Genomic DNA, 56063 nt, shown 5'->3' on the forward strand with positions numbered 1-56063 from the left:
CGCCGCCCCCGCCGAGAACGCGACACCGCCTCCCGCGGCGTCCCCGTCGTCCGGGCTGCCGCCGGGCACGCCCGTCGGCCCCGCCGCACCCGCCGGACCCCCGCCGCAGGAGAAGCCGCGGCGCCCAGTGCTCCTGGCCGCCGTCATCGCGGCCATGCTGGTCATCGGCGTCGGCGCGATCATCGCCGCCGTCACCGCGTCCGACTCCGGAGGCCCGGACCGCAAGCCCGCCGCGCGCTCCGCGCCGCCCGCAGGCCCGGCCCCGTCCGACACGGGCGCGCCCACCGGGCCCGCCTCGCCCGGCACCACCGGCGACCCCGCGCCCGGCGGCACGACCGGCGCCCCCGCGCCCCCGCAGGGCCAGGACCCCGGCCAGGCACCGGGACAGGCCGTGCCGCCCCCGAGCGCCCCGCCCGCCGGACCCGTCGTCGAGGGGAACGGCATCACCTACCAGCTCGTCCAGCGCGACCCCGGCTACTACGAGGGCAAGTTCGTCTTCACCAACCGGACCGGCCGCCCCATGACCGACTGGACGATCACGTTCCAGGCCCCCGGCGGCAACGTCAAGAACATCTGGGGCGCCCGGCTCGTCCGCGGCGGCGGCAGCGTCGAGATCCGCAACCTCGACAACGCGCGGACCATCCCGCCCGGCGCCACCTGGGAGATCCAGTTCGGCGCCGAGGGGGCGGCGGCCGACCCGAAGGGCTGCCGGCTGAACGGCGCACCCTGCGGGTTCTGACCGGTTGAACGGGTTCACCCGGCTGGCACTAGGCTCTTGACCATGCGTATCGCGAGGTTCGCCACCGACGAGGGCATGTCCTTCGGGGTGGTGGAGGAGAACACCGTCGCCGCCGTAGCGGCCCATCCGTTCGGAGAACTCACCTTCACCGGGCAGCGCCTTCCGCTCGCCGACGTGCGGCTGCTGGCCCCGATCCTGCCCAGCAAGGTCATCGCGATCGGCAAGAACTACGCCGCGCACGCCCGCGAGATGGGCGGGGAGGCCCCCGCCGAACCGATGATCTTCGCCAAGCCGTCCACCGCGGTGATCGGCCCCGGCGAGGCCGTCGCCTACCCCGAGAAGCTCAGCGAACGGGTCGACTTCGAGGGCGAGCTGGCGGTCGTCATCGGCCGGATGTGCCGGGAGGTCCCCGCCGCCCGCGCCGCCGAGGTCATCCTCGGCTACACCTGCGCCAACGACGTCACCGCCCGCGACCTGCAGAAGAAGGACGGGCAGTGGACCCGCGCCAAGGGCTTCGACACCTTCTGCCCGCTGGGCCCCTGGATCGAGACCGAGGCCGACCCGTCCGACCTGGCCATCGGCACCACCGTCAACGGCGAGACCAGGCAGGACGCGCGCACCTCCCAGATGGTGCACGACATCCCCGCGCTGGTCGAGTACGTCAGCCAGGTCATGACGCTGCTGCCCGGCGACGTCATCCTCACCGGCACCCCCGAAGGCGTCGGCCCCCTGGAGATCGGTGACGAGGTCACCGTCACCGTCGAGGGCGTCGGCAGCCTCACCAACCGCGTCATCGCCCGCGAGTGACGCCCGCCCCTGGACGTCGTACGGCCTCCGTACCCTGGAGGTCGTACGACATGTGAGGGGGCGCCATGGCATTCCGCGGATTCACCGACGAGACCTTCGCCTTCTACGAAGGGCTGCTCGCCGACAACACCAAGTCCTACTGGACCGCGCACAAGGACGCCTACGAACGGTACGTGCGCGAACCCCTGGCCGAGCTGTGCGCCGAACTCGAGGACGAGTTCGGCCCGGCGAAACTGTTCCGCCCCTACCGCGACGTCCGCTTCGCGGCCGACAAGACGCCGTACAAGACCCACCAGGGCGCCCACTCCCGCCGCGGCCTGTACGTCCAGATCGACGCCGACGGCCTGATGGTCGCCGGCGGCCTGTACGCCCCCGAGCCCGACCAGCTCCGCCGCTACCGCGCCGCCGTCGACGCCGACTCCACCGGCAAGGAGCTGGAGGCCCTCGTCGAGGCCCTCCGCGCCTCCGGAATGGAGATCGCCGGAGACCGCCTCAAGACCCGTCCGCGCGGCACCCGCGCCGACCACCCCCGCCTCGACCTGCTGCGGCACCGCTCCCTGTACGCCCGCGAGGGCTGGCCCGCCGACCCGTGGATGGCCACGCATGAGGCCGTCGAGCGCGTCCGCGCGTCCTGGCGCCGCCTGCTCCCACTCGCCCGCTGGAGCGAGGAGCACATCGGCCCGCCCGGCTTCGCCCGCTGAACCGCCCTGCCGACCCCGGCAATCGTTTTGGTTCGACTCCCAAGGTCCTGTATTCTCATCGAGGCGCGAGCGACCGGACGGCCTCACAACCGAAGGGCCCGCTTACCGCACTGGGGTATGGTGTAATCGGCAGCACGACTGATTCTGGTTCAGTTAGTCTAGGTTCGAGTCCTGGTACCCCAGCTGGCTGAGGCTACTTGCCGCTTTTTGGCGGCTTCGCCGAGGCTTGGCAGTGTTGGCCCAGGGGGGCGACCCCCGCAGTGCTAGCCCAGGGGGGCGACCCCCTGGAACCCCCGGGCCGCGAAGGCTTCGCCTTCGCGGGTGCGCGGCTGAGGTTTACTCGGCTTCGTTTTCGGGTTTGTAAGGTCTGGCCCCCGTCGTCTAGTGGCCTAGGACGCCGCCCTCTCAAGGCGGTAACGGCGGTTCGAATCCGCTCGGGGGTACGGTGAGTTCTCGCAGTTCGAGGCTCACGGTAAGGCCCGGAGGATGATCTCCGGGAGTTGGACAGGCCCCCGTCGTCTAGTGGCCTAGGACGCCGCCCTCTCAAGGCGGTAACGGCGGTTCGAATCCGCTCGGGGGTACAGATCGGCTCCGACCACGTGAGTGGCCGGAGCCTTTTCGGCTTTTCAGGGGAGAGGCGCCTGCCACAGGGTGGGGGTCGTGCCGTCGGTGCCCACGGCCAGGAGGCCGTTGGCGTGGACGGTCAGGGCGGTGAGACGCTGGAGGCCGTCGCCGTCCAGGCCGCGGCCCCGGGGGCGGGACTGGCGCCATGACGATCCGTCCGCCGACGTCCACAGCGAGACGTCCGAACGGCCCGCGCCCGACGGGTCCCCGGACACGGTGAAGCCGCGCGGCGAGGCCATGACGGTGGTGAGCGCGACCGCGGGGAGGGCCTGGGTGCGCCACGTCCTGCCCGCGTCGGCGGACGAGGCGACGAACGCCTGCCCGCCGCCGCTGCCGATGGCGACGAGCGCGTCGCCACGCGCCGCGACCTGGGTGAGCGAGGCCGAGGTGATCCCCTGCGGGCGCGGGACCGCGACGGCGGTCCACTTCTTGCCGTCCGCGGAGGTCCAGGCCGTGGGGCCCTGGTCCTTGCGGTCCCCGACGGCGACGTAGCCGTTCGAGACGGCGGCGACGTCGCGGAGCGCGGCGTCCTTGAGATCGCCCGTACCGGCCGTCCAGGTGGCGAGGTCGCCGGACTGCCAGGCCATGCCCGTGCCGACGGCGACGTAGCCGCCGGTGCCGTGCGCGGCGCCGCTCAGCTCGCCCTCCTGGTCGATGGCCTGGCCGGGCTTCCACGCGGTGCCGTCCTGCGAGGTGACCAGGAGGGGCTTGGTGCGGTCGGCGCCGCGGCCCACCGCGACCCAGCCGTTCGGCCCGTACGCGGCGGCGGCGAGCCGCTGCATGCCCGGGCCCGCCAGGCCCTCGCCGCCCGCCCGCGACCAGGTCCGCGCGTCCCGGGTGTTCCAGATCGCGCCGTCGCCGCCGCCGCTCCCGATCGCCAGGACCGTTCCGCCGCCGGAGACCAGGCGGGTGACGGTCCGGTCGGGGGTGACCGCGCCGGGGATGGCGAGCAGGTCGATGTCGCCGCCCCGGGCGCCGGGGACGGCCAGGTAGGCGCCGGTGTCCTGGCGGCCGAGTACGAGGACGCCCTGCGGCAGCGCGGCCGCGCCCTCGGGCTTGCGTCCGCCCTCGCCCTCCAGGCGTTCGACCGGGGTCCAGGACGAGCCGTCGGCGCTGCGGTGCACCGCGATCCGGCCGTCCGACAGCGGGACGAGCGCCGCCAGGCCGCTGTCGGAGCCGCCCAGCGCGGCCAGGCGGTCGTAGGTGCCGCGCTCGATCACGCTGGCGCGCCCCCAGCTCACCCCGTCCGCGGAGCGGAAGAAGACCGCCTGCTTGCGGTCCTTGCCGGTACGGCCCTCGCGCGCCGCGTACACGCCGCCGGGACCGGCGGTCAGCGCGACCACCGGGCCGTACGACCCGTCGCTCTGCGGGATGTCCGCCTTCGACCAGGTGCGCCCGCCGTCGGCCGACCGCCACAGGTCGCCGTTGTCGCGGGCCTGGGCGACCAGGACCGAGCCGGACGCGGCGAGCCGCGCGGGCTCGGCGTCCGCGCCCTCGGGAAGGGCGGGGGCGGAGCGCTGCCAGGCGGCGCCGTCGGCCGACGTCCACAGGACCGGCCGGCCCTGCGCGGAGACGCCCATGGCGGCGAACCCGGACTGGGTGGCGGCCAGCGCGGTCACCTTGTCGCCGGGGGCGAACGTCCCGCCGCCGGCCGGACGGTGGGTCCAGGTGCGGCCGTCGGGGCTGGTCCAGGTCGCGACGCCCGCGTCGCCGTCGCCGAGCGCGGCCCAGGCGCGGGGGCCCGCCGCGATCACGCGCGGCACGTCCGGGGGCGCGGTGCCGTCGCCGGAGGCCGTGCGGACCGTGGCGAGCCGCCATTCCCGGCCGCCGTCGGCCGAGACGAGGAACTGTCCGCGGGCCGTCTCGGCACCGACGGTCACCACCGTCCGGCCGCGGACGGCGGCACCGTGCAGGGACTGCTCGTGCCCGTCGTACAGGGCGGGCGCCACCGCGAAGATCTTGTCGGCCGGCCGGGCGCCGTCGCCGGCGGCGGAGCCGTCGCGGGCCGCGCCGGAGCCGCCGTCGCGGACCAGGGAGACCGCCCCGGCGATCAGCACGCCCGCGACCGCCGCGACGGCGATGCCCGAGACCACCCCGGGCTTGAACACGCGCGTCCCGCCGCCGCGCCCGCTCGGCGGCGTGGGGGCCGCGTGGGGCCGCTCGAACGGCTCACCCCGCGTGACCGCCGCCCCCGCGGCCGGCGCCTGCGGGGCCGGTCGCTCCATGGCGCGCGTTCGCGCGGGCGCCGGTGCCTGCGGTGGCCCCGACGCCTGCTTGGGCGGCGTTTGCCTCGGGGCCGGAGTTTGTACGGGTGATGACGGCTGCGCGGATGGCGTCGTCGTTCGCGCGGGTGGCGGCGCCTGCGCCGCAGCTGGCGGCTTCGTGAGGGGCGGCGTTGTTTGCCCAGGTGGTGACGGCGGTTGCGCGGATGGCGACGTGGTTCGCGCGGGTGGCGGCGCCTGTGCCGCGGTTGGTGGCTTTGCGGCGGTTGGCGGCGTTTGCGCCGGGGCCGGTCGCTCCATGGCGCGTGCGGGTGGCGGTGCCTGCGGTGGGGCCGACGGTTGCGCAGGCGGTGACGGCTGTGGGGGCGACGGCGGTTGCGCGGACGGCGTTGTCGTTCGTGCGCGTGGTGACGTCGTCTGTGCCGCGGCTGGCGGCTTTGCGGCGGTTGGCGGTGTTTGCGCGGGTGGTGGCGTTTGCGTCGGGGACGGTCGCTCCGTGGCGCGTGCCGGTGTTCGCGCGGGCGGCGGTGCCTGCGGTGGGGCCGGTGGTGGTGCTTGCGGGGGTGACGGCGGTTGCGTGGATGGCGTCGTGGTGCGCGGGGGTGGTGGCGCCTGTGCCGCGGCTGGCGGGTTCGTGACGGGTGACGGCTGCGTAGGTGATGACGGCTTTGCGGGTGGCTGCGATGGTGCGGCTTGTGACTTTGTGGGGGGCGGCGGTGTTTGCGCGGGTGGCGGCTGCTGAGGCGAGGGTGGCCCTGCGGGGGGCGGTGCCTGTGCAGGGGGTCGCGCCTGTGTCGGCGCCTGCCTGGAGGCTGGCGCCGGTGTTTGCGCGGTTGGTGATGCTTGCGGGGGTGACGGCGGTTGGGTGGATGGCGTCGTTGTCCGCGCCGGTGGTGGCGTTTGCGCCGGGGACGGTCGTTCCGTAGCGCGTGCCGGTGTTCGCGAGGGCGGCGGTGCCTGCGGTGGGGGCGGCGCCTGCTTGGGGGGCGGAGTTTGTACGGGAGGTGACGCCTGCTGGCGTGAGGGCGGTGCTGCGGGTGGCGCCTGTGCCGGTGTTCGCGTCCGTGTCGGCGCCTGCTTGGCGGGTGGCGGCTGTGTGGCGGTGGGGATGGGGGCGGGCAGGGGTGGGGCGGGGGTCGGTTGGGGGGTTGGTGCCTGGTTCAGCCAGGGTGGCGGTGGGAGTTGCGGGACGCTTGGGCCCTTCGGCCTGCCATAACGCGAGGATGGGGGTGGGGGAGGGCCCGCCGGCTTGGACGGGGAGCTGCGCCAGCTCGCCACCAGCTTGTCGTCGCGCGGCGGCGGGGGAGCGGGTCTGCCCCAGCTGGGTGGGGGTGGCGGAGGTAGGGAACCCTGTCCGGATGAAGCGTCCGGTTCACCGCGCCCACCAATTGTGCTCACGTTCTCCCCCTTCGTGACAGCACAAAGGAGAAGTGTACGAAAGCAAAGGACTGGTAGGAAGATCTCCTCATTGGACTTCTCGCCCCCAATAATCTTCGGAGCCCGGCGGGCCGAATTGGCGGGAAAGCGGCGGAGTTTTGTTTCCCAGTGTTCGGTGGCCGGGTCGGGCTCAGGAGAGCAGCCCCCTGTCGACCGCCAGGTCCAGGGCCGCGCGGGCGGCGGGGGCCAGGAGGGCGCGTTCGGCGCGTCCGACGTAGCGGTACTCGTCGACCTCGCCGGTGGCGGCGATGTCGCCCGCGTAGCCCGCGGTGAAGCAGGCCATCCGCACCCGGTCGAACGCCGGCTGGTCGTGGGCGGCGGCGCGGATCACGCCCAGTTCCTGGAACGAGCCGCGGTCCAGTTCCAGCGCCAGTTCCTCGCGCACCTCGCGGGACAGGGCCGACCAGTCGTCCTCGCCGGGCTCGCGCTTGCCGCCGGGCAGGTAGAGCAGGTCGCGGCCGCGCGACCGTACCGCCAGCATCCGGTCGCGGGAGACGTGCACCCAGGCGACGACGTCGAGGTCCTCCATGGCGATCAGTGTGCCAGCGCCCGGCGGATGGTCAGCACGGCTCCGTCGCCGAGCCCGAAGTGCTCGGCGGCGGAGCCCTGGTTGACGGCCAGGCCGAGGAGGCCGGAGGAGTCGGTCCAGATCAGTGCCTCGCCCTTGGCGACGCGGCCGTAAGTGGCCTCGTAGGGCAGGCGGGCCGTTCCGTTATGCCAGGACGCCTCCAGGACGGTCCCGTGCCGGAGGGGGCCCAGGGCTGAGGTCAGGTCGTTCTCGTCGGCGGAGGTGATCAGGCTGCCGAAGCGGTCGGTGTAGAGGACGGTCGCCTTGAGTTCGCCGTCGCCGATGACCGGGGCGGGGAGGTCGAGGCGCACCAGGTCGGCGATGTCGATCTCCGGGCCGAGGTCGGTGAGGGCGGTGCCCGCGGCGAGGTGCGCGGCGGCGGGGGAGAAGATGTCGCGGCCGTGGAAGGAGGACGACACCTCGGGCAGCCGGTAGGCCGGGTTCTCCAGGAGGTGGGCGGTGACCGCGCCGCCCAGCCGTTCGGCGGCGGGCGGCAGCAGGCCGTTGTCGGGGCCGATCAGGACGTCGCCGCGGCCGGTGGTGATCGCGACCGGGCGGCGGGGGGTGCCGACGCCGGGGTCGACGATGCCGACGTGCACGCCGCGCGGCAGGTACGGGAGGGCCTGGCGGAGCAGCATCGCGCCCTCGACGATCGCGTACGGGGTGACCTCGTCGCTGAGGACCAGGACGGTCGCCGCCGGTGCGATCGTGTAGACGACCCCGGCGCAGGTCGCGGTGTAGGCGTCCCCGAAGTCGGTGGTCAGGCTGATGAACACGGCCCCCGAGCGTACCCTCAGTGCAGCGCGAAGAGCAGGCCGAGCATGCCCAGCATGATCGTCACGATGGTGGCCATCAGCACCGACACCGGGTCGGCCGCCACCGGGCGCCGATGGTGTCCCGGGTGGCGGGTCAGGGATCGGCGCAGTTGCAGCGACACCGCCGCGCAGACCGTGGCGGCGGCCAGGGCGGCGGTGGTCGAGGACGGCGCGAGCCGCACGCAGAGCAGGCCCGCGACGATGAGCGAGAGCGTGGTGCGGTTCCAGGCCAGTGCGGTGCGTTCCGGCTGGGCGCCGGGGTCCCTGAGCCCGCGCCCGGCGCTCATCGGGTCGCCAGCAGCGCCACCAGCAGCACCACGGCGGCCAGCGCCAGCCCGTACGACATGATCGGCGCGAGTGCGGGCGGCGGCAGCGTCTCGGCCCGGCGCAGCGCCCGCTCGGTCCGCAGCCAGCGGCGGAACGCCAGCGCGGCGAGGAGCGCGCCGGTGGCGGAGAAGGCGATCGCCAGCCCGTTGCGCAGCAGGACGGCCAGCGCGTCGCCGCTGAGCGCGACTCCGATCCCGGCGGCGATCACGGCCAGCGCGGTGCGGATCCAGGCCAGGAAGGTCCGCTCGTTGGCCAGCGTGAAGCGTGGGTCGGGATCGTCGCCCTCGGCCAGCAGCCGGTCCGTCCACCGGCTGCCGTGGGGTTCACCTTCCATAGCGGTCATCAATCACCATATTAGGCGATGGGCAATTTAAACGCCGAATTGGTGATGAATTGCGCAATTCCGACTTGTCATGGCTGGAATGTCCTAGCCCTCGGCGGTGCCGAAGCGGCGGGCCGAGGCGTCCTCCTGGGCCAGCCGGTGCAGCGCGGTGAGGACCTGCTCGTACAGGACGGTGGAGACCAGCATCGAGTGCACCGTCCGGCTGCGGGGGGCGCCGTCGGTGACGCGGCCGATCTCGTGCTCGGCGACCTCGGCGGCGGCGTGGACGTAGGGGCGCAGGTCGGTGAGGGTGACCGGGAAGCCGAGGCGGCGCAGCGCGACGAAGGTCTGGGCGAGCAGGTCGCGGGCGGGGGCGCGGTCGGTGACGTGCCAGCCCAGTTCGGCGATGAGGGCGTCGACGTCCTGGCGGGCGGCGCGCCAGTGCGGGTCGTCTGGCGGGGTGACGTGCGGGCCGATGGCGTACTGCGTGGTGCCGAACAGGTCGTGCATGCCGACGGCGTCGTTCTCGACGGCGGCGAGGATGCGGCGGATGGCGGCGACCGGCAGGTCGCCGACCTCGCGGAGCGCGCGGATGAGGCGCAGCCGCTCGAGGTGGCCCTCGTCGTACTCGGCGCGGGTGGCGCCCGAGGCGGTGCCCTTCGGCAGCAGTTCCTCGCGAATGTAGAACTTGATCGTCTGGACCGTCAGACCGCTGCGGTCGCTCAGTTCCGAGATCTGCATCGGCGTTCCCCCTTGACTTGGATACTAGAGCTATCCAAGTATTGGATACTGTCACTATCCAATGAAGGGGTCTCCATGTTCACCGCCGTGGAAGCGGGCCGGGCCTACGGGCTGGACGCGCGTCTCGACGATCGGGGGCGGCTGCTGGCCGCGCCGGACCGGCCGCTGCTCGGCTGGGAGCGCAAGCCGCACGGCTGGTGCCGGGAGGAGGCGTGCCTGCCCGCCGCCCGCGCGGCCGCCGCCGAGACCCCCGGGGGCGTGGACGTCGCCGCGTTCGCCGGCCTGGTCGGCAAGGTCGCCGTGATCGATCCGGACGAGCGGGCGGTGGCGTTCGCGGAGGGCGCCGCGCAGGCCCTCGGCGCCGATGAGGCGCCCGATTTCACGCTGGACGGCGTCGCCCTGTCGGACCTGCGGGGACGCAAGGTCGCGCTGGTGTTCTGGGCGTCCTGGTGCGGCTGCCGGTACGACCTGCCCGCCTGGCAGGAACGGCACGCGGCCCTGGAGGGCGACGGGCTGACCGTGGTGAGCGTGGCGCTCGACCGGTCCGCCGCCGACGCGCGGCCCTGGATCGAGGAGGCGAAGGTCACCCATCCGGCGCTGGTCGACGCCGAGGGCGTGGCCGCCGAGCTCTACAACGTGATCAACGTGCCGACCGTGGTGTGGATCGACGAGGAGGGCCGGATCGTCCGGCCGCAGGACAGCCAGACGGCCACCGACCTGTTCCGCTCCATGAACGGCCTGGACTCGGAGGCGTCCCACGCCGCGCTGCGCCGCTGGGTCCTGGACCGCGACCCGGGGCTGACCGCCGCGGAGGTCCGGGAGCATCTGCGCGTGCCGACCGCCGAGGAGCGGCGGGCGCGGGCGCACGCCCGGCTCGCGGTCTGGCTGGCCCGGGAGGGACGGGCCGCCGCCGCCCGCCGCCACCTGGACGAGGCCGCCGCGCTGGCCCCGCACGACGTGGCCATCCGGCGCGGCCTGATGGCCCTGACCGGCGAGGACCCGTTCGGGGACGCCTACTTCGCGCTGCGGGACGAGCTGGAGCGCTCCGGCGTCCCCATCTACCGGCCGCTGCCCCTCTAGACCTCGGTGTCCACGATCAGGTCGCCGATGGAACGGCCCGCGTGCAGCCGGTACGCGCGGGGCAGCCGCCCGTCCAGCGGCACCGTGACTGTCACCCGCTCGCCGGGGCCCGCCTCCACGACCGCGAAGCCCGCGAGCCTGATCGACAGGACCGGGCCCGAGGCGTAGCACTGGACGACCTCGCGCCCCCGCCGGTTGCCCGCGTTGCGCACGGTCACCTCGGCGGCCTCCCCGGACGGCGCGACCGCGACCGACTCGTACTCCCAGGCCGTGTAGCCGAGGCCGTGCCCGAACGGGTAGGCGATGTCCTCGGGGGCGTAGCGGCGGTAGCCGATCGCGGCGCCCTCGGCGTACTCCAGCGTCCCGTCCGGGCCGGGGAGCGGCGACAGCACGCCCGTCTGGGTGGCCGGGAAGGTGGTCGGCAGCCGCCCGCCCGGCTCGGCCAGGCCGGTGAGCACGTCGGCGATCGCGTCCCCGCCCTCCTGGCCGGGCAGCCACGCCCACAGCACCGCGGCGACCTCCTCCCGCCACGGCATCAGGACGGGCGCGCCCGCGTTGACCACCACGACCGTGCGGGGATTGGCGGCCGCGACCGCGGAGACGAGCTCGTCCTGGCGGCCGGGCAGCGCCAGGCTCGTCCGGTCGAAGCCCTCGCTCTCGACGCCGGAGTCGGTGCCGACGACGACCACGGCGGTGCCGGCGGCGCGGGCGGCCTCGACGGCGGCGGCGAACTCCTCGTCCTCGGGCGGCCGCGGCTCGCGGTAGCCGAGGCCGAACGCGACCGCGAACGCCGGCTCGTCGAAGGAGTGCCGCAGTTCCACCGGCACCGGCCGCCCGGCGGGCAGCCCGAGCGTGACCCGGCGCTCGGGCGGTCGCGTCAGCGACTCGACCATGCCGCCGCCCTCGGGGACGAGGGTGAGGGTCTCGGCGATGTCGTCGCCGACGCGCAGGTCGAAGCGGCCCGTCCCGGCGGCGGCGAAGGTGTGGACGCCGTCCTCGGACGGGGTGACCAGTGCCCGCAGCACGATCCGCCGCGTGCCCTCGGGGAGCCCGCCCAGGAAGAGCAGGGCGGCGGTGCGGCGGTGCTCGGACAGCAGCACCGTCCCGGCGGCGTCGAGGTAGTCGACGCGCGTGCCGGGCTCGCCGGTCACCGGGTCGGCCGCCAGTGCGAGCGGGAGCGGCGCCAGCCGGGCGTGCGGGTCGACCCCGGACCGGACGGTGATCACGGCGTCCTCGCCCAGCGCCCGCCGCAGCCCCTCGTACGGCGTCACCACGCGCTCGGGGTGCACGTGCGCGCTGCCGCCGCCCTGGGCGGCGAACCGGACCGCGTTGGGGCCGATCAGCGCCACGTGCGCGGCCCCCCGCAGCGGCAGGACGCCGTCGTTGCGCAGCAGCACGGCGCCGCGCACGGCCAGGTCGCGCAGCCGGCGGCGGGCGTCCCCGGGCGTGGTGGCGGGCGGCGGCCCGGGGACGCCGCCCAGGGCGCCGACCCGGGCGGCCAGCCGCAGGATCCGCAGCACCTTGTCGTCGATGACCTCCTCGCCGATCCGCCCGTCGCGGACGGCGGCGGCCAGCCGGTCCCCCCACCGGCCGGTGGGCAGGCCGGGCATCTCCAGGTCCATGCCCGCCGCGGCGCTGGCCTCGGTGGAGCGGATCGCGGTCCAGTCCGAGACCACCACGCCGTCGAAGCCCCACTCCTCCTTGAGCAGGCCGGTCAGCAGCGGCCGGTGCTCGGTCATGGCGGTGCCGTTGACCCGGTTGTAGGCGGCCATCACCGCCCACGCCCCGGCCCCGCGGACCGCTTCCTCGAAGGGGCGCAGGTAGAGGTCGTCCAGGGTGCGGTCGTCGATGCGGGCGTCGTAGGACATCCGCGCGGTCTCGGAGTCGTTGCCGACGAAGTGCTTGACCGTCGCGGCGACCCCGGCCGACTGCACGCCGCGTACGAAGCCGGCCGCGATCCGGGCGGCCAGCAGCGGGTCCTCGGAGTAGTTCTCGAAATGGCGGCCGCCCAGCGGGGTGCGGTGCAGGTTCACCGTCGGGGCGAGCTGGACGTGCACGCCCTTGTCGCGGGCCTGCGCCCCGTTCAGCCGTCCGGTCTCCTCGGCCGCGTCCGGATCCCAGGTGGCGGCGAGCGCGGTCGGGTTGGGGAACAGCAGGCTCGGACGGCGCTCGTCCCAGGCGGTGCCGCGCACGCCGCTGGGGCCGTCCGACAGCACCAGCGGCGCCAGGCCGATCTTCTCGATCGGGCGGAGCGTCCAGAAGCCGGCGCCGGTGAGCAGGCCGACCTTCTCCTCCAGGGACAGCCGCGCCAGCCGCCCCCGCAGATCGGCCTCCAGGCCCTCCGCGTCCACAGGGCTATTAGAGCAGGTCAGGAGGTCGTGCGGCGCATCGACTCGGAGATCTTCTCGGCCGCGGCCAGCACCGGACCGGCGTGCAACCTGCCGGGGGAGCGGGTGAGCCGCTCCAGCGGCCCGGACACCGAGACGGCCGCGATGACCCGGCCGCCGGCGCCGCGGACGGCCGCCGACACCGACCCGACGCCCTGCTCGCGCTCGCCGACGCTCTGCGCCCAGCCACGCCGCCGCACCGTCGACAGCGTGGTGGCCTCGAACTTGGCGCCGCGCAGGCCGCGGTGCAGGCGGTCGGGCTCCTCCCAGGCCAGCAGTATCTGCGCGGCCGACCCGGCGGTCATCGGCAGCGCGGCCCCGACCGGGATGGTGTCGCGCAGCCCGCTGCTGCGCTCGGCGGCGGCCACGCACACCCGCACGTCGCCCTGGCGGCGGAACAGGGAGGCGCTCTCCCCGGTGAGGTCGCGGAGCTGGACCAGGACGGGCTGGGCGATGGCCAGCAGCCGGTCCTCCCCGGCGGCCACGGCCAGCTCCGCCAGCCGCGGGCCCAGGATGAAACGGCCCTGGGTGTCGCGGTGGACGAGGCGGTGGTGCTCCAGCGCGACGGCGAGCCGGTGGGCGGTCGGGCGCGCCAGACCGGTCGTCTGGACGAGCTGTGCCAGCGACGCCGGGCCGGCCTCCAGCGCGTTCAGGACCAGAACCGCTTTGTCAAGTACGCCGACTCCGCTAGAGTTGTCCATGTCTTGATATTGCCGTCTCGTCATATGAGATGCAACTCGGGTAGGGGCGCTCGTCGCGCTACGCGCGCCTTCGCCGCTGCCCGTGATGCCGACCCGGGGGGCGACCCCCGGACCCCCGACGGGGACGGCAAGGTGACAGAGACCACGGCGCGCGCCGCGCGCCGGAGGACCAACCAGGGTGAGGTGGAGCGATGGGCCGCACATTGGCCGAGAAGGTGTACGACGCGCACGTCGTGCGACGAGCCGAGGGCGAACCGGACCTGCTCTACATCGATCTTCACCTGGTCCACGAGGTGACCAGTCCGCAGGCGTTCGACGGCCTGCGGATGGCCGGCCGCAAGGTGCGCCGCCCCGAGCTGACGATCGCCACCGAGGACCACAACGTCCCGACCACCGACCTGCTCAAGCCGATCGCCGACCCGGTGTCGCGCACCCAGGTGGAGACGCTGCGCAAGAACTGCGCCGACTTCGGGATCCGCCTGCACCCGATGGGCGACGACGGCCAGGGCATCGTCCACGTCATCGGCCCCCAGCTGGGCCTGACCCAGCCCGGCATGACCGTGGTCTGCGGCGACTCGCACACCTCCACGCACGGCGCGTTCGGCGCCCTGGCCTTCGGGATCGGCACCAGCGAGGTCGAGCACGTCCTGGCCACCCAGACGCTGCCGCAGATCAAGCCGAAGACCATGGCCGTGACCGTGGACGGGGAGCTGCCCGAGGGCGTCACCGCCAAGGACCTCATCCTGGCGATCATCGCCCGGATCGGCACCGGCGGCGGCCAGGGCCACATCATCGAGTACCGCGGCGAGGCGATCCGGGCGCTGTCGATGGAGGGCCGGATGACGGTCTGCAACATGTCCATCGAGGCCGGCGCCCGCGCCGGGATGATCGCCCCGGACGCGACCACCTTCGCCTACCTGGAGGGCCGCCCGCACGCCCCGCAAGGGGCGGACTGGGACCGGGCCGTCGAGTACTGGACGTCGCTGCGCACCGACGACGACGCGGTCTTCGACAAGGAGGTCGTGATCGACGCGGCCGAGCTGACGCCGTTCGTCACCTGGGGCACCAACCCCGGGCAGGGCCTGCCGCTGGGCGAGTCGGTGCCCGACCCCGCCTCCTACGCCGACCCGACCGACCGCCAGGCCGCCGAGCGGGCCCTGGAGTACATGGGGCTGACCGCCGGGACGCCGCTGCGCGAGATCAAGGTCGACACCGTCTTCGTCGGCTCCTGCACCAACGGCCGCATCGAGGACCTGCGCGCCGTCGCCGGCGTCCTGGAGGGCCGGAAGGTCGCCGACGGCGTCCGCATGCTGGTCGTGCCGGGGTCCATGAAGGTCAAGAAGCAGGCCGAGGAGGAGGGCCTGAACGAGGTCATCTCCGCCTCCGGCGCCGAGTGGCGCGAGGCCGGCTGCTCGATGTGCCTGGCCATGAACCCCGACAAGCTCACCCCGGGCGAGCGCAGCGCGTCCACGTCCAACCGCAACTTCGAGGGCCGGCAGGGCCCCGGCGGCCGGACCCACCTGGTCTCGCCCGCCGTCGCCGCGGCCACCGCCGTCACCGGCCGCCTGGCCGCCCCTTCTGACCTCGGCGGAGCCGCCGGGGGGCCTGGGGGGTCGTCCCCCCAGAATGACACCGACCTCTGAGCACCGAGGACTCCACGATCATGGAAGCGTTCACCACCCACACCGGGCGCGGCGTGCCGCTGCGCCGCAGCAACGTCGACACCGACCAGATCATCCCGGCCGTCTGGCTCAAGCAGGTCAGCCGCACCGGCTTCGACAAGGGCCTGTTCTCCGCCTGGCGCGAGGACCCGGGCTTCGTGCTCAACCAGCCGCAGTACGAGGGCGCGAGCGTCCTGATCGCCGGGCCGGACTTCGGGACGGGGTCGTCCCGCGAGCACGCCGTCTGGGCCCTGCAGCAGTACGGCTTCCGCGTCGTCATCGCGCCGCGCTTCGGCGACATCTTCCGCAACAACTCCACCAAGATGGGCCTGCTGCCGGTGATCCTGCCGGCCGAGACCGTCGAGGCGCTCCAGGCCCAGGCCGAGAGCGACCCCACCGCGGAGATCACCGTCGACCTCGGCGCCCGCGAAGTGCGCAGCGGCGACCTGACCGCCTCCTTCGAGATCGACGACTACACCCGCTGGCGGCTCATGGAGGGCATGGACGACATCGGCCTGACCCTCCGCCACGCCGACGACATCGCCGCCTACGAGGGCCGCCGCGCCTCCTGGCTCCCCGTCACGGCCTAGGGCTTCGGGGCGCCGACCGCCCCCCGGATGCACGAGCGTGTCTCCTCACCGACGACAATTCATAAGGTGCGGAGACACGCTCGACTCGTTGGGGGCTTGGACATTGACTGAACCGGAGGCACGGGACAGGGACCCGTGGACCGGTCCTGAGTGGGAGGACCCTGCGCTCACCCGCCTCGCCCAGCAGCTGAGGGAAGCCCACCGGCTGGTGGCGCCGCTGCCACAGGAGACCCGGCGCCGGCTCATCCGGCACCTCCTGGCGATCACCGATCTGGCCAAACGCGACCCCGCGCTGGCCGGACGCAGGCTGGAGACCTTCCTCACCGATTTCCGCAGGGCGCCGGACGCCCGCTAGCGTGCGGGGTGGCCGGATCCGGTCCGGCTGCCCGGCGAGACGGGGGCGAGACCGACAAAAACGCCTGCGACACGGGAACTCTTGCTTGCAGGTGATTGTGTCGGTGCTATCGACCCTTTAGTTTCGTTCGGGCAAGGGGGGAACTAGAGGAGTAACCCATGAACAAGCGTGAGCTGGTCGACGCGATCTCTGACCGGCTGGGCAGCAAGAAGGCCGCAGCCGAGGCCGTCGACGCGATCCTGGACACGATTCAGACCGCCGTCGCCAAGGGCGACAAGGTCGCGATCACCGGGTTCGGTTCGTTCGAGAAGGCCGACCGGCCTGCCCGTACGGCCCGTAACCCCGCAACGGGCAAGACCATCCAGGTCCCCGCGACGTCGGTGCCGAAGTTCAAGGCGGGCGCCGACTTCAAGAACCTGGTGGCCGGAAAGAAGTAGCACCCTTCGACAGCGCCCGGGGCCGCGGTTTCGTCCGCGGCCCCGGGCGTTCTCGCGTCCAGGGCCCCCGGGTTCCGATCCGGTGGCGGGGGCGGGGTCAGGGCAGCGGGAACGTCGACAGGGTGATCACCGTGATCCGGCCGGGCCCGGCCCCGCTCGCGTCGCCCGCCGCGCCCTCGACGGCGATGTTGACCCGCTGGCCGAGGCGCAGCAGCCGCAGGCCCCCCGCGTCGAACGCCTCCGTGTCGAAGGGCAGCTCGGTCCCGTCGTCGAGCAGGACGCTGCCCGAGCGGGTCCCGGCGTCGAAGTGCCGCACCGTTGCCTGCATGGCCAGCACCCTACTCAGGCGTCCCGCCGCCCCGCGCCGGTGATCGTCACGCCGAGGCGCGGAAGGCGGGCAGCAGCTCGGCCACGGCCGCGGTCCGCGGGCCCGTGCCCAGGGCGAGCGCGGCGCGCAGATCGTCCAGGGTGTCGACGTCGCGCCGCACGCTGTCGATGTCGCCGGGCAGCAGCTCCCGCGCCCCCCGCGCGCGGTGCGCGGCCCGCGAGTCCTGCCCGAACGCCGGGGAGAACGGCACGCCCGGCCGGGCCGTGTAGAGCGTCGTCCCGATCCCGGCCGCGTCCGGCACGAACGCCTCCGGCCACCCCGCCGCGGCGTCCAGGACCCGGGCCAGCTCCCCGGGACGCAGCGCGGGCAGGTCCGCCGAGACCGCCCCGACCCCGTCGCCGGGGGCGTCCTCGCGGCCGCGGGACGCCCCGTGCACCAGGGCCGGATTGAGGCCCGCGTCCGGCTCGTCCGGTACGATCCGCGCCCCCAGCGCGGCCAGCTCGGCCGCCGGCACCGGGTCGTCGGTGACCACGATCACACGACGCACCCGGTCGCAGCGCAGCGCGGCGGCCACGGTGTCGGCCGCCACCGCCAGCGCGAGCGCCTCGCGGTGCGGCCCGGCGGCCCCGGACATTCGGGTCTTCGCCCGGGCCAGCACCTTGACCGGCACGACGAGCGACCATCGGAGCGGAGGCTCCGGGTGCTGGGGTGTACTGCGCTCTGCTGTAGACATGGCAACTCGACACTATGCGCAAGCGCCGCGACACTTGAGGACACCCCACGCACACCGTGGAGCGACCGAGGAGGGGACGGGATGGGTCACGCGTACTCGCCGGGTTGGCGGAAGGTGACGATCGTCATCCTGCGGCCCCTGCTCAACGGGCTCCTGAAGAGGGAGTGGCGGGGACGTGACAACGTCCCGCGCGAGGGCTGCGTCATCATCGCCGCCAACCACATCTCCGAGGCCGACCCGCTCGCGCTGGCCCACTTCGTGTACGCGTCCGGCCGCTACCCGGTCTACCTCGCCAAGTCGACGCTGTTCGACGTGCGGTTCGTCCGGACCGTGCTGCGCGGGACCGGCCAGATCCCCGTCTACCGCGACAGCGCCGACGCCGCGCTGGCGCTCCGGGACGCCGAGGAGGCGCTGCTGGCCGGCGAGTGCCTGATGTTCTACCCGGAGGGCAGCTGCACCCGCGACCCCGAGCTGTGGCCGATGACGGGCCAGACGGGCGTGGCGCGGATGGCGCTGCAGACCGGTGCCAAGGTGGTGCCGGTGGCGAGCTGGGGCGCGCACGAGCTGCTGCCCTACACCAAGGGCGAGCGGCGCGGCCTGGCCGGATCCCTGAAGAAGGGCTTCCACCCGTTCCCGCGCAAGACGATGAAGGTGATCGCGGGGCCGCCGGTCGACCTGTCGCGGTACGAGGGCCGTCCGCTCGACAAGGCCGTGCTGCGCGAGGCCGCCGACGACATCATGCGGCAGATCGCCGCCCTGCTCGGGGAGCTGCGCGGCCAAGAGCCGCCCGAGGAGCTCTACGACCACCATAGGGTGCTGGAGGAGCGGCGCCGCGGCCTCGGCGCCGCAGGGGAGGAGGCGTCATGACACGCGAGGGGGCTCTGTGACCTTCCGTACCGCCGTCATGGGCGCGGGGTCCTGGGGGACGACGGTCGCCAAGCTGCTGTGCGACGCGGGCGGCGAGGTCACGCTGTGGGGCCGCCGCGCCCCCGTGGTGGAGGCGGTCAACGAGCGGCACGAGAACGCCGACTACCTGCCCGGCGTGGAGCTGCCCGCCGGGCTGCGCGCCACCACCGACCCGGCCGAGGCGCTGGCGGGGGCCGACTTCGTGGCGCTGGCGGTGCCCGCGCAGACCCTGCGGGAGAACCTCGCCGCCTGGGTGCCCCTGCTGCCGCCCGAGTCGGTGCTGGTCAGCCTGATGAAGGGGGTGGAGCTGGGCACCTGCCGGCGGATGTCGGAGGTGATCGGGGAGGTCGCCGACGTGCCCGCCGAGCGGGTCGCGGTGTTCTCCGGCCCCAACCTGGCCCGGGAGATCGCCGCCGGCCAGCCGGGCGCCGCGGTGTCGGCGTGCGCCGACGAGGACGCCGCGCGGCGGCTCCAGTCCGCCACCATGACCCCGTACTTCCGCGTCTACACCAGCACCGACGTGGTGGGCGTGGAGCTGGGCGGCGCGGTGAAGAACATCGTCGCGCTGTGCGTGGGGATGGCGGTCGGGCTCGGGTTCGGCGACAACACGCGGGCGCTGCTGATGACCCGCGGGCTGGCCGAGATCGCGCGGCTGGGCGCGGCGCTGGGCGCCGACGAGCACACCTTCGCGGGGCTGGCCGGGATGGGCGACCTGATCGGCACGTGCAGCTCGCCGTTGTCGCGCAACCGCACGTTCGGGGAGAACCTCGGCCGCGGCATGACGCTGGAGCAGGTGGTCGCCGTGACCAAGCAGACCGCCGAGGGCGTGAAGTCGTCCGGGGCCGTGCACGAGCTGGCCCGCAAGCACAACGTGGAGATGCCGATCACCGAGGCGGTGGTGCAGGTGCTGTACGAGGGCGTCCCGATCGCCGACGCGGCCAGCGCGCTGATCTCCCGCTCGCCCAAGCCGGAGCGGTACGGCCTCTGACCGCCCCGGCCCCGGGCCAACGGCTCAGCCGCGCCGGCGGACGGCGGCGATCACCGCGGGCGGCACGGCGAGCGTGAGCAGGAGCACCAGGACGGGCAGTGCGCCGAGTCCGGGGGAGGCCGGGCCGTTGAAGCCCACCGGTCTGGCGCCGCGGCTCTGCCCGGTGCCCGTGCCCGGACCGGTTGTCCCGGGCCCTCCCGCTCCGGCCCCCGCTCCGGCCGTGGCCCCGGCGCCGGCGGACGGGCCGCCCGACGGCCCGTTCCCGCCCGGCCCGTTGCCGCCGTTCAGCCGGTCGAACGGGTCGTCCGGGGCCTTGGCGCCCTCGCCCAGGCCGCCGGAGAACGTCGGGTTGGCGCAGTTGCCCCGGGACAGCTGCTCGGCCGTCCGCCCGGTCATCCGCGCGATGGAGTTCACCATCTCCTGCGAGAGGTTCGGGGGGAGCGGGGAATAGCCGATCCGCGCCATCTTGACCTGTCCGTCGCAGGCCACGAACCGCATGAACTTGGCGAGGGTGTCGGCCTTGCCGCCGTCGGAGTAGGGGCCCCGGCAGGTGTCGCGGCCACGCCCCGCATGGCACTGGACCATCATGTAGCTGTAGGCGGAGATCGGGTACGCCTTGGCGCGGCGGGAGGTGTAGACGCCCGAGAGCTCCTGGCTCAGGTCGGCCCGCAGATCGGCGTCCTTGAGGGCCTCGGCGATGTTCTCCGCGTACGGCTGGACCCACTTGCCCGCGCCGTTCCTGATGTAGGCGGCGGGCGCGTTGTGCTTGATGGCGTAGCCGAACTCGTCGTACCCGATGCTCCACTCGCCGTTGCGGCTGGCGACGTAGGCGGCCATGGCGTCGGAGGTGGTCATGCCGACGATGTTGGGCGCGAAGCTTCCGGAGGGCCCGCGCTCGGGCAGCTCGACGATGCGGCGGTCGGGGAGGCGGTGCCGCTCCCGCCACGGCTCGTAGACGTCCCGCGCGGCCTCCCGGACGAAGTCGTAGAACAGCGCGGTGGTGCCGGACCGGCCGGTGCGGTAGACGACCTTGATCGGCTGGTCGGGCAGCCTGACCCCGCGGTTGTCGGCGGAGATCTCCGGATGCGACCAGCGTGAGATGGCGCCGGTGAAGATCTTGGAGACGGTGCGCTGGCTCAGATGCAGCCAGTTGATCTTGTTTCCGGCCGCGTCCCGCACGTTGTACATGATCGACACGGCGCCCGCGACGTCGGGCACGTACTGGTAGCCGCGGGGCAGGTCGGGGTCGCCGTTCATGAGCGAGCGCACCTCGGCCTCGGTCCCGGCGAAGTCGACCTGGCGGCTGCTGTACTGGTCGACGCCTCCGGGTGAGCCGAGGTTGCCGTTGTAGGTGACCCGGATCCCGCGGACCTGGCTGCTGCGCACCCAGTCGTCCATGGCCAGCGCCACGTAGCTGGATCCCGAACCCGTCACCAGGGTGGCCGCCCCGGCCGGGGCGGCCGCGACGGCCAGCCCGGCCGAGCAGGCGCACAGCAGGAGCAGCGCGGCGAGCGCGGCGCGCTGGAAGCGCCGCGCGGGGCCGGTGCGGACGGACATGACGGCGGTACCTCCCGAGGGCGGGCCGGCCGCGCCGCGGGGGCGCGGCGGCGCCGGATCAGCCGAAGTGGCCCCGGACGTAGTCGAGCGTGCGAGGGTCGGTGGGCGAGTTGAACATCCGGTCGGTCTCGCCGTGCTCGACGATCCGTCCCGGCTGGTTCTCCTCGGCGAGGAAGAACGCGCAGTGGTCGGAGACCCGCTGCGCCTGCTGCATGTTGTGCGTGACGATCACCACGGTGACCTCGTGGCCGATCTCGGCGATGGTCTCCTCGATCCGCCGGGTGGAGGTCGGGTCGAGCGCGGAGCAGGGCTCGTCCATCAGCAGCACGTTCGGGCGGACGGCCAGCGAGCGGGCGATGCACAGGCGCTGCTGCTGCCCGCCCGACAGCGCCCCGCCGGGGGAGTCCAGCCGGTCCCGGACCTCCTTCCACAGCCCGGCCCGGAGCAGGCTCCGCTCGACGAGCGCGTTCTTGTCGCCGCACTTGATCCCGGCGAGTTTGAGGCCGGCGAGCACGTTCTCCTTGATGCTCATCGCGGGGAACGGGTTGGGCTTCTGGAAGACCATGCCGATCCGCATCCGCACCTGCTGGGCGCGCTGCCGCGGGTCGTAGACGTCCTCGCCGTCCAGCAGCACCTCGCCCGCCAGCTCGGCGCCCGGCACCAGTTCGTGCATCCGGTTGAGGATGCGCAGGAACGTCGACTTGCCGCAGCCGGAGGGCCCGATGAGGGCGGTCACCCGCCGCGGTTCCATCCGCAGGGAGACGCCGTCCAGGACGAGCCGTCCGCCGAACCAGGCGCACACGTCCCTGGCCAGCAGTTCCGCGGCGCCGGGCGGAGGGCCGCCGGTGAGCACGATCTCCCGGTCGGAGGTGGTCAGGCCCGTCCGCCTGGTGGGGACGTCCGCGGGCGGCTCCATGGACGGCTCCATGGACGGCTCGGCGGGCGGCTCGGCGGATGGTTCCGGCTTCTGGACGGCGGGCACGTGGTCTCCTTGTCGGCGTTGTGATCGGCGGTGCCGGGAGGGGCGCGTCATCGGGAGCGCCTCCGGGAACGGTCCCGGCCCACGTAGCGGGCCAGGGCGAACAGCCCCAGGACGACCCCGATGAGGACCACCGCCCCGGCGAACCCGCGTTCCGCCGCGGCCGCCGACGGCTTCTGCACGTTCGAGTAGACGAAGAGCGGCAGGCTGTCCTGCGGCTCGGCCAGCGGATTGGCGTTGAACAGGTCCAGCCCGAAGGAGGTGTAGAGCAGCGGGGCGGTCTCGCCGACCGTGCGGGCGATGCCCAGGACGACGGCCGTGGTCACGCCCGTGCGCGCCGTCGGCAGGACCACCGACCAGACCGTCCGGGCCCGGGAGGCGCCCAGCGCCAGCGACGCCTCCCGCAGCCCCTGCGGGACCAGCCTCAGCACGACCTCGATGGTGCGCGTCACGGTGGGGAGCATGATGATGCTCAGCGCGAGGCTGGCCATCAGCCCGTTGAAGTTGAACAGCGCCCCCTCCAGCGGGATGATCAGCGCCGCGTAGATGAACAGGCCCGCCACGATCGAGGGCAGGCCGCTCATGGCGTCCACCAGGATCCGCAGCGGGCGGCGCAGCCGCGAGCGGGTCTCGTTGAGGTAGATCGCGGTGAGCACGCTCAGCGGAACCGCCCAGATCAGGGCCATGCCGACCTGCTCCAGGGTGCCGACGATCGAGTGCAGCGCGCCGCCCGCGGTGGCGGGCATGTCCGGGGTGACCCCGGTCTGGTCGGTGGTGAAGAAGGTCAGCCGCAGGGTCGGCACGCCCTCCAGCGCCACGAACGCCAGCAGCCAGCCGAGCGGCAGCACCAGCATGAGCATCCCGGTCCTGATCACGGTGCCCGCCACCTGGTCGGCCGCGGCGAGCCGGCCGCGCCGCTCCCAGGTGACGACGTACAGCATGACCAGGAAGGCCGCGTACCAGGCGACCAGGAAGCCGAGCCATCCGGCGCCGTCCGACAGCCGGGCGAAGATCAGCCAGATCAGCGTGAACGAGGACAGCCCGCAGCCCGCGAGCACCCCGACGTCCTCCCTGGTCATGCCGCGGATACGGCGCTGTGGCCGGGGGAGGGGCGCCGCGCCACCGTCCCGGCCGGTGCCGGTGCCGGTGCCGGCGGCGGTGGGGCCGGGGTCTCGTGTGATGGTCATCAGGCGTCCACTCCCGATCCGGACCTGCTCCGGGCGATGATCCACGAGGCGACCAGGTTGACCGCGATCGTGAAGGCGAACAGCACCAGGCCGAACGCCAGCAGCGCGCCGGTGATCTTCTCGTTGGCGCCGGCGTTGTGCGCGATGAAGCCCGAGATCGTGGCGCCGCCGTTCTCCAGGACGTGCCCCGACAGGATCGGGACCTGCGGCAGCATCAGCTTGACCGCGATCGTCTCGCCGAGGGCGCGGCCCAGCCCGAGCATCGAGCCGCCGACCAGGCCGCCGCGCCCGAACGGCAGCACCACGTTGCGGATCATGCCCCAGCGCGTGCCGCCCAGCGCCAGCGCCGCCTCCTTCTCGCCCGGCGGCGTCTGCGCGAAGACCTCCCGCATGATCGAGGTGGTGATCGGCATCACCATCAGCGAGACGATCAGCCCGGCGATGAACATCGAGCCGGTCAGCTCGGCCTCCGCCCGGGTGGAGAAGATCGGGATCCAGCCGAGGTTGTCGGCCAGCCAGCGCGACAGCGGGACGATCCGGTCGTTGAGGTAGGCCATCCCCCACAGGCCGTACAGCAGGCTCGGGATCGCCGCGAGCAGGTCGACCACACCGGTCAGCGTGTCGCGCAGGCGCGCGGAGGCGTACTCGGTGATGAACAGGGCCGCCAGCAGGCTCACCGGGATCGCGACCAGGCAGGCGATCAGCGCGACGATCACGGTTCCGGACAGCATGCCGAGCACGCCGAAGACCGGCGGGTCGACGTCGGTGCGCCATTCGATGGTGGTGAAGAAGCCGAAGCCCGCCGTCCGCAGCGCCGGTGCCGAGCGCAGCAGCAGGAAGAAGCCGATCAGCACGAGCAGGAGGAACAGCGCCGCCCCGGCGCCGGCGGCCACGCGGTGGAACACGCGGTCCGCCCGGCCCAGCCGCTCGGTCAGCGGCCGTGGACGCGGCTCCCGTGACGGCGCGGGCGGCTCGGGCGGCGGCGCAGGGCCGGCGAGGGTCGTCATCGGGCTCCTAGCAGGGCCTGCGGTCGGTCGGGGACACGCGGAGGTCCGGCCGCGCCACCGGCGGCGGCCGCATCCGCTGATCAGCAAGTGTGCGCGCGCGGCGACCGGCATGGGTGGCGCGGGAGTTAAGGCCCGACGGGACCACGGTGAAGCGGTTCCGGGCGGCGTTGACCCTGTCGCGCGCGCCCGCTGAAGCTGGGCGGGCCCCGGCACAGGGGCGGACGCGCCCGCGCGTCCGAGGAGTCCCGGTGATCGAGGAGTCGTGGTGATCGAGGCCGTCAAGGACAGGACCGCCCCGGGCGAGGACCCGGACGGCGGCCGCCGCCGCCTGCCTCCCGGGCCCGCCGCGCCCGTGCCGTGGACGCGGCGCCGGGTCCGGGCGCTCGCCGCGGTGTGGACGGCCGCGGTCGTCCTCTCGGCGGCCCTCGTCGTGTACGGCCTGGGCGGCCTGATGGAGAGCCGCCAGCAGCGCGCCCTCCTCGACGACATGCGCGGTGACATCGCCCGCGCCGTGGGGCTGCAGCAGACGCTGTTCGCCAAGCAGGAGACGCCCCGGGTCCCCGGGTACGGCGAGCCCGTCGCGATCGTGCAGATCCCGCGCCTGAAGCTGCAGCAGGTGATCGTGGAGGGCGCCGACCCCGGGGGGACGCAGGCGGGGCCCGCGCACGTGGCGGGGACCGCCGGCCCCGGCCAGCCGGGCAACTCCGTGGTGGCGGGGCGGCGGCACGGCTTCGGCGCGCCCTTCCTCAGGCTCACCTCGCTGCGGCCGGGCGACGACATCATCGTGTTCACCGTGCAGGGGCAGGCGCTGTACAAGGTGCGGTCGGTGGCGCGGACGAACCTGTCCCGCCGCGACGTCCAGGCGCCGAGCCGGGACGACCGGCTCACGCTGATCACCTCGGCGAGCTGGGCGCCCTGGGAGAGCGGGCGGGCCTACGTCGTGGTCGCGGCCATGTCGGGGCTGCCCTATCCGGCGACGCCGCAGGCCACCCTCTCCGAGGGCCACGACGGCCGGCACGGGGACCCGGCCGCGCTGCCGCTGTTCCTGCTGTTCGGGGGCGGGTTCGCGGGGGCGGCGTACGCCTCCGTCATGCTCTACCGGCGCTGGCTGATGGTGTCGACCTACGTGCTGAGCGCGCCCGTCCTGGTGGCGCTGCTGGTGCTGGCGACCGAGGCCGGCACCCGCCTGCTCCCCGCCTGGACCTGACGGCCCCGGCGTTCCCGGGGCGCGTCGGTCCGCGGGCGCTCGGTCCACGGTCGCTCAGTCCACGGTCACGTCGTCGAACGGCAGCAGCGGTCCCAGCAGCGGGAAGACCACGAACCACAGCAGCGCGAGCACGGCCGCGGCCAGCAGCACCGCTTCGACGATCTTGACGGGCCGGGCGCCGGGCAGCCGGTGCCAGATCCAGGCGTACATCCGCGATGTCCTCCGAGTTCTTCCAGTTCCGGGTTCCGGTCAGCGGCGGGCCAGTTCGGGCGGGCGGCCCGCGCTCTTGGCCTGGGCCCGGCTGAGCTCGGCGTGCACGATCAGCCGCTGGTAGTTGTCGAACTTGGGATTGCAGGTGGTCAGCGTGAGCAGCCGCCGGCTGGGCTTGGCGCTCGGCCTGTCGGGGTCGGGGGCGACGACCTGGACCCGGGTCGGCGGGACGACCTTCGACCGCGTGGTGCGGTAGACGAACCAGCCGCTGCGCGTCTCCAGCACGATCGGGTCCCCGGCCCGCAGCCGGTCCAGGTTCCAGAAGACCGACGGCATCCGGTGACCGGCGATGGCGACATTGCCGACCTCGCCCGGGTCGTCCGAATCGGGATAGTGCCCGGGGCCCTTGGCGAGGGCGCCGCGCGAGACGCCCTCGGCGACGACCCATTTCTTCCCCAGCCGCGGAATGTGCAGCCGGCCGATCGGCTGCCCGGGGACGGGCAGCCCCTGTTCCCAGCGCCGGTCCAGGTCGTTCTGGGCGCGGTCGGCGGCCCACGCCTTGCCGGCGAACTCGTAGGCCGCGAACAGCAGGACCACCAGCCCCAGCGTGAGCAGTATCTCGCCGGCGGCGAACACCGTCCGGCGGCTGACCAGGGGCGGCGGGTCGTCGGGGAACCGGGGATCGTGCGGGCCGGCCGCGCCGGAGACCATCGGGGAGGAGCGTGTCATCGCGGTGACCGGCCCCCTTCTCAAGCGGAGGTGAATGGACGGTTAAGAGCCGACGGCGGGCCATGGTGAAAAAGGTCGCGCAATTCAATGGCGAAGCGCTCGGCATAATAATCCATGACTGTTGTCTCTCGATGTCCTCTCGTGGAAAGTCGGCACGCGATGAGCAAAGTCGGTACGGAGAACTCGAAGAATCCCCCGCCGCGCGTCCGCGTGATGACCGCCGTCGGGGCGGCGCTGCTGGCGGCCGGTGCGGCGCTGGGGGTGAGCGGGGTCGCCTTCGCCGGCCCGGCCGCGCCCGCGCCGCCGGTCGCGCCCGCCACCGTGGCCGGTGTCACCGGCGGCCATCTTGACTGGCGGCCCGCCCGGTCCGGCGGTCCCGTCCCGTCGCTGGAGGCCGGTGACGGGGCGACCGTGCTCAAGGACGGCTCGGTCCGGTTCAAGGCGGAGAACGGCACCTACGACACGCGCTCGGGCGCGGCGCGGGTGTCGTACGAGGGCTGGGTCGTGCTCACCTACCCCGAAGGCGAGGTGACGCTGCGGGACCCGGTGGCCGAGCTCGGCGGGACGGCGCGGCCGGTGCTGAGCGCGGTGGTCGGGCCGGCCGGCACGGGCGGGGAGCCCTCCGGGCAGGCGCGCGCGCCGCGCACCCCGGCACCCACGGCGACCGCCGCCGCCGAGACCGAGATCGGCGAGCTGAAGACCTTCGGCATGCCCCCGCGGTCGGCGGGCCGCGACGTCACCTGGAGCGAGATCCCGGCGACGCTGACCGCGTCCGGGGCGGACGCCTTCCCCTCCGGCCAATTCGCCGGGGCCGACCTGGGCGCCGTCACGGTGTCGCTCCTGCACGCGGGCGTGCCGACCGGGACGGGCAGCCAGGAGGCGCGGGCGGCGGCCACCACCCCGACCACGACGCCCACGTCCGGCTCGCCCACGCCCACCGGCAGCCCCACGGACCCGCCGTCCGACTGCGCGTCGCCCACGCCCACCGACACGGGCACGCCCACCACGAGCCCGACGGCGACGTCCAGCGACTCGAGCGACGGGGCGATGGGGCTGTCGGCGAAGCGGCGGGCCCTGGCCACCACGACCGCCTCGACGACGCCCACCACCACGCCGACGGACACGGGGTCGCCCAGCCCGACGCCGACCGACTGCACCACGCCGCCGCCCGACGGCGGCGGTGGCGACCCCGCCGACACGGGCGACGACGACGCGCTGCCGAAGACCGGCGGCGCCATCGTCCCGCTGGTGCTGGCCGGCGCGGGGCTCTCGGCGACCGGGGGAGGCGTCATGGTCGCCGCCCGCCGCCGTGCCCTCCACACGCGGCCCTGACCCGGCCCTGACCTCGGCCTCCCGCGCGCCGGCCCGGCCTCTCACCGAGGGGCCGGGCCGGTGGCGTCAGCGGGGCGGACCGTCCCGGCGGGGAAGGCGCGACCCCCGACGCGCCACCATTGACGCGGTTTACCTGATGGCCTGATACAGCCAGGTGAATTATCTGCGACATGCAGCCACGTCGCGCGTTAAGTCCACGTTCATTGAACTTTCAAAAGCGCCCTGAATTTTACTGCTGTTGATCAAAGTCTGACGAATGCCTCCAGCCGACTCCAGCCGAGGGCGATGTCATGAGGTTCCAAATCTACCGATCATCCGACGCTGCGTTTTATTGGCGGATGCTGAGTCGCAACCACCGAATCGTCGCGATCGCCGCGGAAGGTTTCGCCAGCACGGAGGAGGTCGCCGAGGCCGCCGGTGCGGTCCGGGCGCACGCCGCCACCGCGGTGATCGACCTGACCAGCGTGCAGGGCGGCGAGTGGACGTGGACGATGCGCCTCGACGGCCGCCGCGTCGCCGTCAGCGCACACGCCTACGGCCGCCGGCTGGAGGCACAGGCCGCGGCGCAGCGGTTCCGCACGGGCGCCCGGGACGCCGAGGTGGTGGACAAGGTCATCCAGATCGGCCACGGCGGGGGCTCTCTCGCAGCGGAACGGTCCCATGCCGCCGGGGTGCGCCGTGACTGGACGGGCCGTGACTGGACGCGGGAGGGCACGGCGTGACCGCGGATCGCCGGACCACCCGGCGCGGGTGCGGGCACGGCCGCGCGCCCGCGCCGGGCACCACTGTGAACACGCGACGGGCGGCGGGTGAACCGACTCCGAGCGCCGTTGACCGCCTCCACGCCGCCGCCGGACGCTGGCGGCGGGCCATGGCGGCGCGCGCCCGGTCCATCGACGCGGCGGTACCGCGCGGACCGCGATCACGGGGAGGACCGGTAGTGGTGGGTTGGATGCACCGGCTGCGGAAGGCGGCCGGCGTGGTCGTGCTACTGGTCTGCGCGGCCGCCCTGTCGATCGTCCCGGGCGGCACCGCGGCGGCCGCCCCGACGGATTACGAGATCTCCGCCGCCACGCTGGCGGACCTCGCGGACGTCCGTCCCGGCGACCGGGTGCGGGTGGAGATCAAGTTCAAGGTCCCCGGCGCCCAGGTCGCCGTGCTGACCAACCCGCAACTGTGCCCCTCTCCGCTGCCCGCGGGCGTGGACGAGGAGAACTACCCGACCGTGTGCAAGAACGTGCTCAAGATCGACGTGCCGGACCAGACGCCCCCCGATCCCGGCGGCACGTTCACGTTCACGATCACCGTCCCGCCCGAGGGGGAGAACACCTACCCGGCGACCGACACCCCCGCGCTCTCCTGCGAGCCGGGCCGCCGGTGCTCAGTCGGGTTCACCATCCTCTACCTCACGGAGGCCGGCGATCTGGTGTACCTCCAGGAGGCGTCGTCGCTGGCCTTCACGGTGAAGCAGCCGAACGCCTTCGAGGGGTGCGAGGAGCCCAAGCCGGGAGAGGTCGTCGACATGGTCGGGCCGCACCGGCTGGCGCCGGCGTACGTGGGGTGGGTGCAGAGCCGCTGCGGCGGCGGCAAGGCCATCGACATGGAGTACACCGCCAACGACGACGTGACCGCCCGGGAGGGCTTCCGGGACGGCCAGGGAACGGTGTTCCTCGGCGGCGGCGGCGTGACGGCGGGGGAGCAGGCGGCGGCCGTCGCCAAACGCCCGTCGGTGGGCGTCCCGGTGGCGCTGAACGCCCAGGTGCTGGCGATCACGGGACAGTACCCGGCGTCCGGCATGGGCGGCCTCAACCGGCCCGCCTACATCGACGACATCAAGCTGACGCCCGAGCAGTTCGCCGAGCTCGTGACCACGTCGGGCGCCCTCGTCACCGGCCGGCACCAGGCGGCGGTCAGGGAGGCCAACCCGCAGCTGGCCACGCTTCTCGCCGGCCGGCTGCAGAACGCGGACATCGCCGCGTACGCGACCCGCGAGGTCGGGCACTGGGTGCTGTCGCGGCACCTGGCCCGGCACGCCCCGCAGGACTGGCGCTACCCGGACGTCCCCAGCCAGTACGACGACCCCGGTGAGGCGATCGGGGAGCTGTGGCGGCTGGACGTGCTGAACCCCTCCGGGGGCCGCTTCCTCTCGCTGGCCGGGGACCGGGTCGGCCTCGGCAAGATCCTCGACAACCCGGACTTCGTCGGCGACTGCGGCTCGATCGAGGCCGGATGCCTCAACTTCGTGCTCACGGACGCGGCCACCGCGGCGCACCTCGGGCTTCCGGTCGTGAAGCTGCGCAACGCCGCGGGCGAGTACGTGGCCCCCACCCCGGCGACCATGACCGCGGCCGCGGGGCAGATGAAGCGGCTGCCCGACGGCGCCCTGGTGCCCGACCCCGCGGCCGACGGCAAGGGCGCCTACCCGCTCACCTACGTCGAGTACGCCCACGCGCCGGCCTGCACCGGTCTCGCGGGCGCCGACCGGGTGCGGGACGTTCTCGGCTACATGGCCGGGGCCGGTCAGCAGCGGTTGCCGGCAGGGTTCGCGGCGCTGCCCGAGGGGTTGAAGAGCGAGGCGGCCAAGGCGGTGGACAAGGTCGGCGCGCAGACCACGGGACCCTGCGCCCAGGACGGCGGTGACCCTCCCGGCGGCGACCCCGGCGGCGACCCCGACGGCGGCGGGCCGAACGGCGGGACTCCCGCCTCGAACCCCGGTGGGGACACTCCGGACCCGGCCGGGGCGGACGGGGACCATCCGACGCGGCCGGTGACGAAGGCCGGGCAGCAGCAGGCGCTGGCCGGGGCGCAGGGCACCCATATCCCGCTGTTCGCCGGGCTGGCGGCGCTCGTGCTGATCGTGCCGATCTCCGCGCTGGTCCTCACCAACGCGATCACCTCGGGCACCGCGTACGGAACGTCCGGCCGGCACCGGGGAGGCGACCTGCTGGCTTGGTGGGCGGCCCTGCGGGCCCGGACGCGGTGGCTGGCCCGGCGGGCCCGTCTGATCAAGAGGTGAGCGGCTGAGCGCCTCCGCGCTCTGAACGGCCCCGGCCCCGGGGCCGCACGTGGCCGACGATGCCCGGCCGGCGGTACCTCCGCCGGCCGGGCATCGCGGCGTTCACGCCGGCCATCGAGGCGCCGCCGGTCCTCGCCGCGGATCCCGGCGGTGGTGCCGGGTGAACCCCGATCAGGACCGTTCCTCCGGTCGTCGGGCCTGAACGGTGGGGCCGTCGGCCGTCCGTTTCTCGGCCTGTCGGGCGTTACCCACGGACCTCTCAATGGGGTCTGGCCCCGGGTAACTGGGCCCGGGCCGAGTGACCGGAAGGATGTCATGAGACTTGGCATCAGAAAGGTGCTGCTCGCAGGAGCCGCGGCCGTGGCCCTGGGCGGCCTCATGGCGGCGCCCGCGAACGCGGTGGCGCCCGGCGACGGCATCGTTCAGACGATCACGATGGGCGGCTCGGACACCACCGAGGACGTCATGGACGCCCTGGCGGCCGAGTACAACACCAACACCACCTACAACCCCGACGGCGACGTGGTGAAGAACGTCCCGGTGCTGCCCGGGGCCGCTCCGGGCTTCTCCGTGCCGGGCGACGCCAACTGCGGTACTCGCGCCTACGTGGACAAGGCCCTGGCCCCGGCGACGCCGCCGCCGTACCCGGCGCCCAACGGGTCGTCCGACGGCAAGCGGGCGCTGCAGGGTGTCGCGCCGTTCCCGACCGACAACGCCACGACCGGCTGCTTCGACGGTGCGCGGTCGTCTTCGGGCCCGTCGAGCTCCGACCCGGCCGCGTTCGAGTACTACGCCTTCGGGCTGGACGCGGTGGGCGTGGTGAAGTTCCCGGGTTCGGTCGCCCCCGCCTCGCTGAGCATCCAGGAGATCCGCGACATCTACTCCTGCACCAAGACCAACTGGAACCAGGTGGGCGGTGGCAACGGCACCATCGTCCGCTACATCCCGCAGGACGACTCCGGTACCCGGTCGTTCTTCGTCAACACCGTCCTGGGCGCGGAGCCGTCCACGAGCTGCGGTGCCCTGAAGAAGGTCCAGGAGAACGACGGCACGCAGGTCGCCGCGGCCGACTACGGGACCGCCGTCCTGCCCTACTCGGTGGCCCAGTGGATCGCGCAGGGCAACGCCGTGGTGACCGACAAGCGCGCCAGCTCGGTGTTCATGACCCAGGAGACCACCGCGGGCAACCTGAACCCGGTGTCGGGGACCACGCCCAACCTCGTCCCCAACCCCAACGTGGTGAAGGAGCCCTCGGACTTCCTGGGCGTCCGGCGCGTCTACAACATCTCCTACAACGGCGTGACGCCCAAGTCGGACCAGGCGCTCCGCTTCTACGGCGACAAGACCAGCAACCCCAACGCCGGCCCCGGCTACATCTGCCGGGCCAACTCCGGAGCCGCCACCACCATCCGCAGGTACGGCTTCGCCACCTTCCCCCAGAGCATCTCGGGCAGCATCTGCAAGATCCAGTGACGCTCGCCGACGTGGCGGTGGTCGGACGGTGACGACCGCGTAGAGATCTGAAGTCGGGCAACGGACAGTTCCGCAGTGTCGTCCGTGCCGGGCCCGGAGCAGACCGCTCCGGGCCCGGTGGCCCTTGCAATCCGAGATCACCAGCGGCGGCCGTCTTATCAGTGAACATTGTGGACTTGGCCTGCCACCGAAGAAAGGAGTCGAAGGTGCGAATCAAGAAGGTTTCCGGGAAGCGACTCGGAAGTGTGGCCGCGCTGCTCGCGGCGACGGGTTCGGGGATCGCTCTCGCGGCATCGCCGGCGTCGGCGCATGAGGTCGGCAAGGAGGCGTGGACCTACCGCAGTGACACCGGCGCCTGCCACCTGACCAGGTCGTATGTACTGCCGACCAACGGCAACGGCGGTGCGTTCGCGGAGGGCGAGGCGTTCACCGGCGCCAACGGACCCTGCGGCGAGTGGGAGATCCAGGAGCCGGGCAACATCACGGCGCGGATCCTCTATCTCAAGCGGCAGGGCCCGTTCTGGGGAATCTGCCGGGACACCGGCTTTCTTTTCAACCCCGACCATTATTTCTCCTTCGCGGTGAGGCTCGAGGACTTCTCCGAGCCGCCCTGCGGCGCGGGTACTTACGGCAGCGTGGCGATCACCGCCCACTGGAAGGGCTGGTTCTGGAAGGGCGGGCCCGTCTGGTCGGGTGAGCACACCTTCCCGGAAACCATCCACACGGCGCGGAAATCCTCCGCCAATCCCACGTGGGTGGATGGCAACGGGAATGTCGACACCGCCGCCCTCCCGGACCAGATCCCGGTTCTGGACGAGAACGGCCAGATCAGCGGCTACACCGATGCCGAGCGTGCGATGTCGACGCCCTCGCTGTCCCCGGCCGACGCAGCGGCCAAGGCCAGGACGCAGGGCGGCAAGATCGTCCGGGGTGAGAACGGCATCGTCGTGGAGATCGGCCGCTGAGCTCGATGCCCGAGCCCGGATAGGCCCGGATAGACCGAGCGGGCTCTCGGGCGCGGAGGCGGGATGAGGAAGAGGTGCCCTGACGACCCGGATGATGGGAGTCACCACGCTCACCAGTCCGCTCAGAAGGGCACCTCGCGGGTCGGGTTGTGACCCCCGGGAGGCCTGTGACCTGCGGGAGGACCGCGCCCGGGACGCGGGCGTCCCGCTCGTGGCCGAGCCGGCCTGATCAACGGTAGGGTCGGGCGTCATGTCGCAGGTTTCACCCAAGATCCGCGTGGCCGTGGTGTTCGGCGGGCGCAGCTCCGAGCACGCCATCTCCTGCGTCACCGCCGGCGCGGTCATGGCGGCGATCGACCGGGACCGCTACGAGGTGGTGCCGGTCGGCATCGCCCGCGACGGCCGCTGGGTGCTGGCCTCGCCCGACCAGCGGCTGGAGATCGCCGACGGCCGGCTGCCCGAGGTGACCGCCGAGGGCGGCGCCGCGCTGGCGCTGCCGTTCGATCCCGACAGCCGCGGCCTGATGGTGATCGAGCCGGGCCGGGTCCCCGCGACGCTCGCCGAGGTCGACGTGGTGCTGCCGCTGCTGCACGGCCCGTACGGCGAGGACGGCACCATCCAGGGCATGCTCGACCTGGCGGGGGTCCGCTACGTCGGCGCCGGGGTGCTGGCCAGCGCGGTCGGGATGGACAAGGGCTTCATGAAGCTGGTCTGGCAGGCGCGCGGCCTGCCGGTCGGCCCGTACGTCCTGGTCGGCGACCGGGAGTGGCGCCGCGAGCGCAAGCGCAAGATCGACGAGATCAAGGACCTGGGCCGGCCGGTGTTCGTCAAGCCCGCCCGCGCCGGGTCCAGCATGGGCATCACCCGGGTCACCGCCGAGGAGGACCTGGAGGCCGCGGTGGAGGCGGCCCGCGAGCACGACCCGAAGGTGATCGTCGAGGCCGCGATCGAGGGCCGCGAGATCGAGTGCGGGGTGCTGCAGGGGCTGGACGACGGCCCGCCCGAGGCCAGCCTGCCCGCCGAGGTCCTCATGAGCGGCGGCCACGACTTCTACGACTTCGAGACCAAGTACCTCGACAACTCGCTGCGGCTGGACATCCCGCCGGACCTGGACCCGGCGGCGGTCGAGGAGGTCCAGCGGCTGGCCGCGCAGGCGTTCGACGCGCTCGACTGCGAGGGCCTGGCCAGGGTCGACTTCTTCTACACGCCCGACGGCCGCTGGATCCTCAACGAGATCAACACCATGCCCGGGTTCACCCCGGCGTCGGCGTTCCCGCAGATGTGGGCGGCGACCGGGCTGGACTACCCAGCGCTGGTCGACCGGCTCATCCAGACCGCGCTCCGGCGCTCCACCGGCCTCCGCTGAAGCGTAACCCCGGTCCCGGAACCCCCACGGACCGGGACCGGGGTGATCGATGCCCCCTCAGAAGCGCAGCCAGGCGCGCTCGGCGAGGGTGGCGGTGTCGGTGGCGCGGGCGCCCTGGTCGGAGAGCGTCCACAGCGTGTCGCCGACGATCAGGGACCGGCGGATCGGGCCGGGGTAGGCGCCGTCGCGGGGGTGCCGCACCGTTCCGGCGCGGTGCACGCCCGCGGCGTCCACCTTCAGCACCAGCGCCTCGCTCTCGGCGGTGCGATGGCTGATCGGCAGCACGGTCAGGCCCGTCTGGGGCCAGTGCAGGAAGGCGTGCGGCTCGAACTCGGCGGTCGCGCTGGAGCCGGGCAGGTGGTAGGCGCCGACGCGGCGCGGCGGCCCGTTGACGTCGAAGAGCGACACCTGGGTGCCGCGCGTGCGGCCGTCGGTGCTCGCCTCCTGGCCGACGCCGAGGAGCCGGCCGCCGGCGACGGGATGCAGGTAGGCCGAATAGCCGGTGATCTTGAGCTCGCCGGTCACCCGGGGCCGTGCCGGGTCCTTCAGGTCGATCACGTAGAGCGGGTCGACCTGGCGGAAGGTGACCACGTACGCGGTGGTGCCGATGAAGCGCACCGAGTAGATCCGCTCGCCCTTGCCGAGGCCGTCCACCTTGCCGATCTCGCGCAGCGCGCGGCCGTCGGCGGCCAGGACGTGCACCGCGCTCTGCGAGCGGGGCGCGGTGCTCGACGCGGCGGGGCCGTCCGGGCGCACCGTGGACGCCGCCGGTGAGGTGGTGGTCGCGACGCGCAGCCTGCCGTCGTGCTCGGACATCGAGTACTGGTTGAGCAGCCGGCCGGGCACGGATCCGGACGCGACGTAGCGGGGGCGTGCGCCGCCGGTCACGTCGAACCGGTGGACGTGCGTGCTCTCGCGCGCCGCGGCCTCCCTCGCCCCCGTCCCGTTTCCGGTGACGTAGAGGCTCCTGCCGTTGCCGTAGACGGTCTGGCCGTCGGCGGCGACGGTCACCGGCCGGGGGTCGCCGAGGTCGCGGGCCAGGTCGAGGGTCAGCACGGAGAGCATGGTGGTGCCGGGCTGCGAGCCGGGACGGCTCACGTGCTCGCAGGGCGTCCGGAACGATTTCGGGGCCGCCGTCCCGGCACGGACCTCGAACCGGGGGAGCCAGGCGTCCAGCGGCGCCGACCGGACGATCTGCCGGTTGCGCTCGGTGGCCTGCCGCTCGCTGTCGGGCCCGCCGGGCCTGCCGGGCAGGTCGGGGAAGTCGATCCGCGGTGTGGACGTGACCACCACGTGCGCCGTGGAGCCGGTCTGGCGGGCGTCGACGTAGGTGCCCTCGGCGGTCATCGTCCCGACGACGCGGGGCGTGCCGGCCAGGCTGACCTGCGTGAGCGTGGTCTGGCTCCGGGCGAACGGGACGACCGGCTTGGACAGCGCGGGCCCGTCGGGCAGCGGCCTCAGCAGCCGGCTCCGCGGCGTCACGATCAGGACGCGGTCGCCGCTCAGCAGCAACTGCGACTGCCCGTACCCGATCGGCGAGGTCTCGCCCGGGGTGCCGGACGCCTCGCGCAGGTCGAGCCGGTGCACGACCGCGCGGGTCTTGGCGTCGATGACCTGGAGGCGCCCCTTGGCGAGCGTCACGATCCGGGTGCCGTCGGTCTTCACCAGGTCGGGTTCGTCGGCGCCGGCCTCGTGAGTGTTGGTGCCGGAGTGGCCGGGCGCCTGCTTCTCGGCGGCCGCGCCCGGGGCCGAGCCCTGCGCGCGGGCCGCGCCGTCCGGGACGGCGCCCTCGGGAACCGCGCCGAGCGGCAGGCGACCGGACTCCAGCTCGAAGCCGCCCAGGCCGTACGGGCCGACGTCGCGCTCGGTCGCGGCCCGCAGGCCCTTCAGCAACTCGTCGCAGCCGTTGTAGGCGACCAGCGCCATCGCCGGGGCCGCCGGGCCCGGACCGGTGGGCGCGGCGCCGCTGCACGCACCCGCCAGCAGCGCCAGCGGGAGGCATGCGATGAGCCTTCGGGACGGCATTGCCCTTAGACGCCGGCCGGTCGTGGAAGGTTCCGGAAAACTTCGGTGATCCCGGCCTTACTCAACTGTCAGAACGCCGAAACCAGCCGGAAACAGCACGGTCGGCAGGATCTGTTCATCTGATCTTCTCCGCTCTCCCGCTCCGGAAGGACCCTGCCTTGGCGCCCACGCTCGCGGCCGCACCGCCGGTCGTCCGCTTTCCCGGCCCGCCCGCCGCGGCCGGCTCCGCGACCCGCTCGGTACCCGGGCACAACCGCTGGCATCCCGACATCCCCGCCGTCGCCGAGGTGATCACCGGCGGCTCGGTGCGGATGGAGTGCGAGGGCCGGGAGCCCGGCGAGGAGGCCGTGCTGTGCGGCCCGCTGGTGGTGGTCGGCGCGGAGCCGGGCGACGTGATCGTGGTGGACGTGCTCGGCGTGGGCCGTTCCGACGGCGTGTACGCGCCGCACGGCCATCCCGGCGTCATCGGCTGCGCGCCCGCGTCCGGGGCGCCCGCGCCCGTCCCCGCCGCGGCCCCCGCCGTCCAGGACGGCGCGCTGCTCGGCCGGATCAGGCCCGGTTCGGTCACCTACGGGGCCCTGTACGGGCAGGTGGCGCGGGAGGCGCTGCGCAGCGAGGAGCGCGGCCGGGAGATCGGCGGCTGCGGCATCGCGCGGCTCGGCCCGGGGTCGCGGATCCTGCTGCCCGTCCACGTGCGCGGCGCCAAGCTGTCGGTCGGCGATCTGCACTTCCCGCCCGGCGGCGGGGCCGACTGCCGGTTCGAGGGCCGGCCCGGCTGGATCGACCTGCGGGTCAACCTCACCCGGCAGGGGGTCGAGCGCTTCAACGTCACCGGTCCGCTGCTGATGGCGGGGCCCGCGTGAGCCGCCGGGACGGCCGCCGGCGCGGGGACGGGTCGCGGCGCCCGGGACGATCTCCGTCGGGGGCGCGCGGAGTGGCACCGGTCGCCTAGGGTGTCAGTGTGATCGTTCGCCCGGCGACCGCCGACGACATTCCCGAGCTCACGCGGCTGCGCGAGCTCCTGTTCCGGCGCGTGATGGACTCCGCCGACCAGGACGCCGACCAGCCCCGCGAGGGGAACTGGCGCGAGGAGTTCGCCCGCGACCTGAAGGAGCGCCTGGGCGGGTCGCTGGGCGTGTTCGTCGTGGACGGCGAGGAGGACAAGCTCGCCGCCTGCGGGCTCGGGGTGATCGAGTACCGGCTCCCCGGGCCGTACCAGGGCGGCGCGTCGGCCGGCTACGTGCTCGGCATGGTCACCGATCCGCTGTACCGGGGCCGGGGCTACGCGCGGCTGATCATGCAGGAGCTGCTGGCGTGGTTCCGCGGCAAGGGCGTCTCCCGGGTCGACCTGCACGCCCCGGCGGAGGGCGCCGCGCTCTACCGGTCGATGGGCTTCCAGGAGCACCAGGTCGCGCTCACCTGGCACGCCCCACAGGCGTGATCGAGGCGCGTCCGGGCCCCTCCTGGCGCCGTTTCCCGCGGGTAGGCTCCTGATGGTGGACGTGAGAGCCGACGCGGGGGGCCCTACGGGCGAGGCCGGCCCGCTGGGCGACCCGGGCGACCTGAGCGATGTGTTCCGCAGCGACTGCCCCGGGCGCGCGGTCTTCGAGCACATCTCCGGGCGCTGGGGCATGCTCGTCCTGATCGCGCTGCGCGACGGCCCGATGCGGTTCTACATGCTGCGCGACCGCATCGGCGGGATCAGCGAGAAGATGCTCTCCCAGAATCTCAAGGTGCTGACCCGGGACGGGATCATCGAGCGCGAGGTGGAGCCGTCCAGCCCGCCGCGCGTGTCGTACCGGCTCAGCCCGTTCGGGCAGGAGCTGGCCGGGTCGCTGCAGCAGCTGGTCGACTGGATCGCCGCGAGCATGCCGACGATCCAGGTGTCGCAGCGGCGCTATGACGACGCCGCGGAGGGGGGCGGCGCGGGCTGACCCGCGTCCGCCCCGGCCAGGAGGGCGAGGGCGAGCCGGGTCTCGTTGCGGGCGGCGTCCGGTTCCGGCAGCGACCACTGCTCGGTGACCGAGCGGCGGACGGCGTCCAGCGCGGGCGCGGGCAGGGCGGCGATCGCGGCGGCCAGCCGCACGGCCTCGGGCAGCGCCTCCCCGGGTTCCACCAGGCGGGTGACCAGGCCGATGGCGAGGGCCTCGGCGGCCGGGACGCGGCGCGCGGTGAGCAGGATGTCGAGGGCCCGCGCCTGGCCGACGACGCGGGGCAGCCGTACCGTGCCCGCGTCCATGCACGGCAGGCCGTGGTTCAGGTTGAGCGCGCCGAACTCGGCGGTCGTGGACGCCACCCGCAGGTCGCACCACAGCGCCAGCTCGAACCCGCCGCCGAAGCAGTAGCCCTCGACCGCCGCGACCACCGGCTTGGACGCGGGTGCGCGCGTGACGTTCATGGGCGGCGGGCCGTCCTCGGCGGGGGTGGGGAAGTCGCCCGCCGCCATCGCCTTGAGGTCGTTGCCCGCGCAGAAGGTGCCGCCCGCGCCGGTGAGCACGATGGCGCGGACTCCCTTGTCCCGCTCGGCGGCGGCGATGGCGCGGCCGAGCGCCTCGGCGGCGGGGCCGTCGACGGCGTTGCGCCGTCCGGGCCGGTCCAGGGTGACGATCTGGACGGCGTCGCGGCGCTCGGTGCGGATGGTGCTGCTGGGCATGACGGCCTCCCGGGTCGACTCGAACGGCATTCTAGATAGATCGATCTAGCAAGAACAAGGGCTAGGATTCCGGGCATGGCGACGGACACGCGACGCCGGCTGCTGGAGGCCGCCGCGCAGCTCTTCCGGGAGCAGGGATACGCGGCGACCGGCCTCAAACAGATCACCGCCGCGTCCCAGGCCCCCTGGGGGTCGCTCTACCACTTCTTCCCGGGCGGCAAGGAGCAGCTGGGCGTCGAGGCGGTCGGCCACTCCGGGGAGCGCTACCTGCGGCTGTTCGACCTGGTCTACGAGCGGGCGGAGGGCGGCGAGGGCGTCGCCCGGGCGATCGAGGACTTCTTCCACCTGAGCGTCGACGCGCTGGAGCGGTCGGAGTGGGGCGACGGGTGTCCCATCGCGACCGTGGCGCTGGAGGCGTCCGGCACGAGCGAGCCGCTGCGGCACGCGTGCGCGGAGGTGTTCGCCTCGTGGCGGGAGGCGATCGCGCGGCGGCTGGCCTCCGCCGGGATCGCGCCGGAGCCGGCCGGGGAGCTGGCCACCTACGTGCTGGCCGCGTTCGAGGGCGCGATCGTGCTCAGCCGCGCGGCGCACGACACCGAGCCGCTGAAGGTGACCGCCCGGGTGGTGGCCGGGACGGTCCGCGCGGAGCTCCCCGCGTGAGCAGGCTCACTGTTGTTCATGGAAGGGCTCGGGAGTAGCGTCTTAGACCAAATGTCAATAGGAGCGCCGATGCCCCCTCCCGAGCTCGCCGAACCCGAGAACATCGTCCTGCGCGCCCGCGACGTGCGCTTCGACTGGTCCCGGGTGCCGCTGCACTGGATCCCGGGCGAGCCCGAGGCCACCCACCTGATCAACGTCCTGCACCTGCTGCTGCCCGCGGGCGAGCAGTGGTTCGTCCGCGTGCTCAAGCAGGCCCTCCCGTACGTGCGCGACGAGCGGCTGCGCCAGGACGTGCTCGGCTTCATCGGCCAGGAGGCCGTCCACGCCGCCTCGCACGACGCCGTCCTCGACCACTTCGTCGCCCAGGGCCTGGACGTGCGGCCGTTCGTCCGCCAGATGGACTTCATGTTCGGGAGCCTGCTCGGCGACCGCGACCTCACCGGCGTCCGGGCGCGCGTCTGGCTGAACGAGCGGCTGGCCATCGTCGCCGCCATCGAGCACTTCACCGGCGTCCTCGGCGACTGGATCCTGGGCGCCGAGGCGCTGGACGCGGCGGGCGCCGACCCGATGATGATGGACCTGCTGCGCTGGCACGGCGCCGAGGAGGTCGAGCACCGGCACGTCGCCCACGACCTGTTCATGCACCTGGACGGCTCGTACGCGGCCCGGATCCGCGCCATGGCCGAGACGATCACCATGCTGACGTCCCTGTGGCAGCGCGGGCACCGCTTCCTCATGGCCCGCGACCCGCTCATGGCCGGCCACCCGGTGAAGGGCGGCCTCCGCCACATGTACCGCGCGGGGCGCGCGGGCCTGCTGCCCCAGGGCCGCCTCCTTGGGCGCTCGGTCGGCCGCTACCTCAAACGCTCCTACAGCCCGCTGAACGAGGGCTCCACGTCCAGGGCCCTGGACTACCTCGCGACGTCCCCGGCCGCGCAGGCGGCGCTGCGATGACCGCCATGCCGCCCGACCTGCGCGGCCGCCGCGCCCGCGACCCCTTCTGGGTGACGGTCAGCGCCGTCTTCCGGGGGATCGAGCGGGTGCGGTCCCTGCGCGCGCCGGTGATCCCGAACGTGCCCCCGGTGGACCGGACGCTGCGCCTGGTCGTCCAGGAGGTACGGCCCGAGGCGGACGGCGTGGTGAGCCTGCGGCTCGGCGCCCCCGACGGCCGGGCGCTGCCGCGCTGGCAGCCGGGCTGCCACCTGGACGTTCGGCTCCCGTCCGGGCGGCGCCGCCAGTACTCGCTGTGCGGCGACCCGGCCGACCGCCGCGCGTACCGCGTCGCGGTCCGCATGATCCCCGGCGGCGCCGGCTCGACCGAGATCCACCACGAGCTGCACGAGGGAACGACCCTCACCGTCGAGGGCCCGCGGAACGCCTTCCCGTTCCTGGTCCGCGACCGCTACCTGTTCCTCGCCGGCGGCATCGGCATCACGCCCGTCCTCCCGATGGTGCGGGCAGCCCACCACCTCGGCGCGGACTGGCACCTGGTCTACACGGGCCGGACCCGCGCCTCGCTCCCGTTCCTGGACGAACTCGCCGCGCTCCCCGCGGACCGGATCACCGTCCGTGCCGACGACGAGGTCGGGGTGCCGGACGGCGCCGGGCTGCTGCGCGGGGCGCGGCCCGGCACGGCCGTGTACTGCTGCGGCCCCGCACCGATGATCGACGCCGTGCGGGGGGCGTTCGTCCCGGACGGGAACCGCACCCTCCACTTCGAACGCTTCGCCCCGCCCGCGGTCGTCGACGGCCGCCCGTTCGAGGTCGAGCTGCGCCGCAGCGGGCTCACCCTTCGGATACCCGCCGACCGCTCCGCGCTCGACGTCATCCGCGAGGCCCTGCCGGATGTGCCCTACTCCTGCCGCCAGGGGTTCTGCGGCACCTGCCGCACCCCCCTCCTGGCCGGCGACGCCGACCGCCGGGCCCCCTCCGACCCCGACGACGGCTCGATCCTCATCTGCGTATCACGAGCGAGCGCCGGCCGCCTGACCCTGAACCTGTAGTCCAATGGGGTCATGCGAGTCGCTGTCATCGGGGCCGGGGTCGTGGGGGCCGCGGTCGCGGCCGGGCTGACCCGGCGGGGTGCGGAGGTCGTCCTGCTCGACCGGGACGTGCCGGGGGCCGGGACGACCGCCACCACGATCGCCTGGATCAACTCCAACAACAAGGACCCTGACCACTACTTCGCGTTCAACCACGCGGGCGTCCGGGCGCATCACGCGCTGGCGGCGGGCGGCGGCGACTGGTTCGTCCCCACCGGCAGCCTGGAGGTCGCGGCGAGCGACGAGCACCGCGGGTGGCTCGCGGAGCGGGTCGCCAAGCTGCGGAGTCGCGCCTACCCGGTGCGCTACCTCACGGCGGACGAGGTCCGCGAGCTGGAGCCTGACCTGGTCCGGCCGGACGGGGCCGACTACGCGTTCTTCCCCGAGGAGGCGCACGCCCACCCGATCAGGCTGCTCGCCCGTTTCCTCGGCGAGGCCCGCGACGGCGGCGCCCGCGTCGAGACCGGCGCGGAGGTCCGCGAGATCGCCTCCTCGCCCTCCGGCGTGACGCTCGCGCTCGCCGGCGGCCGCACGCTCACCGCCGACGTCGCGGTGACGTGCGCGGGGCGGTGGACGCAGGAGGTGGCCGCGTCCGCCGGACTGACCGTGCCGATGCTCGACCCGCGCGTGTCCGGCCCGGCCGTCAACGCCTACCTGGGCGTGACCGCCCCCATCCCGGCCCGGCTGTCCCGGCACGTCACCACCGGCCGCCTCAACCTGCGGCCCGACGGCGGCGGGCGGATCATGCTGCACGCGCTCGACCTGGACGCCACGGCCGATCCGGCCGCCGAGCCCGCGCCCGCGATCGGGACGGAGCTGCTCTCCCGGCTCCCGGGCGTCCTGGCACCGGTGCCGGGCGCCCGCCTCGAACGGCTCGTGGTCGGGCAGCGCGCCATGCCCGCCGACGGCCTCACGGTCGCCGGTTTCGCCGACGGCCACGCCCGCGTCTACGTCGTCGCCACGCACAGCGGGATCACCCTCTCCGCCCTGCTCGCGGAGGAGGTGGCGGCCGAGGTGCACGGCGCCGAATCCGCCTGGCTGCGCGCCTACCGGCCGACCCGGTTCGCGGCCGGCGGCGCCGGTCCGGCGTCCGTCCCGCCCCGCTGGCCGGGCGAACAGTGACGCCGGAACTCCTGTGATATGCGAACCTTGTGAGGCTTGCCGCCCACGACCCGCAAGGAGAACGCATCGTGCCGGGCCCGTCGCACCTTGATCATCCGGCCCGTATCGGTCCGTACCGGATCCTGGACCGGCTCGGCGAGGGCGGCATGGGCACGGTGTACCTGGGCGCCGACGACTCCGGCGGCAAGGTCGCCATCAAGGTCATCCGCAAGGAGCACGCGGCCGACCCCCGCTACCGGGCCCGGTTCGAGTCGGAGGTCGCGGCGGCGCAGCGCGTCCGGCCGTTCTGCACCGCCCCGGTCCTGGACGCCGACCCGCGCGCCGACCCGCCCTACCTGGTCACCGAGTTCGTCTCCGGGTCCAGCCTGCAGGAGGCGGCCCCGCTGCGCGGCGCCGACCTGGAGGCGCTGGCCGTCGGGATGGCCTCCGCGCTGACCGCGATCCACGACGCGGGCGTGGTGCACCGCGATCTCAAGCCCGCCAACGTGCTGCTGTCGCCGTACGGGCCGCGGGTGATCGACTTCGGGATCGCGCGGGGCGCGGACGCGACCCGGCTCACCGCCACCGGCGGGCTGGTCGGCACGCCCACGTTCATGTCGCCCGAGCAGCTCAACGGCCGCGACGCCACCCCCGCCTCCGACGTGTTCGCCTGGGGCGCGACGCTCGCGTTCGCCGCCAGCGGCCGGCCCTGCTTCGGCGGGAGCACGCTGCCCGCGATCATCCACCAGATCCTCACGGCCGAGCCCGAACTGCGCGGCCTCGACGGCACGCTCCTGACCGTCGTGCGGGCCGCGCTCGCCAAGGACCCCGCCGGCCGTCCCACCGCGCAGCAGCTCCTCCAGCGCCTGGTCTCCAGCACGCAGCAGCCCGCGACCCAGCCGGGCACCCAGTCGGCGCCGCCTCCGCCGCCGCCGTCCGTCCACGTGCAGCAGCCGCTCCCGCCGCCCGCGATGGGCTCGGACGAGTCCGCCGCCCTGGTCGAGCGGCAGTACCGCCTGGCCGCCGAGGCCGGCGACACGGCGGCCATGTACAACCTGGGCGTCCTGCTGAAGTGGCGCGGCCAGACGGCCGAGGCCGAGTACTGGTACCGCCGGGCCGCCGCGGGGCAGCAGACCTACAACCGCGCCCCGTACCAGACCGCCTACAACCGGCCGGTCGCGTACAACACCCCCGCCCCCACGCACGCCGGCGCGCACGGCTACGCCCAGCCGCGCTACAACAGCGCCGCCGTCTACGCGATCACCTTCGGCGTGCTGGGGATGTTCACCTGCGGCCTTCCGTCGATCCCCGCGATCATCGCCGGCCACATGGGCTGGGTGAAGGTGAAACGCACCGGCGAACGCGGCGCCGGAATGGCCGCGGCCGGGATCGCGCTCGGCTGGATCATGGTGGCCTTCTGGGTCCTGATCGCCATCGGCTGGGCGATCGGCGATGACACTTCGGGTTCGACGCCCTAAAGAAAAAGGGATTGCGTTAACCGGGGAATGATGGCACTGTAGTACCCGTCAGCCCGGAACGGGAATGACAGCGAGACTTCTGAGAGGAGGCCGGCCGTGCGGCGACTACTTTATCGACTGCCCCAGGCGTCATGCGCCCCCGCCGGCCGGTATTATCCCGCCTCCTGAGCTTCGCCGGCCGCGCGGATCGCAGTGACGCCCTACCTCGATCCTTGTCACGCGGCTCTACTCCAACAGGCAGAGAGGCCACTCTCAGGACGTGGATGTTCCGGGTTCGACTCCCGGGAGCCGCACGACGCCCCCGTCGCCCAACAGGCAGAGGCGCCTGCCCGAGGAGCAGGAATGGTGCGGGTTCGAATCCCGCCGGGGGTACGCGGTAGAAATCCCAGCCGAACGAGGGGCGGCGCCGACGCTGGAGAGTCGGGGCTGGCTGTAACCCAGTCGCCTAGCGCTGAGTGGGTTCGAATCCCACCCGCCCCACCCATTATTTCCTTTCCGCATGCCATTTCTGGAAAGGAAAGACCCGGTCCCTGCCGCTGTTCATGGGAAAGGGCGGCGGCCGGTCAGGGACGAGCCGCCGGGCGAGCGCCGTAGGCCGGGACTCGGAGACGCGGCCTCGCCCCGCTTGACCACGACCGGTCAGGGCGCCGGTTGCGGGCGGCGGATGCGGGACGCTGACCCCGGAGGGCGGGCACGGGGGAGGTCCAGGTGCGGGACGAGGACGGCGACGGCCGCTTCGCGGACGCGGAGCCGCCGGGCGACGGCGTGTCGATCATCGTGGTGACGTACCGCAGCGCGCGGCACGTCGAGGCGTGCGTGGCCGCGCTGCGCCGCGCCGCCCGGGACGGCGCCGCCGAACTGATCATCGTGGACAACGACTCCCCGGACGACACCGCCGAACTCGCCCGTACCGTGGCGCCGGACGCCCGGGTGGTCGACAGCGGCCGGAACGGCGGGTTCGCCCACGGCTGCCACGAGGGCGTGGCCAGGGCCCGCGGCCAGTGGCTGGTCTTCGTCAACCCCGACGCGGTCCCCGCCCCCGGCAGCATCGAGGCCCTCCTGGACTGCGCCCACGCCGAGCCGCAGGCCGGGATCGTGGGCGGCCGCTGCATCGCCCCGGACGGCACGACCGACCCGCGCAGCTGGTGGGGACGTCCGGACCTGTGGTCGGCGTTCTGCTTCGCGACCCTGCTCAGCTCGCTGTTCCCCGGCAACCGGCTGTTCGACCCGGAGGCGCCGCGGCCGTGGTCGAGCGACGTCCAGCAGGTGCCCGTGGTCACCGGCGGGTTCATGCTGGTGTCCAAACGGGTGTGGGAGGAGACCGGCGGTTTCGACCGGTCGTTCTTCATGTACGGCGAGGACGCCGACCTGTGCCTGCGCGCGGCCGGTCTGGGCTACACGCCCACGGTGACGGGCCGCGCGACGTTCCGGCACGAGGTGGGCGCGTCGTCGAGCGGCGCCGCCAAGCTCGTCATGCTCTTCACCGGCAAGGCGACCGTGATGCGCCGTCACGTCGGCAAGGGCGCGGTGCGGCTGCTCCTGACGGGCGTCTTCCTGCGCGCCGCGCTCAGCCGCGTCGTCAGCGCCCGCCCCGGCCGCCAGGGCAGACCCACCGCCAAGGGCGCGGACTGGCGCGAACTATGGAAACGACGCCGCGACTGGTCCAAAGGCTGGCCCGCCCAGTGACCCCCCGGCCCGCCACCAGGTCATGCTCGGCTGCTGTTGTCGCGTTGCCAGGTGGTCGGGGTGGCGTGGCGGGCTCGGTGGCGGGCTATGAGGGCCACGGTGAGGAACAGGGCGATGTGCGGGGTGAGCCAGGGGGCGCGGCGGGCTATGGCGGCCAGGTCGGCGACGCCGGTGCGGGCGGAGCCGCCGGGCTGGTCTGGGGCGGCGCTTTCGAGTTGGTCGGTGCCGGCGGCGGCGCGTTCGCGGCGGCGGAGCAGGTCGGCGAGGGTGCGGGGCGGGTGGACGACGACGCGCGCGCCGTTCGCGATGGCGCGTTCGTGGGGGGCGAAGGCGAGGGAGGCGGCGAGGTCGTCGGCCATGACCTGGGGGAGTGCGGCGATGCGGGTGTGGCCTTCGGCGGTGACGCCGATGACGCCGCGTCCGAAGAGGCCGCGGCGGATTTCGGGCAGGCGCGTCCACACGGCGTAGTAGGCGCGGACCGTCCAGGGGCGGCCGGTCATGTTCAGGGCGCGGGACGGGGCGGCGGCCAGGATGCCGGGGCGGTCGAGGGCGGCGGCGAGGGCGTGGACGTCGGCGGTGCGCAGTTCGACGTCGGCGTCCACGTAGAGGCGGGGGAAGCCGCGGGCGGCGGTGTCGCCGAGGCGGAGCGCGGCGGCCTTGGACGCCTCGGGTGTCTCGACGACCCGGACCGCGTCGCCGAATGAGGCGGCGATGTCCGCGGTGGCGTCGGTGCAGCCGTTGGGGACGACGACGATGTCGAGGTCGCCGGGCCGGGCCGATTCCAGCAGGCCCCGCAGCAGCCGGCCGATGACCTTGGCCTCGTCGTGTGCGGGGATCACGATGCTCACCACAAGTGGCGAGTATGGACCAGGAGGGAGATCCATGGGCGTCCGGATCGAGCCAAGCGCCGATGTCGACGAGAGCGCGGTGATCGGGGACGGCACGGCGGTGTGGCATCTGGCGCAGGTGCGCGAGAACGCGGTCCTGGGCCGCGACTGCATCGTGAGCCGGGGCGCGTACGTCGGGCCGGGGGTGCGGATCGGGGACGCGGTCAAGCTGCAGAACCACGCGCTGGTGTACGAGCCGGCGGTGCTGGAGGACGGGGTGTTCATCGGCCCCGCCGCGGTCCTGACCAACGACCTGTATCCGCGTTCGGTGGACGTGGACGGGAAGTTGAAGCGGCCGGCGGACTGGGACGCGCTCGGCGTGACGGTGCGGGAGGGGGCCTCGGTGGGGGCGCGGGCCGTGGTGGTGGCGGGGGTGACGGTCGGTCGGTGGGCGCTGGTCGCGGCGGGCGCGGTGGTGGCGCGGGACGTGCCGGACTTCGCGCTGGTCGCCGGGACCCCGGCGCGCCGGATCCGGTGGGTGGGGCGGGCCGGGGTGCCGCTGGAGGACGCGGGCGGCGGCCGGTGGCGGTGCCCGCGGACCGGTGAGGATTACGTGGAGGCGGCCGCCGGATGTTTGGATCTTGCGCCGCGCTGACCCCCTAGGCCACCACCGGCCAGACCCTCTTCTTTCGGCGGGGGCCGCGCTTATAGTCGAGACGCTTTCGGTACGGGGTTGTTTTTCGGAGCTCGGTATTCGGGGCGGGGCCGGTCCTTATTCGGGTTTCCGGTGGTCCTGCTCGCGGTGGGGTCGCTAGGGGGCGCGCAGTGAGGGCACGATCGTCATGAACGCGGCCCCCATTCGGGTGCGGGCCAGTCTGCTGATGGTGTTCGCCCTGGTAGCAGGGTGTCTGGCGGCGCTGGCGACGCCCGCGGTGCGGGCCGCGGCGGGGCCGTGCGACGCGGGCGGCAATCCGGTGGCGTGCGAGAATTCGAAGCCGGGTTCGCCTCCTTCGGAATGGGAAAAGGCGTCCGGAGGCGGCCAGACGATCGAGGGTTTCACGACCTCGTTCAGCGTGAACGTGGGGCAGACCGTCCAGTTCAAAATCAGGACGCCGGCCACCGGTTACTCGATCGGCATTTACCGGATGGGTTATTACGGTGGTAATGGTGCGCGTAAGATCGCGCAGCTGGCACCGTCGGCGGCGCTGCCGCAGCCGCAGCCCGCGTGCCTGACCGACGACGCGTCCGGGCTGGTCGACTGCGGCAACTGGGGGGTGTCGGCGAGCTGGCCGGTGCCGGCCACGGCGGTGTCGGGGATCTACTTCGCGCATCTGGTCCGGACGGACGGCGAGGGCGACGACAACCACGTGGTGTTCGTGGTCCGCGACGACGCGAGCCGGTCGGACATGGTGTTCAAGACCTCCGACACGACGTGGCAGGCGTACAACAAGTGGGGCGGCAACAGCCTGTACGCGGGGGACAGCACGGCGGCGTCCGGGCGCGCGGTGAAGGTGAGCTACAACCGGCCGTTCGGGACGCGGGAGGACACCCCGTGGGGGCGTGACTTCGTGTTCGCCAACGAGTACCCGATGGTGCGGTTCCTGGAGGCCAACGGCTACGACGTGAGCTATATCGGCGGCGTGGACGCCGACGCGCGCGGGCAGCTCATCAGGAACCACCGGATGTTCCTGTCGGTGGGGCACGACGAGTACTGGTCGGGTGCGGAGCGCGCGCACGTGGAGGCGGCCCGGGACGCGGGCGTGCACCTGGCGTTCTTCAGCGGCAACGAGGTGTACTGGAAGACGCGCTGGGAGAACGGCGCGGGCGCGTCGGGGGCGTCGCACCGGACGCTGGTGGTCTACAAGGAGACCCGCGCCAACGCCAAGATCGATCCGTCGCAGGAGTGGACGGGGACGTGGCGGGATCCCCGGTTCAGCCCGCCCTACGACGGCGGCCGGCCGGAGAACGGCCTGACCGGGACGATCTTCACGGTGAACTGCTGCGGGGTGGCGCTGAAGGTGCCGGCGGCGGACGGGAAGATGCGGTTCTGGCGGGGCACGGCCGTGGCCGGGCAGCCGGCGGGGTCGACGATGACGCTGGTCGACCAGACGGTCGGGTACGAGTGGGACGAGGACCTCGACAACGGGGCGCGGCCCGCGGGCCTGTTCCGGATGTCGTCGACGACGGCGGAGGTGCCGGAGAAGCTCGTCGACTACGGGTCGGAGGTGGCGCCGGGCACGGCGACGCACTCGCTGACGATGTACCGGGCGCCGAGCGGGGCGCTGGTGTTCGGCGGCGGCACGGTGCAGTGGTCGTGGGGGCTGGACGCGGTGCACGACGGCCCGTCGGACGCGCCGACGTCCCCCGATCCGAACGTGCGGCAGGCGACGGTGAACCTGTTCGCCGACATGGGCGTGCAGCCGCTGACGTTGCAGAGCGGGCTGGTCAGGGCGTCGGCGTCGGCCGACCGGACGCCGCCGGTGTCGTCGGTCACCTCGCCGGCGCCGGGCACGGACGTGGTGAACGGCCGCACCCTGACGATCTCCGGTACGGCGTCGGACGTGGGCGGCGGCCAGGTCGGGGGCGTGGAGGTCTCGACCGACGGCGGGACGACGTGGCGGGCGGCGAAGGGCCGGGCGAACTGGACCTACGCGTGGGACGCCGCCGGCAACGGCCCGGTGACGATCAAGACGCGGGCGGTCGACGACAGCGGCAACATCGAGACGCCCGGTGCCGGGACGACGTTCGACGTGGCGTGCCCGTGCCGGCTGTTCGGTGATTCGGCGGTGCCGTCGCGGCCGTCCGACAGCGACACCACGGCGACCGAGCTCGGGGTGAAGTTCAGGGCGGCCTCGAACGGCTGGATCACCGGCATCCGCTTCTACAAGGGCCAGGGCAACACCGGGACGCACACCGGCACCCTGTGGGACAAGGACGGCAACCGGCTGTCGTCCACGACGTTCGTGGACGAGACGGGGTCGGGCTGGCAGACGGCGTCGTTCCCCACACCCGTCCAGGTGCAGGCGGGCACGACCTACGTCGCGTCCTACTTCGCGCCCAACGGCCGGTACGCGGCCGATCCCGCCTACTTCGCCCTGAAGGAGCACAGCGTTCCGCCGTTGACGGGGCTCAAGGCGGACACGCCGGGCGGCAACGGCGTCTACCGCTCCGGCTACTCGGGGTTCCCCACGTCCACGTTCAACGGCGGCAACTACTACGTGGACGTCACGTTCGTCACGGTGAAGCCGCCGGACACGATGAAGCCCACCATCGTGGACAACACGCCCTACGCGGGCTCGTCGAGCGTGAAGACCTCGACCAGGCCGGCGGTGACGTTCAGCGAGCCGATCCGGCAGGGGACGCCGCAGTTCACCCTGAGGAACGGCACGACCGCGATCCCGGGCACGGCGAGCCTGGACGACTCCAGGACGGTCCTCACCTTCACGCCCTCCTCACCGCTGCCCGCCTCCACCAGGCTCACGGCCTCGGTCGCCGGGGCGAGCGACGACGCGGGCAACACGATGGAGGGCTTCGGCTACTCCTTCACGACGGCGAAGCCCGCGCCCGTCCCGGGGCAGTGCCCGTGCAGCATCTGGCCGGACGACACGACCCCGGCGGTGGAGGGCGTCGCCGACGCGAACGAGATCGAGCTGGGCGTGCGCTTCACCGCCGACCGCGACGGGTTCGTCAACGGCGTTCGCTTCTACAAGGGCCGCAACAATGACGGCCCCCACATCGGCACCCTCTGGAGCAAGACCGGGGGGCAGCTCGCCACGGCGACGTTCTCGAACGAGTCGACCCTGGGCTGGCAGGAGGTCACCTTCTCCACGCCCGTCCAGGTGCAGGCGGGGGAGACGTACGTCGCCTCGTACCACACGACCAAGGGCTGGTACTCGGCCACGTATGGCGGGCTCGGCGGCGCCGTGGACAACCCGCCGCTCCAGGCCCTCGCCAACGGGAACGGCGGCGGGAACGGCGTCTACAAGTACGGCCCGCGGGGTTTCCCCAACCAGTCGTACGGCGCGACGAACTATTGGGTCGACGTCGTGTTCACGCCCCCGCCGGACACCACGCCCCCGACCGTGTCCAAGGGCAGCCCCTCGAACGAGGCCACCAGCGTCCCGACCGGGGCCAAGGTCAAGGTGACCTTCAACGAGCCGGTGCGCTCCGGAACGCCCGTATTCACCCTGGCCGGGCCCAGCGGTCAGGAGGTCGCGGGCACCGCGGTCCTGGACGCGACCGGGCGGACGCTGACGTTCACCCCGTCCACCGGCCTCGCCGCCGCCACCCGCTATACGGCCAGGGTCAGCGGTGCCAGGGACGTGGCGGGCAACGTGATGGCGGGCACCACGCAATGGTCGTTCACGACGTCGGGGGCGTGCCCGTGCACTCTCTTCCCCAGCGACGCCGTGCCCACGACCGTAGCCGACAGCGACACCCGGGCCATCGAGGTGGGCGTCAAGTTCACCGCCGACCGGGCCGGATGGGTCTCCGGCATCCGCTTCTACAAGGGGCCCGGGAACACGGGCACGCACGTGGGAAGCCTCTGGACCCACGACGGCATCCGCAAGGCGCAGGGGACGTTCACCAACGAGACGGCGTCGGGCTGGCAGACCCTCACGTTCTCGGCCCCGGTCGCCGTCGCCGCAGGGGCGACCTATGTCGCCTCGTACCACGCGCCCAACGGCCACTACTCGGCCGACGGAGGCTACTTCACCTCCGCCTACGACAACGCCCCCTTGCACGGCCTCGCCACCGGCACCACGCCCGGAGGGAACGGCGTCTACACCTACACCTCCACCTCGCGCTTCCCCAGCAGCACGTGGGGCGGGGCGAACTACTGGGTGGACGCCGTCTTCACCGACGCCGACCCGGGGGACACCACCAAACCCACCGTGGACGCCATCGACCCCGCGAACGGGGCCACCAGCGCGCCGCGCGCAGCACGTCCCTCGGTGACGTTCGACGAACCCGTGCAGGGCGGCACCGTGCAGTTCACCCTGACAGGACCCGGCGGCGCCCAGGTGGACGGGTCGGTGAGCTACGACCCCGACACGCGCACCGCCACGTTCACGCCCGCGGCCCCACTCGCCTGGACGACCCGGTACACCGCCACCGTCCAGGGAGCCAAGGACCTCGCGGGCAACACGATGACCGGCACGCGCACCTGGTCGTTCACCACCGCCAGGCAGACCACGCCCGGCCAGTGCCCCTGCTCCATCTGGCCCGACGAGGCGACGCCGCAGATAGCGAGCGTGGACGACGCGGGCTCGGTGGAGCTGGGGCTGAAGTTCCGCGCCGACTCCAACGGCTGGGTCACCGGCGTCCGCTTCTACAAGGGCGCCCAGAACACCGGCACGCACACCGGCAGCCTGTGGGACAGGGACGGCAACCGCCTGGCCACGGCGACCTTCACCAACGAATCGGCCTCCGGCTGGCAGGAGGTCCGCTTCGCCACCCCCGTCCAGGTGACGGCCGGGACGACCTACGTCGTGTCCTACCTCGCCCCCGACGGCCACTACTCGGCCAGCGTCGGCGCCTTCCAGAACCAGGGCGTCGACGCGCCCCCGCTCCACGCCCTGCGGTCGGGAGAGGACGGCCCCAACGGCGTCTACCGCTACGGCTCCGGGGGCTTCCCGTCCACCGCGTCCACCTCCAACTACTGGGTCGACGCCATCTTCACCACCACGGCACCGTGAGGAGCTTTCCTTGTCCACGACCATCGGGGTAGAGGCCATCGGCCTGGCGGTGATCGGCGCCGGGTACTGGGGGCCCAATCTGGTCCGGACCGCCCAGGCCACTCCGGCGCTGCGCCTGGAGTGGCTGTGCGATCTGAACGAGGAACGTGCGCGGGGCGTGCTCGGCCCGTACACGACCGTGCGGGCCACGGCGTCGTACCAGGACGTCCTGGACGACCCCGCCGTCAAGGCCGTCGCCATAGCGACCCCCGCCGCGACGCACTTCGACCTGGTGCGCGCGGCGCTGGAGGCCGGAAAGCACGTCCTGGTGGAGAAGCCCCTCACGCCCACCGTGCACGAGAGCGCCAAGCTGGTCGAGCTCGCCGAGCGGGCCGGGCTGGTGCTGATGTGCGACCACACCTACTGCTACACCCCGGCCGTCCGGAAGATCCGCGAGCTGATCCACGGCGGCGAGATCGGCGACATCCAGTTCGTGGACTCGGTGCGCATCAACCTCGGCCTGGTCCAGCCCGACGTGGACGTGCTGTGGGACCTGGCCCCGCACGACCTGTCGATCCTGGACCACGTGCTGCCCGGCGGCGTCACGGTCGAGGCGGTGGCCGCGCACGGCGCCGACCCGATCGACGCCGGGCGGCTGTGCATGGCGCACCTGTCGGTGTGGCTGTCGACCGGGGTGATGGCGCACGTCCACGTGAACTGGCTCAGCCCCACCAAGATCCGCACGACGGTGATCGGCGGGTCGCGGCGCACGATCGTGTGGGACGACCTCAACCCCGTCCAGCGGATCGCGGTGTACGACCGGGGCGTCGACCTGGCCCCGGCGGGCTCGCTCGACCCGGCCGAGCGGCACCAGGCGCTGATCAGCTACCGGGTCGGCGACGTCCTCGTTCCGGCGCTGCCCGAGCGGGAGGCGCTGCGGGAGGTGATGGCCGAGTTCGCGGCGGCGATCGCCGAGGGGCGCCCGGCCCGCACCGACGGCCGCGCGGGCCTGCGCGTGGTCGCCCAGCTGGCCGCCGCCAGCCGCAGCGCCGCGTCCGGCGGCCGCCCCGTCCGCCTCACCGAGCGCACCAAGGAGAACGCATGATCGCAGGATCCCGCTGCCTGGTCACCGGCGGTGCCGGCACGATCGGCTCCACCATCGTCGACCAGCTCGTCGAGGCGGGCGCCGCCGAGGTTGTCGTGCTCGACACCTTCACCCGCGGCCGGCGCGCCAACCTGGCCGCCGCCGTGGCCGAGGCCGGCGACCGGGTCCGGGTGGTGGAGGGCGACATCCGCGACCGCGCGCTGGTGCGGGCGCTGATGGACGGCGTGGACGTGCTCTTCCACCAGGCCGCGATCCGGATCACCCAGTGCGCGCAGGAGCCGAGGCTGGCCCTGGAGGTGCTGGTCGACGGCACCTACGAGGTCATCGAGGCGGCGGCGGACCACCGCGTGCGCAAGGTCGTGGCGGCCTCGTCGGCGTCGGTGTACGGGACGGCGACCGCGTTCCCCACCCCCGAGGACCAGCACCCCTACGACAACGACACCTTCTACGGGGCGGCGAAGGCGTTCAACGAGGGCATGCTGCGCAGCTTCCACGCCATGCGCGGCCTGGACTACGTGGCGCTGCGCTACTTCAACGTGTACGGGCCGCGCATGGACGTCCACGGCCTCTACACCGAGGTCCTGATCCGCTGGATGGACCGGATCGCCGCCGGGGAACCGCCGCTGATCCTCGGCGACGGCCTGCAGACCATGGACTTCGTCTTCACCGAGGACATCGCCCGCGCCAACCTGCTGGCCGCCGAGTCCGACGCCACCGACGCGGTGTTCAACATCGGCTGCGGTGTGGAGACGAGCCTGCGCGAGCTGGCCGAGGCGCTGCTGCGCACCATGGACGCCGCGGACCTCGGCCTGGAGTTCGGCCCGCCCCGCGCGGTGAACGGGGTGGAGCGGCGGCTGGCCGACATCTCCGCCGCCCGCGAGCGCCTCGGCTGGAAGCCGCGGATCGGGCTGGAGGAGGGGCTGCGGCGCCTGGTCGACTGGTGGCGCGCCGAGCGCGCCGCCGGGGACCCGGGGGCGCCGTGATCGTCTACTTCGCCGGGACGGCCTACGACGGCGTCGCGGGCACGGACCGGCAGCTGGCCGACCGGCTCGCCGCGCTGGAACCCGTCCTGTACGTCGATCCGCCCATCTCGCTCGTGACGCCGCTGCTGCGCCCGCACCTGGCCGGTTCCCTGGACGGCCCGCCGCTGCGCAGGCAGGCCCGCGGCCTGTGGCGGCTGATCCCGCGCGTACTGCCGGGCGCGTACCGGCCCGGCGTGCACCACGCCAGCGCCGCGCTGGTGCGCCGCGCCGTCCGCCGGGCGGCGCGGCGGCTCGGCGGCCGGGTCACGGCCGTCGTCATCGCCACCTACGACGCCGGGCTGCTCGGCGCCGTGCCGGGCGCCCGGACCGTCTTCTACGCCACCGACGACCTGGTCGCCGGGGCGGACCTGATCGGGCTGCCGAGGCGGCGGCTGGAGGCGGCCCGCGACCGGCTCCTGACGGGCGCGGACGCGGTCGTGGCCGTCTCGCCGCACCTTCAGGACGACTTCCGCGCGCGCGGCACGGACGCCGCGATGATCCCGACCGGCTGCGCCCCCGGCGCCTACGACGGCATCGACGACGCCCCCTGGCCGCCCGGCCTGGAGGACTTCGGCCGCGACCGGCCCGCCGCCGGGTTCGTCGGGCACATCAACGCCCGGATCGACATGGACGTCCTGGAGGGCGTGGCGGCGGCCGGGCATCCGCTGCTGCTGGTGGGGCCGCACGACCCGTCCCACGAACCGGCCCGGTTCCGGGCCCTGACCGCCCGCCCGAACGTCCGCTGGACGGGCCGCAGGAGCTTCGCCGAACTGCCGTCCCACATGCGCGTCATCAAGGTCGGGCTGACCCCGTACGCGCGCAGCGCCTTCAACGACGCCAGCTTCCCCATCAAGACCTTCGACTACCTGGCCGCCGGACGCGCCGTGGTCGCCTCCGAGCTGCCGTCCACCCGCTGGCTGCGCGACCGCGACCCCGAGGGCGCGGAGCTGATCAGGGCGGAGGCCGGCGCGGCCGGGTTCGTCCGGGCGGTCGGCGAGGAGCTGGCGGCCGAGGCCCCGGCCGGGACGGCCGCGCGGCGGCGCCGGTTCGCCGAGCGGCACGACTGGACCCATCGCGCCCGGGATCTGGCCCGGGTGCTCGACATTCCCGCCGGAAGCGCACGAGAGGAGGTGCCCGCGCCGTGATCCCCGTGATCCCTGTGATCAAGCCGGTACTGGGCGAGGAGGAGGCCGCCGCGGTGGCCGAGGTGGTGCGGTCGGGCTGGGTGGCCCAGGGGCCGCGGGTCGCCGAGTTCGAGACCGCGTTCGCCGCCAGGGTCGCCGCGGGCC

The 56063-nt window shown here is 73.6% G+C and carries 52 protein-coding genes, 6 tRNA genes and 1 pseudogene (1 of these 59 running past the window's edge); 39 read left to right on the forward strand and 20 right to left on the reverse strand.

Translation table 11 applies throughout. The annotated features are described in order from the left end of the window. The 6 genes from ACFPZN_RS39500 to ACFPZN_RS39525 form a co-directional block, all read left to right on the forward strand. Positions 1-739: cellulose binding domain-containing protein (locus ACFPZN_RS39500; protein ID WP_378287699.1), on the forward strand; the 739-nt coding region annotated here is incomplete at its 5' end. A 42-nt stretch (positions 740-781) separates the two neighbouring features. After that, a complete protein-coding gene (locus ACFPZN_RS39505) occupies positions 782-1546 on the forward strand; it encodes a fumarylacetoacetate hydrolase family protein (RefSeq protein WP_378287700.1) in 765 nt (254 codons plus the stop codon). Between the two features lie 65 nt (positions 1547-1611). Beyond that, the gene (locus tag ACFPZN_RS39510; protein ID WP_378287701.1) at positions 1612-2247 is read left to right on the forward strand and encodes a DUF2461 domain-containing protein; all 636 of its coding nucleotides are present in this window, start codon (positions 1612-1614) and stop codon (positions 2245-2247) included. A 111-nt stretch (positions 2248-2358) separates the two neighbouring features. Further along, a tRNA-Gln gene (locus ACFPZN_RS39515) sits at positions 2359-2430 on the forward strand. A gap of 187 nt (positions 2431-2617) precedes the next feature. Beyond that, positions 2618-2690: transfer RNA gene (locus ACFPZN_RS39520), tRNA-Glu, on the forward strand. A 65-nt stretch (positions 2691-2755) separates the two neighbouring features. After that, positions 2756-2828: transfer RNA gene (locus ACFPZN_RS39525), tRNA-Glu, on the forward strand. Positions 2829-2873: 45 nt separating this feature from the next. On the opposite strand, the gene ACFPZN_RS39530 is transcribed toward ACFPZN_RS39525, so the two are convergent. After that, positions 2874-5096: a hypothetical protein gene (locus ACFPZN_RS39530; protein ID WP_378287702.1), complete on the reverse strand. Its 2223-nt coding sequence runs from the start codon at positions 5094-5096 to the stop codon at positions 2874-2876. A 170-nt stretch (positions 5097-5266) separates the two neighbouring features. Here ACFPZN_RS39530 and ACFPZN_RS39535 point away from each other — a divergent pair, with 170 nt between their 5' ends. Then, a complete protein-coding gene (locus ACFPZN_RS39535; RefSeq protein WP_378287703.1) occupies positions 5267-5731 on the forward strand; it encodes a hypothetical protein in 465 nt (154 codons plus the stop codon). A 929-nt stretch (positions 5732-6660) separates the two neighbouring features. Here ACFPZN_RS39535 and ACFPZN_RS39540 read toward each other — a convergent pair. From ACFPZN_RS39540 to ACFPZN_RS39560, 5 genes are all read right to left on the reverse strand, one after another. Next, the gene (locus ACFPZN_RS39540; RefSeq protein ID WP_378287704.1) at positions 6661-7059 is read right to left on the reverse strand and encodes an NUDIX hydrolase; all 399 of its coding nucleotides are present in this window, start codon (positions 7057-7059) and stop codon (positions 6661-6663) included. A 5-nt stretch (positions 7060-7064) separates the two neighbouring features. Then, positions 7065-7874: an SAM hydrolase/SAM-dependent halogenase family protein gene (locus ACFPZN_RS39545; RefSeq protein WP_378287705.1), complete on the reverse strand. Its 810-nt coding sequence runs from the start codon at positions 7872-7874 to the stop codon at positions 7065-7067. Between the two features lie 17 nt (positions 7875-7891). Next, entirely contained in the window at positions 7892-8200 is a 309-nt protein-coding gene (locus ACFPZN_RS39550; RefSeq protein ID WP_378287706.1) for a DUF202 domain-containing protein, read from the reverse strand. Continuing rightward, on the reverse strand, positions 8197-8583 hold the full coding sequence (locus ACFPZN_RS39555) for a YidH family protein (RefSeq protein WP_378287707.1): 387 nt from the start codon (positions 8581-8583) through the stop codon (positions 8197-8199). Before ACFPZN_RS39555 ends, ACFPZN_RS39550 begins: the two co-directional genes overlap by 4 nt. Before the next feature lie 84 nt (positions 8584-8667). Further along, positions 8668-9303 (reverse strand): MerR family transcriptional regulator, encoded by a 636-nt coding sequence (locus ACFPZN_RS39560; RefSeq protein WP_378287708.1) that lies wholly within the window; start codon positions 9301-9303, stop codon positions 8668-8670. Between the two features lie 75 nt (positions 9304-9378). Here ACFPZN_RS39560 and ACFPZN_RS39565 point away from each other — a divergent pair, with 75 nt between their 5' ends. Next, entirely contained in the window at positions 9379-10383 is a 1005-nt protein-coding gene (locus tag ACFPZN_RS39565; RefSeq protein WP_378287709.1) for a redoxin domain-containing protein, read from the forward strand. Here ACFPZN_RS39565 and ACFPZN_RS39570 read toward each other — a convergent pair. Then, on the reverse strand, positions 10380-12734 hold the full coding sequence (locus tag ACFPZN_RS39570; protein ID WP_378287710.1) for a glycoside hydrolase family 3 protein: 2355 nt from the start codon (positions 12732-12734) through the stop codon (positions 10380-10382). The genes ACFPZN_RS39565 and ACFPZN_RS39570 overlap by 4 nt on opposite strands. A 17-nt stretch (positions 12735-12751) precedes the next feature. Beyond that, complete coding sequence (locus ACFPZN_RS39575) at positions 12752-13471, reverse strand: IclR family transcriptional regulator (protein WP_378287711.1); 720 nt, start codon at positions 13469-13471, stop codon at positions 12752-12754. Positions 13472-13662: 191 nt separating this feature from the next. On the opposite strand from ACFPZN_RS39575, the gene leuC reads away from it, so the two are divergent. The 4 genes from leuC to ACFPZN_RS39595 all read left to right on the forward strand — a co-directional run bounded on the left by leuC (position 13663) and on the right by ACFPZN_RS39595 (position 16514). Beyond that, entirely contained in the window at positions 13663-15114 is a 1452-nt protein-coding gene (leuC, locus tag ACFPZN_RS39580) for a 3-isopropylmalate dehydratase large subunit (protein ID WP_378287712.1), read from the forward strand. Positions 15115-15134: 20 nt separating this feature from the next. Then, on the forward strand, positions 15135-15722 hold the full coding sequence (gene leuD / locus ACFPZN_RS39585) for a 3-isopropylmalate dehydratase small subunit (RefSeq protein ID WP_378287713.1): 588 nt from the start codon (positions 15135-15137) through the stop codon (positions 15720-15722). A gap of 103 nt (positions 15723-15825) precedes the next feature. Further along, on the forward strand, positions 15826-16077 hold the full coding sequence (locus tag ACFPZN_RS39590) for an SCO5555 family protein (protein WP_378287714.1): 252 nt from the start codon (positions 15826-15828) through the stop codon (positions 16075-16077). Positions 16078-16235: 158 nt separating this feature from the next. Further along, positions 16236-16514: an HU family DNA-binding protein gene (locus ACFPZN_RS39595; protein WP_378287715.1), complete on the forward strand. Its 279-nt coding sequence runs from the start codon at positions 16236-16238 to the stop codon at positions 16512-16514. A gap of 97 nt (positions 16515-16611) precedes the next feature. Here the strand turns inward: ACFPZN_RS39595 and ACFPZN_RS39600 are convergent, their stop codons facing one another. Both ACFPZN_RS39600 and cofC read right to left on the reverse strand, forming a co-directional pair. Further along, on the reverse strand, positions 16612-16842 hold the full coding sequence (locus tag ACFPZN_RS39600; protein ID WP_378287716.1) for a hypothetical protein: 231 nt from the start codon (positions 16840-16842) through the stop codon (positions 16612-16614). 46 nt (positions 16843-16888) lie between these two features. Further along, a complete protein-coding gene (gene cofC / locus ACFPZN_RS39605; RefSeq protein ID WP_378287717.1) occupies positions 16889-17575 on the reverse strand; it encodes a 2-phospho-L-lactate guanylyltransferase in 687 nt (228 codons plus the stop codon). A gap of 81 nt (positions 17576-17656) precedes the next feature. Here cofC and ACFPZN_RS39610 point away from each other — a divergent pair, with 81 nt between their 5' ends. Next, entirely contained in the window at positions 17657-18442 is a 786-nt protein-coding gene (locus ACFPZN_RS39610) for a lysophospholipid acyltransferase family protein (RefSeq protein WP_378287718.1), read from the forward strand. Positions 18443-18479: 37 nt separating this feature from the next. Next, positions 18480-19469: an NAD(P)H-dependent glycerol-3-phosphate dehydrogenase gene (locus tag ACFPZN_RS39615; protein ID WP_378287760.1), complete on the forward strand. Its 990-nt coding sequence runs from the start codon at positions 18480-18482 to the stop codon at positions 19467-19469. A gap of 24 nt (positions 19470-19493) precedes the next feature. Here the strand turns inward: ACFPZN_RS39615 and ACFPZN_RS39620 are convergent, their stop codons facing one another. Genes ACFPZN_RS39620 through pstC form a run of 4 tightly spaced genes read right to left on the reverse strand, consistent with a single transcriptional unit; the run spans position 19494 to position 24199 of the window. Next, the gene (locus ACFPZN_RS39620) at positions 19494-21026 is read right to left on the reverse strand and encodes a substrate-binding domain-containing protein (protein ID WP_378287719.1); all 1533 of its coding nucleotides are present in this window, start codon (positions 21024-21026) and stop codon (positions 19494-19496) included. Between the two features lie 58 nt (positions 21027-21084). Further along, entirely contained in the window at positions 21085-22008 is a 924-nt protein-coding gene (locus ACFPZN_RS39625) for a phosphate ABC transporter ATP-binding protein (protein ID WP_378287720.1), read from the reverse strand. Positions 22009-22055: 47 nt separating this feature from the next. After that, positions 22056-23192 carry a phosphate ABC transporter permease PstA gene (gene pstA, locus ACFPZN_RS39630; protein WP_378287721.1) on the reverse strand — a complete coding sequence of 379 codons (1137 nt, stop codon included), beginning with the start codon at positions 23190-23192 and terminating at the stop codon, positions 22056-22058. Then, positions 23192-24199, reverse strand: a complete 1008-nt coding sequence (gene pstC, locus ACFPZN_RS39635) for a phosphate ABC transporter permease subunit PstC (RefSeq protein WP_378287722.1) — start codon at positions 24197-24199, stop codon at positions 23192-23194. The genes pstA and pstC overlap by 1 nt, the downstream gene beginning before the upstream one ends. Positions 24200-24464: 265 nt before the next feature. On the opposite strand from pstC, the gene ACFPZN_RS39640 reads away from it, so the two are divergent. Further along, positions 24465-25406 carry a sortase gene (locus ACFPZN_RS39640; protein ID WP_378287723.1) on the forward strand — a complete coding sequence of 314 codons (942 nt, stop codon included), beginning with the start codon at positions 24465-24467 and terminating at the stop codon, positions 25404-25406. Positions 25407-25460: 54 nt separating this feature from the next. Here ACFPZN_RS39640 and ACFPZN_RS39645 read toward each other — a convergent pair whose 3' ends face one another. Together ACFPZN_RS39645 and ACFPZN_RS39650 are read right to left on the reverse strand one after the other, a co-directional pair. Then, positions 25461-25616: a hypothetical protein gene (locus tag ACFPZN_RS39645; RefSeq protein ID WP_378287724.1), complete on the reverse strand. Its 156-nt coding sequence runs from the start codon at positions 25614-25616 to the stop codon at positions 25461-25463. A gap of 39 nt (positions 25617-25655) precedes the next feature. After that, positions 25656-26345 carry a class E sortase gene (locus ACFPZN_RS39650; RefSeq protein ID WP_378287725.1) on the reverse strand — a complete coding sequence of 230 codons (690 nt, stop codon included), beginning with the start codon at positions 26343-26345 and terminating at the stop codon, positions 25656-25658. A gap of 159 nt (positions 26346-26504) precedes the next feature. On the opposite strand from ACFPZN_RS39650, the gene ACFPZN_RS39655 reads away from it, so the two are divergent. The 6 genes from ACFPZN_RS39655 (at position 26505) to ACFPZN_RS39680 (ending at position 34497) form a co-directional block, all read left to right on the forward strand. After that, entirely contained in the window at positions 26505-27677 is a 1173-nt protein-coding gene (locus tag ACFPZN_RS39655; RefSeq protein ID WP_378287726.1) for an HtaA domain-containing protein, read from the forward strand. A 290-nt stretch (positions 27678-27967) separates the two neighbouring features. Beyond that, positions 27968-28399: a DUF1508 domain-containing protein gene (locus ACFPZN_RS39660; RefSeq protein WP_378287727.1), complete on the forward strand. Its 432-nt coding sequence runs from the start codon at positions 27968-27970 to the stop codon at positions 28397-28399. Positions 28400-28629: 230 nt separating this feature from the next. Next, the gene (locus ACFPZN_RS39665) at positions 28630-30693 is read left to right on the forward strand and encodes a hypothetical protein (protein WP_378287728.1); all 2064 of its coding nucleotides are present in this window, start codon (positions 28630-28632) and stop codon (positions 30691-30693) included. Between the two features lie 315 nt (positions 30694-31008). Next, positions 31009-32166: a substrate-binding domain-containing protein gene (locus ACFPZN_RS39670; RefSeq protein WP_378287729.1), complete on the forward strand. Its 1158-nt coding sequence runs from the start codon at positions 31009-31011 to the stop codon at positions 32164-32166. Positions 32167-32372: 206 nt separating this feature from the next. After that, on the forward strand, positions 32373-33131 hold the full coding sequence (locus tag ACFPZN_RS39675; protein ID WP_378287730.1) for a hypothetical protein: 759 nt from the start codon (positions 32373-32375) through the stop codon (positions 33129-33131). Positions 33132-33381: 250 nt separating this feature from the next. Beyond that, entirely contained in the window at positions 33382-34497 is a 1116-nt protein-coding gene (locus tag ACFPZN_RS39680) for a D-alanine--D-alanine ligase family protein (RefSeq protein WP_378287731.1), read from the forward strand. 57 nt (positions 34498-34554) lie between these two features. Here ACFPZN_RS39680 and ACFPZN_RS39685 read toward each other — a convergent pair whose 3' ends face one another. After that, positions 34555-36522 (reverse strand): beta-propeller domain-containing protein, encoded by a 1968-nt coding sequence (locus ACFPZN_RS39685; protein ID WP_378287732.1) that lies wholly within the window; start codon positions 36520-36522, stop codon positions 34555-34557. Between the two features lie 158 nt (positions 36523-36680). Between ACFPZN_RS39685 and ACFPZN_RS39690 the strand changes: the two genes are divergently transcribed. The 3 genes from ACFPZN_RS39690 to ACFPZN_RS39700 all read left to right on the forward strand — a co-directional run bounded on the left by ACFPZN_RS39690 (position 36681) and on the right by ACFPZN_RS39700 (position 38456). After that, positions 36681-37385 (forward strand): acetamidase/formamidase family protein, encoded by a 705-nt coding sequence (locus tag ACFPZN_RS39690; RefSeq protein WP_378287733.1) that lies wholly within the window; start codon positions 36681-36683, stop codon positions 37383-37385. A gap of 98 nt (positions 37386-37483) precedes the next feature. Continuing rightward, positions 37484-37963, forward strand: a complete 480-nt coding sequence (locus ACFPZN_RS39695) for a GNAT family N-acetyltransferase (protein ID WP_378287734.1) — start codon at positions 37484-37486, stop codon at positions 37961-37963. Positions 37964-38015: 52 nt separating this feature from the next. Then, complete coding sequence (locus ACFPZN_RS39700) at positions 38016-38456, forward strand: winged helix-turn-helix transcriptional regulator (protein ID WP_378287735.1); 441 nt, start codon at positions 38016-38018, stop codon at positions 38454-38456. Here ACFPZN_RS39700 and ACFPZN_RS39705 read toward each other — a convergent pair. After that, the gene (locus ACFPZN_RS39705; RefSeq protein ID WP_378287736.1) at positions 38420-39175 is read right to left on the reverse strand and encodes an enoyl-CoA hydratase-related protein; all 756 of its coding nucleotides are present in this window, start codon (positions 39173-39175) and stop codon (positions 38420-38422) included. The genes ACFPZN_RS39700 and ACFPZN_RS39705 overlap by 37 nt on opposite strands. Positions 39176-39250: 75 nt before the next feature. On the opposite strand from ACFPZN_RS39705, the gene ACFPZN_RS39710 reads away from it, so the two are divergent. From ACFPZN_RS39710 to ACFPZN_RS39750, 9 genes are all read left to right on the forward strand, one after another. Next, entirely contained in the window at positions 39251-39835 is a 585-nt protein-coding gene (locus ACFPZN_RS39710) for a TetR/AcrR family transcriptional regulator (protein WP_378287737.1), read from the forward strand. A 69-nt stretch (positions 39836-39904) separates the two neighbouring features. Then, positions 39905-40789, forward strand: coding sequence for a metal-dependent hydrolase (locus ACFPZN_RS39715; RefSeq protein WP_378287738.1), 885 nt, complete (start codon positions 39905-39907; stop codon positions 40787-40789). Continuing rightward, the gene (locus ACFPZN_RS39720) at positions 40786-41838 is read left to right on the forward strand and encodes a PDR/VanB family oxidoreductase (RefSeq protein WP_378287739.1); all 1053 of its coding nucleotides are present in this window, start codon (positions 40786-40788) and stop codon (positions 41836-41838) included. Before ACFPZN_RS39715 ends, ACFPZN_RS39720 begins: the two co-directional genes overlap by 4 nt. Positions 41839-41850: 12 nt before the next feature. Continuing rightward, positions 41851-42999 (forward strand): NAD(P)/FAD-dependent oxidoreductase, encoded by a 1149-nt coding sequence (locus tag ACFPZN_RS39725; RefSeq protein ID WP_378287740.1) that lies wholly within the window; start codon positions 41851-41853, stop codon positions 42997-42999. A gap of 68 nt (positions 43000-43067) precedes the next feature. After that, a complete protein-coding gene (locus ACFPZN_RS39730) occupies positions 43068-44456 on the forward strand; it encodes a protein kinase domain-containing protein (protein ID WP_378287741.1) in 1389 nt (462 codons plus the stop codon). Between the two features lie 219 nt (positions 44457-44675). Further along, positions 44676-44749: transfer RNA gene (locus tag ACFPZN_RS39735), tRNA-Leu, on the forward strand. Positions 44750-44753: 4 nt separating this feature from the next. Beyond that, positions 44754-44828, forward strand: a tRNA-Leu gene (locus ACFPZN_RS39740). A 25-nt stretch (positions 44829-44853) separates the two neighbouring features. After that, positions 44854-44936, forward strand: a tRNA-Tyr gene (locus ACFPZN_RS39745). Positions 44937-45164: 228 nt separating this feature from the next. Then, positions 45165-46142, forward strand: a complete 978-nt coding sequence (locus ACFPZN_RS39750; protein WP_378287742.1) for a glycosyltransferase family 2 protein — start codon at positions 45165-45167, stop codon at positions 46140-46142. Positions 46143-46162: 20 nt separating this feature from the next. Here the strand turns inward: ACFPZN_RS39750 and ACFPZN_RS39755 are convergent, their stop codons facing one another. Continuing rightward, entirely contained in the window at positions 46163-46990 is an 828-nt protein-coding gene (locus ACFPZN_RS39755; protein WP_378287743.1) for a glycosyltransferase family 2 protein, read from the reverse strand. Between the two features lie 34 nt (positions 46991-47024). On the opposite strand from ACFPZN_RS39755, the gene ACFPZN_RS39760 reads away from it, so the two are divergent. Further along, positions 47025-47624 carry an LbetaH domain-containing protein gene (locus ACFPZN_RS39760; protein WP_378287744.1) on the forward strand — a complete coding sequence of 200 codons (600 nt, stop codon included), beginning with the start codon at positions 47025-47027 and terminating at the stop codon, positions 47622-47624. Between the two features lie 156 nt (positions 47625-47780). Here the strand turns inward: ACFPZN_RS39760 and ACFPZN_RS39765 are convergent, their stop codons facing one another. Next, positions 47781-48089, reverse strand: coding sequence for a hypothetical protein (locus ACFPZN_RS39765; protein ID WP_378287763.1), 309 nt, complete (start codon positions 48087-48089; stop codon positions 47781-47783). Between ACFPZN_RS39765 and ACFPZN_RS39770 the strand changes: the two genes are divergently transcribed. The 5 genes and pseudogenes from ACFPZN_RS39770 to ACFPZN_RS39790 all read left to right on the forward strand — a co-directional run. Further along, a complete protein-coding gene (locus tag ACFPZN_RS39770) occupies positions 48049-52668 on the forward strand; it encodes a DUF4082 domain-containing protein (protein WP_378287761.1) in 4620 nt (1539 codons plus the stop codon). The two genes, ACFPZN_RS39765 and ACFPZN_RS39770, sit on opposite strands and share 41 nt — an antisense overlap. Before the next feature lie 10 nt (positions 52669-52678). Then, positions 52679-53752 (forward strand): Gfo/Idh/MocA family protein, encoded by a 1074-nt coding sequence (locus tag ACFPZN_RS39775; protein ID WP_378287745.1) that lies wholly within the window; start codon positions 52679-52681, stop codon positions 53750-53752. Next, positions 53749-54735 carry an SDR family NAD(P)-dependent oxidoreductase gene (locus ACFPZN_RS39780; RefSeq protein ID WP_378287746.1) on the forward strand — a complete coding sequence of 329 codons (987 nt, stop codon included), beginning with the start codon at positions 53749-53751 and terminating at the stop codon, positions 54733-54735. The genes ACFPZN_RS39775 and ACFPZN_RS39780 overlap by 4 nt, the downstream gene beginning before the upstream one ends. Continuing rightward, positions 54732-55919, forward strand: a complete 1188-nt coding sequence (locus ACFPZN_RS39785; RefSeq protein ID WP_378287747.1) for a glycosyltransferase — start codon at positions 54732-54734, stop codon at positions 55917-55919. Before ACFPZN_RS39780 ends, ACFPZN_RS39785 begins: the two co-directional genes overlap by 4 nt. A gap of 80 nt (positions 55920-55999) precedes the next feature. Continuing rightward, positions 56000-56063 (forward strand): annotated as a pseudogene (locus ACFPZN_RS39790) (DegT/DnrJ/EryC1/StrS family aminotransferase); its annotated part runs 917 nt beyond the window's last position; the annotation flags it as partial.

Source organism: Actinomadura rugatobispora (assembly GCF_042656285.1).
Taxonomy (GTDB): Bacteria; Actinomycetota; Actinomycetes; order Streptosporangiales; family Streptosporangiaceae; genus Spirillospora; species Spirillospora rugatobispora.

Bases quoted from the DNA above. Each gene is read 5' to 3' on its own strand.
- ACFPZN_RS39505 (WP_378287700.1), top strand. From the start codon at position 782: ATGCGTATCGCGAGGTTCGCCACCGACGAGGGCATGTCCTTCGGGGTG.
- ACFPZN_RS39510 (WP_378287701.1), top strand. From the start codon at position 1,612: ATGGCATTCCGCGGATTCACCGACGAGACCTTCGCCTTCTACGAAGGG.
- ACFPZN_RS39530 (WP_378287702.1), bottom strand. From the start codon at position 5,096: ATGGAGCGACCGGCCCCGCAGGCGCCGGCCGCGGGGGCGGCGGTCACG.
- ACFPZN_RS39540 (WP_378287704.1), bottom strand. From the start codon at position 7,059: ATGGAGGACCTCGACGTCGTCGCCTGGGTGCACGTCTCCCGCGACCGG.
- ACFPZN_RS39550 (WP_378287706.1), bottom strand. From the start codon at position 8,200: ATGAGCGCCGGGCGCGGGCTCAGGGACCCCGGCGCCCAGCCGGAACGC.
- ACFPZN_RS39555 (WP_378287707.1), bottom strand. From the start codon at position 8,583: ATGACCGCTATGGAAGGTGAACCCCACGGCAGCCGGTGGACGGACCGG.
- ACFPZN_RS39560 (WP_378287708.1), bottom strand. From the start codon at position 9,303: ATGCAGATCTCGGAACTGAGCGACCGCAGCGGTCTGACGGTCCAGACG.
- ACFPZN_RS39565 (WP_378287709.1), top strand. From the start codon at position 9,379: ATGTTCACCGCCGTGGAAGCGGGCCGGGCCTACGGGCTGGACGCGCGT.
- ACFPZN_RS39575 (WP_378287711.1), bottom strand. From the start codon at position 13,471: ATGGACAACTCTAGCGGAGTCGGCGTACTTGACAAAGCGGTTCTGGTC.
- leuC (WP_378287712.1), top strand. From the start codon at position 13,663: ATGGGCCGCACATTGGCCGAGAAGGTGTACGACGCGCACGTCGTGCGA.
- leuD (WP_378287713.1), top strand. From the start codon at position 15,135: ATGGAAGCGTTCACCACCCACACCGGGCGCGGCGTGCCGCTGCGCCGC.
- ACFPZN_RS39595 (WP_378287715.1), top strand. From the start codon at position 16,236: ATGAACAAGCGTGAGCTGGTCGACGCGATCTCTGACCGGCTGGGCAGC.
- ACFPZN_RS39600 (WP_378287716.1), bottom strand. From the start codon at position 16,842: ATGCAGGCAACGGTGCGGCACTTCGACGCCGGGACCCGCTCGGGCAGC.
- cofC (WP_378287717.1), bottom strand. From the start codon at position 17,575: ATGTCTACAGCAGAGCGCAGTACACCCCAGCACCCGGAGCCTCCGCTC.
- ACFPZN_RS39610 (WP_378287718.1), top strand. From the start codon at position 17,657: ATGGGTCACGCGTACTCGCCGGGTTGGCGGAAGGTGACGATCGTCATC.
- ACFPZN_RS39615 (WP_378287760.1), top strand. From the start codon at position 18,480: ATGGGCGCGGGGTCCTGGGGGACGACGGTCGCCAAGCTGCTGTGCGAC.
- ACFPZN_RS39620 (WP_378287719.1), bottom strand. From the start codon at position 21,026: ATGTCCGTCCGCACCGGCCCCGCGCGGCGCTTCCAGCGCGCCGCGCTC.
- pstA (WP_378287721.1), bottom strand. From the start codon at position 23,192: ATGACCATCACACGAGACCCCGGCCCCACCGCCGCCGGCACCGGCACC.
- pstC (WP_378287722.1), bottom strand. From the start codon at position 24,199: ATGACGACCCTCGCCGGCCCTGCGCCGCCGCCCGAGCCGCCCGCGCCG.
- ACFPZN_RS39645 (WP_378287724.1), bottom strand. From the start codon at position 25,616: ATGTACGCCTGGATCTGGCACCGGCTGCCCGGCGCCCGGCCCGTCAAG.
- ACFPZN_RS39650 (WP_378287725.1), bottom strand. From the start codon at position 26,345: ATGACACGCTCCTCCCCGATGGTCTCCGGCGCGGCCGGCCCGCACGAT.
- ACFPZN_RS39655 (WP_378287726.1), top strand. From the start codon at position 26,505: ATGAGCAAAGTCGGTACGGAGAACTCGAAGAATCCCCCGCCGCGCGTC.
- ACFPZN_RS39660 (WP_378287727.1), top strand. From the start codon at position 27,968: ATGAGGTTCCAAATCTACCGATCATCCGACGCTGCGTTTTATTGGCGG.
- ACFPZN_RS39665 (WP_378287728.1), top strand. From the start codon at position 28,630: ATGCACCGGCTGCGGAAGGCGGCCGGCGTGGTCGTGCTACTGGTCTGC.
- ACFPZN_RS39670 (WP_378287729.1), top strand. From the start codon at position 31,009: ATGAGACTTGGCATCAGAAAGGTGCTGCTCGCAGGAGCCGCGGCCGTG.
- ACFPZN_RS39680 (WP_378287731.1), top strand. From the start codon at position 33,382: ATGTCGCAGGTTTCACCCAAGATCCGCGTGGCCGTGGTGTTCGGCGGG.
- ACFPZN_RS39685 (WP_378287732.1), bottom strand. From the start codon at position 36,522: ATGCCGTCCCGAAGGCTCATCGCATGCCTCCCGCTGGCGCTGCTGGCG.
- ACFPZN_RS39700 (WP_378287735.1), top strand. From the start codon at position 38,016: ATGGTGGACGTGAGAGCCGACGCGGGGGGCCCTACGGGCGAGGCCGGC.
- ACFPZN_RS39705 (WP_378287736.1), bottom strand. From the start codon at position 39,175: ATGCCCAGCAGCACCATCCGCACCGAGCGCCGCGACGCCGTCCAGATC.
- ACFPZN_RS39710 (WP_378287737.1), top strand. From the start codon at position 39,251: ATGGCGACGGACACGCGACGCCGGCTGCTGGAGGCCGCCGCGCAGCTC.
- ACFPZN_RS39715 (WP_378287738.1), top strand. From the start codon at position 39,905: ATGCCCCCTCCCGAGCTCGCCGAACCCGAGAACATCGTCCTGCGCGCC.
- ACFPZN_RS39720 (WP_378287739.1), top strand. From the start codon at position 40,786: ATGACCGCCATGCCGCCCGACCTGCGCGGCCGCCGCGCCCGCGACCCC.
- ACFPZN_RS39725 (WP_378287740.1), top strand. From the start codon at position 41,851: ATGCGAGTCGCTGTCATCGGGGCCGGGGTCGTGGGGGCCGCGGTCGCG.
- ACFPZN_RS39760 (WP_378287744.1), top strand. From the start codon at position 47,025: ATGGGCGTCCGGATCGAGCCAAGCGCCGATGTCGACGAGAGCGCGGTG.
- ACFPZN_RS39780 (WP_378287746.1), top strand. From the start codon at position 53,749: ATGATCGCAGGATCCCGCTGCCTGGTCACCGGCGGTGCCGGCACGATC.